The organism is uncultured Mailhella sp. (assembly GCF_944324615.1).
In the GTDB taxonomy this organism is placed as follows: Bacteria; Desulfobacterota; Desulfovibrionia; order Desulfovibrionales; family Desulfovibrionaceae; genus Mailhella.
The window spans coordinates 57,672-112,210 of record NZ_CALUWY010000003.1 but is presented as its reverse complement, the minus strand read 5'-3'; the positions used below and the strand labels follow the sequence as shown (position 1 = coordinate 112,210).

Genomic DNA, 54,539 nt, shown 5'->3' with positions numbered 1-54,539 from the left:
TTGGTAGAGCAACTGATTCGTAATCAGTAGGTCTGGAGTTCAAGTCTCCAAGCTGGCTCCAGTGAAATCAAGCCCTTGCGGTCATGCCGCAGGGGCTTCTTTCGTTTCCGGCTCAAAGCATGCGTTTTTTCCGCCTCTGCGCCCGCCTTCTCCGGAACGGGCGGCCATGCCCGCCGCATGTCAGAAAGGCCGGCCTTCCCCCTCACGCGGGAAGACCGGCCTTTTCTCTTATGCGGATCGTATGCCGTCTGTTATGCGTTCACCTTCATGGACTGCACGAGTTCTTCCATAAGATCGGGATATTCCCTGATGTCGCTGTCCATGATGAAGTTGCGGCGCTGCTGGAAGCGCTTTTTCAGCGTGGCGATGAAATCATCCTTGTTGGGAACGATGCGCGGATTGTACCGGTCATAATAGCCCGGCAGTATCTTCTCGATGGACTCGCGCGTGGGAATCTGCGCGTCCTCCACCAGTTCCCAGTCCTCCCACTCCAGCGTGCCTTCCAGAACGGCCGTCTGAAGCGTCAGAGAAACGTTCAGCGGCACGGTCTTCAGGTTATTGTCGGAGCCGTTCCACATCCCGCCGCCGCCACCGGACCAGATGTAGCACTCGCAGCCGGCGCGGAATATCTCAATATAGCCCAGGCAGTCCTTGGCCAGAGGATAGACGCGGAAGGGATTGGCAAAGGGAACAAAAATCAGCTTCTCCATGTCTTCGGCGCTGACATTTTCAGCGCTGCTGCGCTTGGTCATGAGGGTTGCGCCCATGGCCACGGCAAGGCCGGGAGAGGTAAGCCTGACAAGCGGCGGCAGGGTGGAATCCTTCATCAGCCAGCCTATGACATTGGGGAAGCCGATGCGGTCGGTGGTCTTGCCCAGAAGATCGCGGCTGAACAGGGCGCGGCCGTTGTTGTTGCGTATATCCCGGCCCACAGGAATGATTCTGCCGTCGTAATTCACCACCAGCATGTTCTGTGTGGTGATGCAGTATTTCCAGTCCTGATGATGTTCATCGCGGCTGTCCGTCTTGTCGTACAGCGCAGGTTCCCATACATAGCTGCGCCGGTTCCTGCAGTCTATCTGGAAGGCGTCGTCATGAGCGATGCGGCACTTCGCTTCCTTGGGAAGCGTTCCGCCGTTGTCCATCGTATTGATGTGCGACGACTTGCCGGAACCGGACAGTCCGTAAAACGCAATGATCTGCTTTCCGCGATGGCCGAAGCCCGGCACCTGCGAAAAATCCACTTCCTTGATGCCGGCATGGGCCGCCACCATTCCCATGCGCATGCCCGCCGTCCAGGCCATGGTAAGCGTGCCCTTCTTGCGCTCGCCGAAGTAACGCATGCCGAGGTTGAAAATGGTCATGTGCTCTTCATCAACCGCCACGCAGCCCTTGCTCCAGCGCTTGTCGTCGGACTTCCAGCCGGGGAAGGAAACAAAAAGAATATCCTGTACGGGCAGTTCCACGCTCTTTTCGTATTCCGGCACGGAAGAGAGCGGCGTGAAATTGGCATACCAGTGGAAGATATTGGAAATATCACTTTCCGGAGCAATCATGCGCGCCTTGATCATCAGATGGGCATCCAGCCCGATGACGGCTTCCGCGTAAACGAGTCTGTTCTCGCACTGCATCTGATACACGGCTTCGCGGAGCATTTCCTCAAGGGCAATCTTCTCTTCCGCGTCGGCCCTGTTGTAGAACACCCGCGCATCGGCGCTGCGCCCGACAGTCTTCCCGCAGTTGTCGTTGAACACTCTGGCGTCGGGGGGAAGCCCGAGGCGCCTTACCGTGCTTTCGTCCATGGGAAGATCCGTCACCGTCACCCAGGGAAGACGGCAGGACATTTCATACGCCTCCGCCGGAGAAACATAGCGGAGAGAATTTCCATGATTGCGATTATTGAACAGAGACTCGGCAATGGCCCGAAGACGGGACATTTCACTCAGTTTGCTGTAATACTTCCAAGACGGCTGACTCGCCATACCAGTTCCCGTGCCTTTTTCCTCCTCCAGAGCCGGAGAAGAACATAATATGGTTTATCCGATCATGATCATACAGGAAACAGTTTTTTTCATGTAACTGTCAAAAAGGCATATTATGCTATTTATTTTGTCAGCAATACAACATCCTTCATCATGAGAATGCAATATTCACAGGTATCATTTCACATGACTGCAGGCTCGAAACGCTGTTGAAAATATCTCTTCTGCCGCCTCCTCTCCGCTTCTGCGGAAGCATGTTTTTCCTTCCGGTGCTCTTGGCATCCATTCTCACATCCGCCGAAGAGCTTCATCAGGGAAACAGGCTCTGTATGTTGAACATGACTGTCTTGCTGCAGGTCCCCTTCTCTGCTCCCATGCCTTGCGGCATGCAGGTTTTCAGATTCGTTTTTCCGATAATGAGCGTTCCTGAAGAATTTGTCCATAAATCAGGCTCCGACAAAGCAAAAAAAATCCATAATTTTCCCAGAATAAGACATCTCACATGATACAACAGAAAAAATATAAAAAATTTTAGTATATTAGATTGTTTTCTTCACAGGCGGCAACGATCATGAAAATATGCCGCGGCAACAGGCCCATGTATGCCGCTTATACGCGCATTTTCATGAACCATGGCCATGGTACAGGAAAACTTTCGCACAATACCCGGAAATACATTATTTTTTCCTGATTTTCCTCAGGGCGGCCTCCAGGTTTCCGCATCATGTGCAGTGTCTTCCCGGGCAGGATGCAGGATCGCGCCTCCGCGCCTGCCGGAACCTGCGCTTTAAACAGGCGAAGCCGCATGACGCGGCTCCGCACAGAAATATGAAAGGGATACGGCTACAGATACTCCCGGAAAAACGCCTCCATGGCATCGAAGGGAATGATGTCCGTCCTGTCGTACAGGTCCGTATGGCTGGCGCCGGGAATGATCATGAGCTTCTTGTTCTCTCCCCTGAGCTTTTTGAAGGCGTCTTCGCTGAAGTAGCGGGAATGCGCCTTTTCCCCATGGATGAGCAGCACCGCGCTGCGGATTTCTCCCGCGTAGCTCAGCAGGGGCATATTCATGAAGGAAAGCGGTGAGGTGGCGTTCCAGGCGCCGTTGGAATTGACGGAACGGGGATGGAAACCGCGGCTGGTCTTGTAGTAGTTGAAATAATCCTTCACAAACTGCGGTTCATCGCCCTTCAGCGCCTCGGGAAGGCCGTTCTGCGAAGGTGCAATGATGCCGGATTTCGCATCCTTCGTGCGCTGCGCGTTGAGCTCGCGGCGCAGTTCATAACGCGCGTTCTCATCCATGGCATCAAAATACCCGTTGGCGTTGACGCGGCTCATATCATACATGGTGGAAGCCACCGTGGCCCTGATGCGCGTATCCATGGCGGCGGCGTTGAGTCCCATGCCGCCGAAGCCGCAGATGCCGATGATGCCGATGCGCTCCTCATCCACGTTTTCCTGCGTCGTGAGAAAGTCTACCGCCGCGCTGAAATCCTCGGTGTTGATGTCGGGCGAAGCCACATTGCGGGGCTCCCCTCCGCTCTCCCCCGTATAGGAGGCGTCGAAGGCCAGGGTCACGAAGCCGCGTTCGGCCATGGTCTGCGCGTACAGGCCGGAAGCCTGCTCCTTCACCGCGCCGAAAGGCCCGCTCACGGCTATGGCCGCCATGCGCCGCTGCTCCGTGTGCGCGGGAACATACATGTCCGCCGCAAGCGTTATGCCGTAGCGGTTCCTGAACGTCACCTTCCTGTGGATCACCTTGTCGCTTCTGGGAAACGTCTTGTCCCATGCTTTCGTCAGTTCCATGTCGTGATGTCCTCCTGCCAGTGTGTCGTTATGCGCAGCGCCGTATGCCGTTGCGGCCCCGGCCAGAAGCAGCACGCTGCAAAAAAGTCCCGCTACCGTATTCATGACTTCGCCCCTTTTTTTCGATGAACATGACATACATGCCTCTTCTTCGTTGTAGAGATACGGCTGCGATATGACAAATACTTATATTTCATGACAAACCATAGAAAAAAGGCATGGATCGGACCAGGCCTCCTTCCGCTTGAGCCCTACGCCGGGAAGCCCGGCAGCATGCTCATCGGCAAGGGAGAAAAACATGTCCCGCGGGAAGACTGCCCTGCCGCCCCACCAGCTGCGGACCATCCTCACGCCGCAGGGCATGCCCCTTCTCTTCCCCCACCGCCCCCGAAAAAAGCATGCCGAAAAAACGCAGTGCTAAAAAAAATTTTACCTTTTTCTCTTTCAGTAACTTCTTCCATACCCTCGGATCAAAGCAAAAGAAAAAATCGATTAGACAAAAAAATATGGCGATTATATATCCTGTACATAAAGTGTTGATCCACATCCATTCATTCGTGGGAGAAGATCATGAAGAATGTAAAAAAATGGATGATACTCATTATCCTTTCCTGCATTCCGCTCCTGTTTACGGAAACGGCGCTGTTCACTCATCAGATAAAACTGTTTTTTGCCATTACTACAGCCTCGATACTTCTTGTCTGTTTTGATCTGACAGACAGTCTTGTTGCCTCCATCGTTCTTTTTCTCGGCTATTCCATTTTCGATGTCGCGGACAAGTCCGTCATTTTCCTGTCCTGGGGCAACGACATGACCTGGATGCTCATCGGCTCCCTGGTACTGGCCTCCATTCTGGAACAGACGGGAGTGATGGTACGCTGCGCCTACTTCATCATCTGCAAGACCAACGGCAGCTATGCCAAAATGATATGGGGCGTGTATCTCGCCGCCCTGTTTGTGGCCTTTCTTACATCCGTAACGGGATTTCCGCTCTTTGCCACGCTGGTGTTCGGCATCTGCTCAGGACTCGGCTACAGGCCCGGCTCCAGAGAGGCCAACGGCATCGTGTTTGCCGCCATGACCGGAGGCATCGCCCCCTTTGCCTGGATCTACAATCCCATCAATGCCGGCGTGGGCGCGGCCGTCGTCAATCTTTTCGACTCCTCGCTGACCATATCCTGGCTTTCCTATCTGACCACAGGCCTGCCGTGGCTTCTGTTCGACCTTGTCTGGATGCTGCTCATCTCCCACGTTTTCTTCCGCTGCAGCATGAACGTCGATACCGCCTTCTTCAGAACGGAATATGAAAAGCTCGGCCCCGTGCGCCCCGATGAAAAAAAGGCCGTCTGTCTCGCCGTCCTCGTGGTCGGCTATCTCATCGCCTCCAGCTTCCTTGCCCTGCCCTCCGGCTATGCCTTCATGCTGCTGCCCTGGCTGGCTTTCCTGCCCGGGGTCGGACTCGGCTCCGACCGTGTTCTGCGGGGCATCAACTACAGCATCATTTTCTTCACCGTCTCCTGTCTCTCCATCGGCAGTGTGGGCGTGAGCACCGGCGTGGACAGGTTCATTGCCGACATGGTCACCCCCATGCTGCAGGGCCTTTCCGAATCCGGCTATGTGGCAGGCGTGTGGCTCATCGCGTCCCTATCCAACCTGCTGCTTACTCCCGTTGCCGTGACCACGGCCCTCGGCGTTCCCATCATGCAGATAGGCATAGACCTCGGCATTCCTCCGCTTGCCTCGCTGTTCACCATACTCATGAACGTCAGCAACGTGTTCATGCCGCATGAAAACACCGCCTACCTCATGTATTTCGCCTTCGGCCTGTTCACCATGAAAGACTTCATCAAATACAATACCATACGCATGATACTGCACCTTATTTTCATGCTGCTCGTCATTGTTCCCTGGTGGAAGCTGACGGGCGTCATGTAAAGCATATCCCCTACTTTTCAGGAGGTTCATCATGAAGAACGGTATCAAGATCATCGATATGCGCTGCCGTCCCCCCTACCGGGGCTTTCTCAATGAAGGATATCCCTTCGGGCTGTACGATGTCGCCTTTGCGGGCCTGTTCCGCAAAATGACGAACACCACGGCAACCCCCTCCCTTCTGTACAGGGACATGGGCCTTTTCATCCGGGAAATGGACTGCGCCGGCATCGATATCGGTGTGGCTCCCTACCGTGCGGCCTGGGGCGACCCGCGCAACAACCGCAGAAAGACCGACAATCAGGATCTCGTGGACCTCATGAACGAGTATCCCCACCGTTTTCTCGGCATTGCCTGCCTTTCTCCGGTATATAACACCATTGATGAAAACATCAGCGAAATCGACAAGTTCTGCGTCAACGGCCCTCTGCCGGGCATCATGCTGGAACCCTACATCGACCAGCCCAACTGGTTCATGAACGACAAAGAGCGCGTCTATCCCATTCTGGAAAAGTGCGCGCAGCACGATCTGCCCGTGCTCATGACCTTCGGCAGTCTGCCCGGCTTCCCCGCCGAACAGATTGATCCGCTTCTGCAGGCCTGCCGCGACTTCCCCGGGGTGAATTTCGTGTGCTGTCACGGCGCCTATCCCTATGTGGACCGCTTCTGCCACGCCGCCTTCATCATTCCCAACCTGTACCTGTCGCCCGACATGTACTTCATCAACACGCACTGCCGCCAGATGTACCTGGACGCCGCCAACTATACCCTGCGCGACAAGCTCATGTTCGGCACGGCCTGTCCGGGCATTCCTCTGGAATTTGCCGTCAACTACTATATGAACAGCGGCCTGCGCGAAGAAGTTCTGCCCGACATCATGTACCGCACCGCCGCGCGTCTGTTCCACCTTCCTCTTGACTGATGGAGAATCACCATGATCATCGATATGCGTCTTCGTCCTCCGTACAAAAGCATCTGCAACATGGGTCTTTACACGGCGCAGGAACACATTGTTCCCGTCATGCATAAAAACGGCGGCCGCCTCGCCCCATCCGCCCATGAAAAATCCATGCCCCTGCTTCTTGAGGAAATGGATCAGGCCGGCATCACCATGGGCGTCGTGCCCATCCGCACCGCCGACGGCGTCAGCAACGACGATCTCGTGCAGCTTATTGCCGACTACCCGGGCCGCTTTGTCGGCATGGCCGGGGTCGACCCCACCGACGGCATACTCAAAGCCTTCGATACCATCGACACCTATGTTCACAACGGCCCCTGCAAAGGCATAGTCATGGAACTGCCCTTCTGCAAAAAGGGACCTCTGCACTGCAACGACCGCTATCTGTGGGCCATTTATGAAAAATGCGAAGCGGAGCAGGTGCCCGTCATGCTGCAGTGGGGCGGCATGTTCGCCCCGGATCTGAAGCTGTACGACCCCACGGAACTGGACAAGGTGGCCGTCAGCTTCCCCCGCATGACCATCATTGCGGCCCATGCAGGCTGGCCTTTTGTGACGGAAATCATTCAGGTGGCCTTCTGCCGCAACAATGTCTACCTCGCGCCCGACACCTACATGACGCCGAACACTCCGGGCTTCCAGGACTATGTCCGCGCCGCAAAGAACATGCTGAGCGAACGGATCTGCTTCTCCACGGCCTATCCTCTGGCCACCATCGCCGACACGAAGAAATCCTTCCTGGAACTCGGGCTGAGCGGGGATATTCTGGAAAACATCTTCTGCAACAACGCCGTCCGGGCGCTGCATCTCGAAGATCAGATCCGCTGATCGCCGCTGCATCCTTGTGAAACATCGCTGTTCTCAGACAACGGGAGAAGATATGAACAGAGTCTGCACTATTCTCGGTATAGAAAAACCCATCATTCAGGGCCCCATGGCCTGGACCTCGACGGCTCCGCTGGTCGCCGCCGTATCCAACGCAGGCGGGCTCGGCGTGCTCGGCGTGGGGTTCGCCCCCATAGGCTTTGTGCTGGAACAGGTAAAGGCCACGCGGGCGCTTACGCAGAAGCCCTTTGCCATCAATGTCATCATGGATCCGGCATCCGGCATTCTCGACAAGATCGTGACCGTGGTGAAGGAAGAAAAGGTGCCCGTGGTCTACGCCGATACGCTCATCGGCCTCGACTACGCGCTCTCGAAGAAATACTTCGACATCTGGCACGAGCTGGGCGCACGGGTCATCGTCAAGGCCAGCGACATTCGTGACGCCGTCACCGCCGAAAAGGCGGGCGCCGACATCGTCATCGTCAAAGGCTGGGAAGGCGGCGGCCATGTGACCGTGGAATCGACCATGGTGCTCGTTCCGCAGGCGGCGGACGTACTGGAAAAAACGCCTCTGGTGGCCGCAGGCGGCATTGCCGACGGCCGGGGCATGGCTGCGGTCATGGCCATGGGCGCCGAAGGCATTGAAATGGGCACCGTGTTTCTCGCCGCGGCGGAAACGCCGGTTCATCCCAACGTCAAAACGGCCGTGCTGGCCTGCGGCGACATGCAGACCGTGATCACGGGAACCGCCACCGGAGAACCCTGCCGGCAGATCGCCAACGCCCTTTCCGAAGAAATACTCCGCATCGAAGCCGAATATGTCCGGAAGGAAGCTGCCGAACGGCTCCGCCCCGTGGCCGAAAGCTCTCTGAAAAAGGCCATGGCCGAAGGCGACACCGAACACGGCGCCGTCATGGCGGGCCAGATCGCCCCGCTTGTGAACAGCATCCGCCCCGTGGCGGACATCATGAACACGGTCATTGCCGAATGCCGCGCCGTCATGGCAGGCATGAGCCGTCTGCAGCTCGACTGACCTTTGATCCCTCCCGGTATGCGGGCGCAGGCAGGCTCCGGCCTGCCTGCACGCAACGCATAAAACCGGTTCCGCACGCTTTTCTGGGAGAAAAACCATGACACCCCTCTTCCTTCCCTCCACGCCCGTCAGAGAGTCCTCGTATCCCGGCCTGAACCAGTGCTCCTTTATCCTGCCTGCAGGATTCCGGCAGGAAGAAGGCCGCATGGCGACGACCTGCCCCATTCTGGTCGAGCAGGACATCCCCGTCCGCCTGCGTGACGGCGTCACCATCCGGGTCGACATCTTCCGTCCCGCAGGCACAGAGCGGGTTCCGGTGATCATGGGCTGGAGTTCCTACGGCAAACGTGCGAGCTGGCTCACGCTGGATCTGTTCGGCCACCCCACACGCATGGACGTGAAAAAGGAATGGGAGGACGGGCTGAACAAATTTGAAGGGCCGAATCCGGCATACTGGGTGGCGCACGGCTATGCCGTGGCCGCCCCCGATCCGCGCGGCGTGTTCATGTCCGAAGGCGACATTCAGGCCTGGGGACCGCAGGAAGCCCGGGACGAATATGACGTCATCGAATGGCTGCCGCCCGGCCCTGGTGCAACGGGAAAATAGGCCTGAGCGGGACCTCCATGCTGGCCATGACGCAGTATTTCGTGGCGGCGCTGCGCCCGCCGCACCTGGCGGCCATCGCCCCCTGTGAAGGAGCCTCCGATCTTTACAAGGACAACCTTGCCCGGGGAGGCATTCCCGCAAACCTGTTCGCCTCTCAGATTTTCTCCCACGTCTACGGCAACGGCAGAACGGAAGATCTTGCGGGCATGATCGCCCGTGAGCCTCTGTACAACGAATACTGGGCCTCCAAGGCCGCGGAACTGGAACGCATCATCACCCCGGCCTATATCGTGGCCTCGTGGACCAACCTTGTTCACACGGGAGGCACCTTCCGCGCCTGGGAGCGTATCTCCTCAGCAGAAAAATGGCTGCGCGTACACAACACGCACGAATGGCATGAATACTATCGCCCCGATCATGTGGAGGAACTGCGCCGTTTCTTCGACTATTATCTGAAGGGCAGGGAAAACGGCTGGCCCGATACGCCCCGCGTGCGCCTCGCCGTGCTGAATCCGGGACATGAGGACATACTCGACCGCAAGGAATCCGAATTTCCCCTGAATCGCGAAAAGTACCGCCTCTTCCACCTGGGAGAGCAGGAAAAACTCTCCGAATCCCCCCTCGAACACGGCGTCACGCTGCGTTATGTTCCGGAAAAGGAAAGCGCCGTGTTCCGCATGGTCTGCAGGCAGGACATGGAAGTCACCGGCTACATCATGCTCAGGCTCTGGGTGGAGGCGGAAGGCGCCGACGACATGGACCTTTTCGCCTTTGTGCGCAAGCGCGACGGTGAAGGCCGCCTGCTGCTCAGCCGGGTGGTCACAGGGCGCACCTTTGCCGGAGCCAACGGGCGCCTGCGCGTTTCCCTGCGGGAGAGCGGAGAAATGGCGCCGTACCGGCCCGAACCCTTCTTCCGCACGGAAAAAAAGCTCAGCCCCGGAGAAATCGTTCCCGTGGACATCGGCTTCTGGCCCACGGCCATGCGCTGGAACCGGGGAGAAATTCTGGAACTTGTCGTCTGCGGGCACGACCTGCTCATACGGCCCGAGTTTCCCGATATGCCCGCGGAAAAAACCATCAACCGGGGCACCCATGTGCTGCATCTGGGCGGGGACTTCGACTCCTTCCTCGCTCTGCCCTGTATAGAAATACCGTAAGCGCCGCACGGCGGGCGGTCAGATGCCGGGGAAAAGCTGATTCCGATACCGGAGGAAAAAGTAGCGGACGGTATTTCTCACGCATTCCTGCGCGCTCTGCCCCCCGCCGGAAGGCGAACACATGACGAACCTGACAGGCATGGTGAAATCGGCAACCGGCATCGCCTTCACCCTCTGGTCGTAGTGGGAATTCAACATGAGCAGCGAGGAATACACCCCGGCCATGTCGACATTTTCCTTGATGACCTCCAGCATGGATTCATTGGAGGAAAAGGAATACACCCCCGGCCGGAAGTAGGCCTGTATGCCGGCATAGGGATATTCGCTGAGCTTGTCCGCATCTTCTATCTGCGCAAGAGAAAGCGTTCCCAGATCCGCAAGACTCAGCGCCTTCTTTTTTGCAAGGACATTGCCGGCATTGATGTACACCCGGCTCTGGTCGTCCATGAGCTCCTCATACAAAAAGCCCTGCTCCCCGGCACGGGCCTTCACCTCTTCGAGCCGGTCGTGCGGACGACAGAGCAGGTACAGGCCTTCGTCGCTTTCCGCATTCCGGAAGGTATTGGTGCTCTCCACGATTTTCAGACGAGTGGACGGATAATTCTTGAAGACGTATCGGGAAACATCCACCAGAATGGACCGGCACAGGGAGGGTATGGCAAAGATGCTGACGTTTCCCGCAACGTTTCTGAGATTCCGCTCCGCCAGGGCGCTCATGCGCTGATACTGTTCAAGCATGTCATGGGCATAAAAAAAGAATTCCACGCCCTCCGGGGTCAGTTCTATGCCCTTTTTCTGCTTGGAAAACAGCGTCACCCCCATTTCACTCTCCAGCGTGGCCAGAGAAGCGCTCAGTGCAGGCTGTGTAATGAACACCCGAGCGGCGGCCTCATTGAGGGAAGCGCTTTTCGCAGCCCCGATAAAATATTCCAACTGCTTGATGTTCATGGCGAAAGATATCCATCCTGTTGCAAGGGGTCGTCATGAATATACTTCCGCGTCCTCCAAATGGCAATGCTCGGGCCTTTCCTGCACTTTCTGCCGGCACAGAAGCGCGGCCCGGAGCGCCTCCATGCCCGTACCCTGCGTGACGCTCACGCAGAAGATGTCCTTGACTCCGGCATTCTTCAGAAAACGGCGGGCACGCTCAAGGTCTGCCTCCGGCAGGTCGATTTTGGTGATCACGCCGACGACGCGGCGGTTGAACATGGAGGCGAATCCCGGGGGAATCTGGCAGAAGGTACGCGTGGCATCCTGCACGAAGACAAGCACGTCGCAATCCGCGGAAGCGGTGATGAGCGCAGGATAGAAGCGGCGGTTTTCCAGAAACTCACTGGGCGTATTGACGAAATTGCGGAAAAAATCCACGGCAAGCACCTTGCGCGGCGCATATTCCGCCCCGGAAAGAACGCGTATGAGCGAGCTTTTGCCCGAACGCCATTCCCCTATGAGCATGGTCTTCAGCATGGATTCCCCTTTTTGTTCCCCTGAGTATTCCGTGCCCTTCCCTGCGGTGCCGGAAACGTGCGCCGCCCCTCCGGAGGGCACCGCAGGCTTCCCGGGGCGTCTCCCTGCAAAAACAAGGGCGTTTTCCTGACGGCGCCGTGCAGAGGGCACTTCCGCGCTCCGAGGCATTTGTCCAGGGGCACAGAAAAAACGTGCTGCACAGCTCCACGGCCGCCTCACGGAACAAGGCGCGGAAGCGTATTTCCCCGGCCCGCTCCGCACCATGCCCCACATGCGCAAAAGCCCGGCGAACATGCACCGGGCCGGATCATGCACTGGGAGCGACAATATCAGGTGCGCGTCATGTCCACGGAGGCGTAATGCAGCACGCCGTCGAAATAGGCAATGACGCTTTTAAGCGCCGATTCCACACTGGCCACATCGCCCACAAGGAGCAGCGAACCGCCGAAACGGTCCAGAAAGCCGATGTCCACGGAACCGGACTTGGTGGCGATATCCGCCGCAATGATGACGCCTTCGGCAGGAGTAATGGTGAGTATGCCGAGAGCGTCGCTTACCGTGTCGTCCAGCCCGAGCTTGAGGTAGATGCCCCTGTTGGGGCTGGCGATGACATGGGCGAGCGTGATCTGCTTACCCGGAACGTATTCCTGGATGACTCGCTGCTTCGGTTCGTCGCTTATCCTGCCCATGATGCCCCTGTCTCCGAAAAGGCGCGGGGGAGGGAGAATGCCTCCCCCGCATGAACGGTGTTACCCGAGAAGATGCTTTTTAAGATCCTCGCTGGGCGAAGGAATGACGATGTGGCTGAGCACGGGGCCGGAGCCTTCGCCTTCCACAACGGACACGCCCGCATCCACGGAAGCCTGCACGGAGCTGACTTCCCCGGTCATGACGATATAGGCCTTGCCGCCCAACCCCGAGGCAAAGCGCAGTTCGATGAGATGCACCTGTCCGGCCTTGGCCGCCGCATCGGCGGCAAGCACGCAGGCGGCCGTGGTGCAGGTTTCGATGCAGCCCAGAGCGTCGATGCGGGGGCACACGGCAGTGCCGTTCATGGCGGGAATCACGGCCTCATGCACGCTGGGAATGACAAACCAGTCCACCACCATGTCGGCGCCGATTTCGCGGCCGTGGGCCACGGAACTCTTCACCGCTCCGGTGTCGCCGGTGACAATGACAAGATAGCGGCCCGGGCAGGTGGGGCGGGAGAGGACAAGCTGTACCTCGGCGGCCTTGACCATTTCGTCCGCGACATGCAGGCCCGCGCTGATGCTGTTCAGTTCCACGCAACCGATAGTGCGTAATTTCATCACAAGTTCCTCACGCCTTGATAGTTATCATTCCGTCCGCAACGGACTCCACCACGCCGTCGATGCTGGCATGAACCCTCGCGCCCATGGCTTTTTCGGGAATCTCGCCGATGAGGTCGCCGCATTTCACGCGCATGCCCTCGGAAACGACGCACACGGCGGGCGCGCCGATGTGCTGGCGAAGCGGAATGCTCACCCGGGAAGGCACGATTTCCCCGGCATAACCGGGATGCGTATCATATTCCACAAGATCCAGGCGCTGCAGGAGCCGCGCGGTGGGCACGCGGCGTTCCTCACGGAAGGTATTGGGTTCCGGAGCCTTGCCGGAAGAAACCCACTTCACGCCGGCCTTCATGAGTTCCCTCTTGATCTGCGCGTTGACCTCGCGCGGGGAAACCATCATGGGGCAGGCAAACTTTTCGCACAGGCCGCATTCGGAACACAGAAGCGCCTCTTTGGCCGTTTCACTCGCAAGGTCCTGCCCGGCGAACACGCGCATGAGCTTGTTCGGATGCAGGGAATGGCCGAGCAGGTGCCGCGGGCACAGATCGGTGCAGCGGGAGCACTGGCAGCATATGGTATTGGTGATCTGCCGCACTCTGGCCGGATCCATGACCTTGCGGACCACCACGTTATGATCGGGCGGAAGCACCAGAAGGCCGCTCGTGGTCTTGGTGACCACGGCACGGGACACGTCGGGGAGCACCTTGCCCATCATGGGGCCGCCGTCCACCACGCGGTGTTCCGGAATGGTGGCTCCCCCGGCAAAGGCGATGACATCGGCCACGGGGGTACCCACGGGGGCCTTCACCACCATGGGACGGCGCACCTCGCCCGCCACGGTGAGATAGCGTTCCGTCACAGGGATGCCGTCCAGAGCGCGGGCCACGTTGTACAAGGTTTCCACATTGCTCACCACGGCCCCCACCTGCAGGGGAAGACCGCGTTCGGGCACGATGCGCCCGAGAGCCTCATACACCAGCACCTGTTCGTCGCCCGCAGGGTAGAAATCCCCGAGTTCAAAGGCTTCCAGCGTGCCGCTTCCTTCGCGCGCCACGGCCTCGCGCACCGAAGCCATGGCCTTTGCATGCTTGCCCTTCAGGCAGACCATGCCCTTTTTCGCGCCGGTGCATTCCATGACGGCCTTCAGCCCGCGAAGCATGGTGTCCACCTCATGTTCCATGAGGTGCGGATCACTCATGAGCAAAGGCTCGCAGGAGGCGCCGTTCACAAGAACCGTATCCACCGTGGCGTCGGCCTTGACGTGGGTGGGCAGACCCGCGCCGCCCGCGCCGACGACGCCGGCTTCCCGTATTCTGTCAACAATCTGATTTCCCATTCTTCTGTCCTCTGGCATGACATGACGCCGGTCGCGCCGCCCGGACTCCGCCCGGAGCGCAATACATGAAAAGCGCCGTTTTCCCCGCGCGCCTCTCCGGCAACGGACCGCGCGGGCACCATGTTATCTCTCCCCGCTTCGCAGGGCATGTTCACCTTACCAAGCGTGCTCCAGAATCTGCCTGATATCCGACACGGAAGGACGCCGGGGGTTGCTCTTCGTGCACATATCCTCCAGCGCATGGGCCGCCATGGTGTCGAGGGAGGCGGCAAAGGCCGACTCATCCACCTTGAGGTCGCGTATGCGCGCGGGGATGCCCATGGCCTCGTTCAGACCGCGCACGGCCGTGATGAGACCGTTTGTGCCCTCTTCCACGTTGCTGTGGGGAAGGCCGATGATGCGCGCAAGCTCCCTGTAACGCACGCCCGCGTCGAAGCTGTTGAAACGTATGGCATAGGGCAGAAGCACGGCGTTGGCCAGGCCGTGGGGAATGTGGAACTGCCCGCCCAGCGCATGGGCCATGCTGTGCGTAATGCCGAGCCCGCTGTTGTTGAAGGCCATGCCCGCCATGCAGGAGCCGAGCAGCATCATTTCCCTCGCCTCCATGTCTTCCATCTGCTGATAGGCCTTGAGCAGGTAGGAGAATACATAACGGATGGCCTGCACGGCAAGAATATCGGTAAAGGCGTTGTAGTCGCGCGAGGTGTAGGCCTCCACGGCATGGGTGAGCACATCCATGCCCGTGGCCGCCGTGACCGAAGGCGGCACGGTACGCGTGAAGCGCGCGTCGAGAATGGCCACGTCGGGAATGAGCAGCTCATCGTTCAGGGGGATCTTCACGCCGTGCTGCTTGTCCGTGACCACGGAAATGGCCGTGACTTCGGAACCTGTGCCGCTCGTGGTGGGAATGGCGGCCAGAAGCGGACGGGGCAGGGAAGGCGCGGCCTTGCGTGCGAAAAAGGCGATGGCCTTTGCCGTGTCGATGGCGGAACCGCCGCCGAGGGCCACAATGAGGTCGGCCCGGCTGGCCACGAAGTCCACCGTGCCCTGCTTCACCGTTTCCAGGGAAGGATCGGGCTCCACGCTGGAAAAAATGCGGTGCGGAATGTCCCGCCGCTCCAGATGACTCGTGATCTGGTCGGCAAAACCGCTCTTGACCATGAACGGGTCCGTCACCACGAAGGCGCGGGTACAGGGCAGTTCCTCCAGGGTGTCAAGGGCGTATTTGCCGTAGCATATCTTTGTTTTTCCGTGGAACTGGGTCACGCTGATTCTCCGCGAAATATGCCGGGATACGGCTTCTGTCCGTCCGCAGGCCGCATGTGCGGCCCGGGCGGGATGCAGTACCCCGCAGTCTGTGGTTTCCGGCAGGCAGAGCCGCGCTGCCGGGCCTCATCATGCCCGGAACGTTCCCCGGTGCATGCTTCAGGGCTTTTCCCCGGGGAGGGACGCGCCCTCCCCGGAGAGATGAACACTATTCGGCCTCTTCGGCGCGATGGGGCAGGATCAGTTCCACTTCGCTGTGGGGGCGGGGAATGACATGCACGCTGCGCAGTTCGCCCACGCGTTCCGCGGCAGCCGCGCCCGCGTCGGTGGCGGCCTTCACCGCGCCCACGTCGCCGCGCACCATGACGGTGACAAGCCCGCCGCCTACCTGTTCGCGGCCGATGAGCGTCACGTTCGCGGCCTTGACCATGGCGTCAGCGGCTTCAATGGCTCCGACGAGGCCCCTCGTTTCAATCATGCCGAGTGCGTCAAGTTTCATGGATGGTCTCCTTATGTTTTAGCTGTGGCGTGCCTGCGGGGCACGGCTGAAGTTCCTTCGTGCAGCGTGCCGCACGCTCAGATGTTGTCCTTGATGGTTTTGAGAGCTTCCACCGTCATGGCGCGGATTTCCCTGGGATCGGTCACGCCGTACTGCGTTTTCAGCATGTGCGCCACCGCCATGGAAAGGCTCTCCAGACTGCCCGCGGAAGCCAGCCCCGTGCCTTCCTCGGGTCCCACGAAAAAGGTCTTGCCCGCGCCGCAGCCTCCGCGGCAGGGAGCCTGAACATGTTCCGCCGGGGCCGGTTCCTCACCGTACACGATGCTCACCTTGCGCCGGGCAAGCTCGTCCCTGGCCCCCGGCGTCAGAATACGGTTTTTGCTCACATAGAGCTTTCCGTCACTTTTGCAGATGAAAGCGTCGAGATTCTCCACACTGATCAGTTCTTTTTTCATGCTTACCTCACTGCGCCCGTCAATGCCCTTGCCAGCGCTTCGGCGGGATTGGGAATGACCACGGCTTCCACAAGTCTGGAACCAAGGGCCTGCCGGGCGGCCTCCACGGCCTCGCTCACGGCGGCCACATCGCCCCCGAGAACGAAGAACGCCTTGCCCGCTATGCCCTGCCCGGACACGAATTTCAGCAGCCGGACGGCGGAGCGTTTCACCGCTCTGTCGGCGGCATGAAGGGCCGGGGAAACAAAACGGCTTTCCACCACACCCAGCGCTTCCCCGGGAAGAGCCGCCTCGCTTTTCTTCAGCGCGGCCGTCACCAGGGGAGAAATATGGGAAATCACAAAGGAGCCGACAAGCTTCCGGCCCGAGGCTTCCGCAAGGGCCACGGAAGTGCCCACGGCCTCACGCTCGCCTGCGACATAGATGAGGAAGCGCCCGGAACAGAGCGTACCCGCGCGGACAAGTTCCACGTCGGCCGCCTTGACCATGGCGTCGGCCAGCTCCACGCCGGAAGCTATGCCGGAAACTTCCACCACCCCGAGACTGTCCATAACACCCTCACAGGCCCTTTGTGATCTCTACTTCATCCAGAATGCCCACAATGGCGGCATCCATGGGAATATCGGACGAGGCAAGCGCCATGCGCGCGGAAGAACCGGTCACCACAAGGACCTGCTCCCCTATGCCCGCACCCACGCAGTCGGCGGCCACGAGGCTTTCATGCCTGCCGCCGTCCGCCGGGTCGATGCGCTGCACCACCATGAGCTTGAAGCCGTTGAGCGCCTCTTCCTTCTTGGTGGCCCACACGTTGCCGATGACAATGCCGATAATCATGCCTCTCCTTCCTTCACGATGCGCATGTTCAGCTCTTCCGCCTTTTCCGCCGCAAGGGGCGTGATGCTGGCCCCGGCAGGGATCACCATCGTGCGGCGGCCCTCGGCCCCGGCATGTTCCACCATGGCCGCTGTAATCAGCTTCTCCCGCACCATGACCTTTTCAGGCAGCCTGGGACGGAAGGCCCTGAGCCCGTATCCGGCCAGAGTCCTTTCATGGGCGGCGTAAAGTTCATACAGAGGACCGGGGGCGGTGTCGACATACGCACGGTAGGAAAATTCCAGAACCTCCACCTCCACGCCGCGCAGCAGCAGGCCGAGCACCTCCTCCATGCAGGCGGAAGCGGCGCGTCCCACCGCAAGAGCGGCCATGTCGGAGCAGGACAGCACGGGCAGGATATGCCGCACGGGCCTGCGGCCGTGATCCTCTTCCCCGAGGAAAAGAAGATCTGCCCCGTTTTCGTAATACGGAGCGACGAGAGTGCGCACCCGTTCCGCAAGAGCTTCGTCACGGGGGGCAAGCACCCTCACGCAGGCCTTCGCCCGGGCCGCTTCCGTCCGTTCCAGAACTTCCTGAACGATGGTGCGTACAAGTTCCGCCATGTCCATCATGCGTTTCCCCGTTATGCTTCAGCGCCCGCCGCACAGTTGAGCGCTATGCCCAGAGGCGTGACCAGGAACGGATTGGCGGGTTTGCACACGCTCTTGCCCGTTTCCTTGGCGATGACCTTTTCCATGTCCTTCAGGCAGCAGGTGCCGCCCACAAGGTACACCACGTCCACATCGCGCCCGGCAATGTGCCGGTTGATGATGCTGGCCATCTTTTCCAGCACCGGCTTCACCACGGGAAGGATTTCCTTCTGCCGCGAAGCATCCTTCTTGATCTCTTCCGCCTCTTCAAAGCTCACGCCGTAGTTGCCCGCCAGCACGAGAGAAAGATGCGTGCCGCCCGTGGGTTCGTCGGCCACATAGACCACCTTGCCGTCCTCAAGTACGGAAAGGCCGGTGGTGCCGCCGCCTATGTCCACGATGACGCCGTTGTCCACGCCGAGAACGGCATTGGCGGCCGTGGGTTCATCCAGAATGGACGTGACGGTGAGCCCCGAAGCCTCCACCACATGGCGGTGCGTGGCGCATTCCCTCTCGCCGGTGCCCGGAGGTACGGCGATGGCCGCATATTCCAGCTCGCGGCCGAGTTCTTCCTCCAGCTTCCGCACGAGGCGGCGCACAATGGCCGTTGCGCCGGTGTAATCCACCACGAGGCCGTCGCGCACCACCTGAGCGAACTCCAGGGCGCAGCCCACGGGGCGGCCCCCGGCGTCGACCACGACCACCACGATGTAGGCCGTGCCGAGGTCCACCCCCACGAAGAGGCGCTCACCCCGTTCCGTTTCCGCGGGGTGATCGATACATCTCTCCAGGTCGCCTATGAGGCTGTTGACCGCCTCAATGTCCATGACGGCACCCGGACTTGCCGACGATCACGCCGTTCACGCCCTTCTTCCAGCCGGAACCGTTGCCTTCGTCGGCATCAATGTGCATGGCGAGGCTGAACTTGTCGCTCACGCGGACAAGCACGTCCTCAAACACCACGGGGCGTTCCGTGCTGAGGCGCACGCTCACCATGTCGTTGTCGGCAACACCGAAACGGGCCGCGTCCGCCGGGGTCATGTGAATGTGGCGGGAAGCCACGATGACGCCTTCCTCAAGGCCCACAATGCCGTGATCCGAGGCGAGAATGATGCCGGGGGTACCGGCCACGTCGCCGGACTGGCGCACCGGCGCATCCACACCCAGGGCGCGCGCGTCGGTCTTGGAGAGTTCCACCTGCGACTTGCCCCGGGAGGGGCCGAGTATGGCGACGTTGTCCATGACGCCCTTGGGCCCGATGAGGCGCACGCGTTCCTTGCACAGGAACTGACCCGGCTGGGAAAGATCCCTGGCATGGGTCAGCGGCGCGCCGAACAGGGCTATGGCGTCCTTTTCACTCAAATGAACGTGACGGGCGGAAAGTTCCACGGGAATGGGCCCGTTTTCCGGCGCGGAGCATGCGTGGCCGGCCTGAGAGGCCACCTCGCTGAGCACGCAGGAAAGGATCTGCGCCAGCACGTCTTTCATGGCTTGTTCGTTCATGTTGTCTCCGCTGCAATATCGAAGCACCCGCAGGAGCAGCCTTCACCGGCGAATGCGACGGGCCGGAAGCGCAGGCTCCGGCCCGTTTCACGCGCTTACGCTTCCTTATGGGGCAGGATGAGCTCCACTTCGGAGTGAGGACGGGGGATGACATGCACGCTGACAAGCTCGCCGACCTTCTGGGCGGCGGCGGAACCGGCGTCCGTGGCGGCCTTCACCGCGCCCACGTCGCCGCGGACCATGACGGTGACGAGCCCGCCGCCGACCTGCACACGGCCGATGAGGGTGACGTTGGCGGCCTTGACCATGGCATCGGCCGCTTCAACGGCGCCGACGAGACCTCTGGTTTCGATCATGCCCAAAGCATTGGTGGAAGTCATATCCATCTCCTTGAAAGGGTTTTCTCTGGTTGATTATGAAATACGCCGTCCGGCTTTTTCCGCCGACAGGCTCAGCTTACATGACTTTCTTGAGTTCCGCGACTATCAGCGAGGTGATGGCGTTGATGTCGATGCCGGCGGTGGAGGAGCAGGAAGTTCCGTGAGCCGGAGCTTCGCTGTGGCAGCACTCATGATGCGCTTCGCAGGGAGTGTTGCCGAGATCGTACGCCACGCGGCGGATGTTCAGCAGGTTCATGGGAGTCACGTTGTCGGAGGTGGCACTGCCGCCCACCGCGCCGCAGCCCAGCGTGAAGGAGGGGAAGAGCCCGGTGGTGATGCCCACGCCGCCGTGGGTGGAGGGGGTGTTCACCAGAATACGGGAAACCGGCTTCTTCAGGCCGAATTCACGGATGATCTCCTCGTTGTGGGAATGGATGGCGAGAGAATGGCCGATGCCGCAGTTATGCAGCAGCGCATGGCACAGCTCGCAGGCCTGATGCCAGTCGTTGACCACATAGAAGCCCAGAAGAGCGGTGAGCTTTTCCTTGGAGAAGGGGAACTTGGGGCCCACACCCGCTTCGTCGGAAATGAGCAGACGCGTTCCGGCGGGAACTTCGATGCCCGCGATTCTGGCGATGGTCTGGGCGTCGCGGCCCACGATGGCCGGATTCATGGAGCCGTTGCCGCGTTCCATGACGGCCTTCACCTTGGCGAGGTTCTCCCCTTCGAGGAAGAAACCGCCCGGGGCAATGAGTTCACGCTTCACTTCGGCGGCAATGACGGCCTCGGTGACGATGGACTGTTCCGAGGCGCAGATGGTGCCGTTGTCGAAGGTCTTGCTGGTCATGATCTTGGTCACGGCGTCCTTGATGTCGGCGCTGCGCTCGATGAAGGCGGGCACGTTGCCGGCGCCCACGCCGAGGGCGGGCGTACCGGAGCTGTAGGCGGCCTTGACCATGCCGGGGCCGCCGGTGGCCAGAATGAGGTCGGCAATCTTCATGAGTTCGGCACTGCCTTCCATGGTGGGCACGCTGATGCAGCTCACAAGGTCGGTGCTCACGCCGCAGTTATGCAGCGCTTCCTTGATGATCTGCACGGTGCGGCCGATGCACTTCTTGGCGGCGGGGTGCGGCGTGAACACGATGGCGTTGCCGGCCTTCAGCGAAATGAGAGACTTGTAGATGACCGTGGAGGTGGGGTTGGTGGAAGGGATGATACCCGCAATCACACCCACGGGAACGGCGATTTCCACGATCTTGTTGACCTTGTCCTCGCGGAGTATGCCCACCGTCTTCATATCCTTGATGCAGGCGTAGACCTTCTCGCTGGCAAGCAGGTTCTTGATCTTCTTGTCATGGGGCTTGCCGTAGCCGGTTTCTTCGTTGGCCATGACAGCCAGCGCCTCGGCCTGGGCGGCCGTGGCTTCGGAAACCGCCTTGACCACGGCATCGATGCGTTCCTGCCCCAGCTGCGAAAACTCGGCCTGGGCGACGCGGGCGGCGCGCACCAGAGAGCGGGCTTCCTGGATGGACAACAAATCCTTGTCTACCATTGAACTACTCCTCTATTTTCCTGAAGCCTTCAATATGGCGGCAATCAGGGATTTTTTGTCGGCCGACGCGACGTCCTCCTCGGACATGGACAGGCCTTCCATGTTCCAGGCCATCTGGCGCAGCCGGTTCAGGCTCATTCTCTTCAACCGGGCCTCGGCGGGGGCACTGTCTCCGGCCTCTTCATGAACGCTGCCGGAAACCTGTTTCGACGCTTCGCTCACAAAGGCCGCACTGCGCGCTCCGCCCTCTCCCGCCGGAGGCAGGGGAGGCTCGGGTTCCTTTTCCGGCTCCGCATCCGGATCGAGGCGCAGTATGCCGGAAAGTTCCTCATCCGGCCGGGGGATGACGTGGGTGGACACAAGTTCCGCACCGGCAATGCGCAGGATGCAGGCCTTCGCCGCATCCACGGATGCCTGTACGGCGGAAACCTCGCCCGCCACGGTAATGGTCACCAGTCCGCCGGTGGCCAGGTTCTTTTCCAGAAGGCGCACGTCGGCGGCCTTGAGCATGGCGTCTGCGCCCTCTATCGCCGCGAGCAGTCCTCTGGTTTCCACAAGTCCGAGTGCCAGCATGGAAAAGCCTCCTCAGGCTCAGTGCCTGATCACCGTTACCGGAAAGTCGTAACGCCTGATAATGTCTTCCACCCTCGCCAGTCCGGCTTCATCCAGCGCGGGGTCGCCCGGCATGGGGTATTCCCTGCCGAGCTGCGCGTATTTGTTCACGCCCATCTTGTGGTAGGGCAGAAGGTCTATGCCCTTGCAGTTGCGATGATCCTTGTAGGGAGCGAGGAAGCGCACCATGGCCTCTATGTCGCTCTCGGAATCGTTCACGCCGCGCAGCAGAGGCACGCGCACCTTGACGTTGCAGCGGTTTTCCAGAAGCCAGCGCAGGTTTTCGAGGATAAGCTCGTTACGGACGCCGGTAAGCTGGTAATGGCGGTCGGAGTTCATGTGCTTCACGTCGAAAAGGAAAAGATCCGTCACCTCGGCGGCACGGCGCACCACCTCGGCCCTTGCGTAACCGCAGGTTTCGATGGCGGTGTTGATGCCCCGCTCCTTGCAGGTGGTGAGCAGATTGACGGCGGCCTCGGGCTGCATGAGCACCTCGCCCCCGCCCAGCGTCACACCGCCGCCGGAGCTCTGGTAGAAGGGCCTGTCCTCTTCGATGACTTCCATGATTTCCGAAATGGTGCGGTACTCACCGGAGATGCTGAGCGCAGTCTGCGTGCAGGCCTTCTCGCAGGCGCGGCAGCCCACGCACTCCACCTCGCGCCGGATCTCATGGCGGGAATCGGCCATGACGTGCACCCCCGCAGGGCATACGGCCGCGCAGGCGCCGCAGTTCACGCACCTGTCCTTCTTGAACAGGATCTGGTAGGCGCGCACCTGCCCTTCCGGGTTGGAGCACCACAGGCAACGCAGGGGACAGCCCTTGAAAAAGACCAGTGTTCTGATGCCCGGCCCGTCATACAGATTGTACTTCTGTATGTTGAATATCAGTGCCTTTCTTTCCACCGCGAAACCGCTCCGCTGGATTCCCTGTTGTTCCGCCCGGCCTTCCGGCCGGGCCTGTTCTCACCGTGCTAAATGGAACGCAGTACCGTTCTGCTGATGATTTCGTCCTGCACGTCCTTGCACAGCTCCACGAAGAAGGCGCTGTAGCCGGCCACGCGCACCACCAGGTCGCGGTAGTTTTCCGGATGCCGCTGGGCTTCCAGCAGCGTGTCGTTGTCGAGATAGTTGAACTGCATCTCGCCGTTGCCGAGAATGCTCGCCGTGCGGATGAGCGTGACGATACCGTTCTCGCCTTCCGGCGTATCCAGAAGTCCGCTCATGAGCTTGAAGTTGTGCACGAGGCCGATGTTCATGTTGTCGTTGGCCATCTTGGAAACGCTCTTGATGATGGCCGTGGGTCCCTTGTAGTCCGCACCCTGGGTGGGGCTGATGCCGTCGGAGAGAGGCAGCCAGGCATGGCGGCCGTTGGCCGAGGCGCCGGTGAGCTGACCGAAGGGGGTATTGTTGGAAATGGAAAGCGTGCCGTGGCTCAGCACGGAATACAGCGTCCTGTACTTGCGGTGCTCGCGTTCGGTGAAGGCGATGAGGTCGGCGGCGATGTAGTCCGCATAGTCGTCGTCATTGCCGTACTTGGGCGCGGCAAGGCAGTCGGCGCGCACCAGCTCGTAGCCCTGGAAGTCCGCCTTGAGGGCTTCGTTGAGCTGTTCCAGCGTGTACTTCTTGTCGTCGTACACCAGCTTCTTGATGGCGGCCATGGAGTCCGCATAGGTGGCAAGACCGCTCCAGACCACGCCGGGGCCGAAGTTGTACATGGCGCCGCCGGAAGACACGTCGCAGCCGTGTTCCATGCAGCCTTCATACATGACGGACATGAGGGGCTTGGGCGCAAGTTCCCGGTGCACGCGCTGGGAAATCACCGTGGCCACGGAAGTCCACTTGGTGATGTACTTGATCTGTTCCTTCACCGCGGCGTCGAACTTTTCCCAGGTGTCGAACTGGGAAAGATCGCCGAGGTCGGGGCAGACCTTCTTGCCGTACCAGAGCGGCACGCCGTGGTTGAGCACAAGCTCGATGCAGATGGGCCACTGGGTGTAGGACGTGGAGGTCCACTGGTAGAGACGCCCCGCCTTCTGCGGTTCCACGCAGCCCATGAGGCAGTAGTCGCGGGCGTCTTCCATGGACACGCCCTTGGCAAGCATCATCTTGATGTGGGTGTCGTCGAAGTGCACGGCGGGGAAGCCCATGCCGGAACGGATGACGTCCACGATCTTGCGCAGGTACTTCTCCGGCGACTTGTTGTGCACGCGGGTGGCAAGGGAAGGCTGATAGATGCGCACATGACGCACGGCATCCATGAGCAGATAGGTGAGGTCGTTGGTGGCGTCGCGGCCCTCACGGGTGACGCCGCCCACGCACATGTTCACGAAGGGCTGGTACCCGGCGAAGAACTTGGAGCCGCCTTCGCTCGTGAGCCACATCATTTCCGACATCTTGATGAGCATGCAGCCGGCCAGGTCGAAGGCCTGATATTCGGTCATGCGGCCGGATTCGATGTCGGCCTTGTAGAAGGGATACATGTACTGGTCCACGCGGCCTATGGACATGCCCGTCTGGTTTTCTTCCACGGGCAGCAGGGATTCCACGGTCCACACGGCCTGGATGGCTTCCCAGAAGGTGGTGGGCGCATGCGCGGGCACGCGGGCGTTCACTTCGGCGATCTTCAGAAGTTCGGCCTTGCGCACCGGGTCGGATTCCTTCCCGGCCAGTTCCGCCGCGTATTCCGACAGACGGCGGGCGTAGGTCATCACGCCTTCGGTGGTGTCGATGATGGACTTGTAGAAATAGATCTTGTCCAGATCCTCGGGGTTCTCGTAGTCGAGATGTTCCAGATGCTCGCGGGCCTCGCGCTGGATGTCGAGCATGCCCTTCTTCATGAGGATGACATCGTAGCCGGGGTTGGAGTCGCCGCCGCCGTTCAGCGCATGATAGGAGCAGTCGGACACGAAGGATTCACCGGAAAGTTCCCACACGCCGGCCTCGCGGTACTGGGCCTCGCAGTATTCGTCCACGGACTTGCCCTGCCAGTAGGGGAAGATTTCCTCTCGCAGGATCTTCTTGTCTTCTTCGGAAATGAAGAAGGGGTCCTGCGGACGGTGGGCGATGGTGTCCAGTTCATCGCGCAGCCAGCGCCAGGAAATGTCGGGAGAAAACGCACCCGTGCGCGGTCCGCCGCAGGGGCAGCCCACGATGAGCTCATCCTTCTGGATGACCAGCGGCGCGGTTTCGCAGCAGCGGCGGAAGGCCTTGGCGCGAAGTTCAATCTTGGGAAGGCCGGGATTGGCCTTGTCGATTTCCGTGATCACGCGGGCGCGATGGATGGAAATGGTGGGCACCTGCTTCAGGAAGTTGGCCTTCAGGCGCTTATGCCTTTCGGTCGGCCCGTCGGGCACGCCCGTCCCGTGATCGCACGCGGCGGAAGGCGCGGGTGCGGCGACGGGAACGGCGTCGGCCGCCTTCTGGAGCAGCTCCAGGGAAACGCCTTCAAAAATCTTGCGCAGGGTTTCCCGTTCCGCAGGGGAAAGGTTCCTGGTCGCTTCCGCAATCTTGCTGGAAAAGTCGTGAAGATCCACTATACTTCCTCCGTTGGTGAAAATACCGTCATTTCTGTTCAGCGTCGGACAAGGCCCGTACGGCCTCGCGCAGGAGCCGGCGCAGCGTTTCGAGCCTGTCTTCCGGCTCCGCCTGCACCCCGGGGGCTTCCTCACGCCCTTCCCGGTTCCGGTCGTAAAGCGCGCAAAGCGCTTCGTCCGCACTCCGCACGCCGTAGCCGACCCTGCGGATGTAGACGAGGTTCATGGGAGAAACATTGTCGGAGGTCATGCCGTGCCCGGCAAGCCCGCTGCCCAGCGTCATGGCCGGGAAAAGCTCCGTGGTGGCGCCCATGCCGCCGAGAGCGGCCGGGGTGTTCACCAGAAGCCGCGCCACGGGCTTTTTCAGCGCAAACTGCCGTATGACCTCCGCATCGCGGGAATGGATGACGAGGGTGTGACCCGCCCTGTCGAAAAGAAGCAGTTCAATGCACTTTTCGCAGGCGTGCATCCAGTCATCCTCCACATACCAGGGCAGCACCGGAGCCAGAAGCTCCCGGTTGTACACGTCGGTATCGGAAACATACTTGCGCTCGGCAATGAGCAGCTTCGTCCCGGCGGGAGCCTCGAATCCCGCCCGGCGGGCCAGCGTGGGCGCGTCGATGCCCAGAAGGTCGCGACGGCGCCTTCCGTCATGATGGAAGAGCACCTCGGCAAGGGCGCGGGTTTCCTTCTCGCCCATGAACCAGGCCCCTTCCGCCTCAAAGGCGCGGCGCGTTTCTTCCGCGATGCGGGCATCCACCACCACGCACTGCTCGGCCGAGGGGGCGATGCCGCAGTCGAAGGTCTTGCTGAACACGATGTCCCGCACGGCCTGCCGCACGTCGGCACTGCGCTCGATGAAGGCGGGACCGTTGCCCGTACCGCCGCAGATGAGAGGCTTGCCGGCGGCTTCCGCCGCATCCAGCATGCCCGCAACGCCCGTGATGAGCACCAGCGACACGGCCGGGTGGCGCATGAGCTCCACGGTGCCGCTCTTCGTTGTGGTGGAAAGGTAGGAAATGCAGCCTTCCGGCAGCCCGCAGGCCACGGAGGCGGAAATGATGAGATCGAGCGTTCTTCCCATGCAGCGCTCGGCGCGCGGGTGCAGGGTGAAGATGATGGCGTTGCCCGATTTGATGGCGAGAAGCGCCTTGTATATGGTGGTGGAAACGGGGCTGGTGGAGGGACACAGCGCCGCAATGACGCCGCGCGGCACGCCCACTTCCAGAATGTTCCCGGAAGCGTCGTACTTCAGGGGGCCCACGCAGCGCATGCCGCGGAGAGCCTGGCGCACCCGGCGGCATACGAAAAGAATTTCCGCAAGCTTGTCTTCCCGGCGACCGTAATCCGTTTCCTCAAAGGACATGACGGCAAGGGCGCGGGCATGTTCCTCCATTTCCCCGGCCACATGTTCGACGATCTCGTCCAGCCTTTCCTGGGAAAAGGCGGCGAGCTTCTTCTGCGCCTCTCTCGCGTTTTCCGCGAGAATTCTGGCGTACTGCATGGAAAGCAAGTCTTTGTCGGCAATCATCTCTCAGGCCCCGCTTCCGGCCGTGCCCGCCCCGCAGGGGGGACACCGTCAGGCAAGAAGATTCTCGATGGCGTAGCGGCGCGTCATTTTCACGAGATCCCGGTGCGGGGTGGGAATGACGCAGGAACTGTAGACCGAGGCACCCATGGCCTCCACGGCCTTGATGCCCGCCGCAACGGCGGCCTTGCACGCGGCGACATCCCCCTGCGTCAGCACGGAGATGTAGCCCGAAGCCACGTTCTCATAGCCGATGAGTTCCACATCGGCCGCCTTGATCATGGCGTCGGCCGCTTCGAGCATGTACACGATGCCGAAGGTTTCAATGAGCGCCAGGGAACGGAGCGGAGGTTCCACGGGTTCGTCGAGGACGCTGTGCACCATGGCGATTTCCCCCACGCCGCGCACGGGACGGGGCATGACGTTGTGCGCCGTCAGCTTGCCTATGGAGGAAGCCGCGGCCCTGCCCGCCTCCACAGAGGCGCGCACTGCGGCCACGTCGCCCTTGACCATGATGGTCACCAGCGTGGACCCCACGTTTTCGTAGGAGAAAAGCTGGACATCGGCGGCCTTCAGCATGGCATCCGCGCCGTAGATGGCAGGCACCATCCCAAGGGTTTCAATGAGGCCCATGGCCTCTTCAGCGTGATACCTCATACTCTCTCCATTCCGGTTCGGAATTTCTGTTCATACCGGCACAGGCCGGCGGAAACCTGTTTTGGATAGTATGATTATCATAGCCTTTCCCTATAGGGGAAGGTCAAGAACATTTCCCCCAAAAGAGCCATAAAGAGGAAAAAACGCCCCCACCCTTCAAAGGCAAGCAAACTCGCGCCGTTGCGGAGAATTGCAGAAAAACTGTTTGTGCATTCATTCAAGGTAGATGGAGGACTTTTTCCGGCCCTTTCCGGCAAATGTTACGCCAATATGAAGTTTTTTCCCAGTAAGGAGGAAGGAAAACAGCCTATAATATCAGGCAAAATTTTTTTCTTTTTTCTTCCGGCGCAAAAGATCGCCCTTTCGCGCACAAAACGGGGTTGACCTTTCCCCTAGGGGAAAGGTTATTCTAACCCTGATTATGCCAACGTGCGTTTTTTACAGGATTAATCCCGCAGACTGAGTGCCGCGGGCAGGGCGGAATCCTTCCCCCCTGCGGAAAGCTTTTCCCCCGCGGGGAAAAAATCCTGTTTCCGGCGGAGCATTCTCCCCGAGGGGAAGGTTTCCCCAGAAGGTGAGGACTTCGCGGTGTTTTTCGACACGGCCCGGCGAAACGCCGACCCGCATGTTATGCGAACGTAGAGTCCCGCCTGAAGGCGATTGTGTATAAAGCGTTCCAAACAGAGGAGGACACATGGCGCAGACAAGCGGCGCACCGAATCAGTCCGCGGCAGCGGCAAAAAAGAGGCTTGCGGAAGGCTTCCGGCGCAGAGGCATCATTACCGCCATCATGTCGGGTGTCACCTACGGCAACTATACCGCCTTCATGACCCTGGCCATGTCCGTGGGCATATGGACCACATGGTACGGAGACAACTCCGGCTTCACGCCCTTTGCCGTGGCCTTCATGCTGAGCGCCCTCGGCGCGGCCCTTACCGACACCTTCAGCGCCGTGTGGGCTCTGCTCATTGCCGCATGGAAGGGCAAGCTCGGCGACTTCTACCGCAGTTTCAAGACCAAGCCGGGAGCCATTCTCGCCTGCGCTGCCCTCATCGGCGGCCCCTTCGCCTCCACGGCCTACGTCATCGGCCTGCAGCAGGCAGGTTCCATCGTGGTGCCCATCAGCGCTCTGTGCCCGGCCATAGGCGCCATTCTGGCGCGCATCCTGTTCAAGCAGGCCCTCACGGCGCGCATGCTGCTCGGCATCGCCATCTGCTTCGGCGCAAGCGCCCTCATCGGCATGTCCAGCATGGGCGGCACGGAAGCGCACCCCAACATGATGATCGGCCTGCTCTTCGGCTTCGGCGCGGCCCTCGGCTGGGGCATCGAAGGGTGCGTGGGCGGTTACGCCTCCTCCATGATCGATCCTGAAGTGAGCATCGCCATCCGCGAAGTGACCAACGGTCTTTCCAACCTCATCATCATGGTTCCCGTGCTCGGCATGATCGGCGGCGCCGACGGCTTCCAGGTCATCGGTCAGGCCCTTGCGGACACGGAATCGCTCAAGTTCTTCGTGGTCGGCGGCTTCGCCTGTTACTGGGGCTTCATGCTGTGGTACAAGGGCAACGCCATGTGCGGCGCGGCCCTCGGCATGGCCTGCAACGGCATGTTCTCCTTCTGGGGTCCCTTCTTCTGCTGGATCTGGATCGGCCTCGTGTTCGGCATCGAAGGCTGGGATATGCCCCTCATCGCCTGGATCGCCGCCATCCTCATGGTCGTCGGCATCTTTACCATCGCCACTAATCCGCTGGCGTTCTTCATGAAGAAGAAGGAGGGTTGAGCCATGATGCCGCTGAACTTCGCCATACTCAAACTCTTCACCAACGGGAAGGAAGCCTGCCCCGAAGACGTGATTGAAGCGCTCAGGCCCGAATACGGCCATTTCAAGGCCCTCAACAAGGCGGACGTGCTCACCGCCCTCATGACGGCCGAATCCAACGGACTGCTTGAGGAATCACGCTTCGAGCTGGATGAAAACGGAGAAGTACGCGTGTTCTTCCGCGCCGGTGCGGAAGCCATCGCCACCATCAACAAATACATCAGGTAACAGGTCCCGGAATCTCACCCTAAGCTCTGGAGGTCTCCATGACGATCAAGAAACTTCTCAATGCTCTGCTCGCCTCCGCCTTCTGCTGCGCCATGATGATCGGCAGTGCGAACGCGGCCACCGAACTCAAGCACTGGCCCAAGGAAGCCCGCGCGCAGATCGAAGCCATGATCCAGGCCAACGCCCATCAGGGCCAGTTCGCCACCTTTGACATGGATCAGACCACCTACCGCTACGACCTTCTGGATCCGCTGCTGGCCTATATGGACCAGAAGGGCCTGCTGACCCGCGAAACCATGGATCCGTCCCTGAAGCTCATTCCCTTCAAGGACAGCCCGGACTTCAAGGGCGGCAAGGAAAACATGACGAGCTACTACTGGCGTCTGTGCGAAATGCACGACCTCATCAGCTATCCCTGGGCCTCCCAGATCTTCGCCGGCTTCACGCTGAAGGAACTCAAGAAGAACCTCGATGAAATGCTGGCCCTCAAGAAGCCCATCGAACGCCAGGTGTGGGACGGCGACAAGGTCGTCACCGTGAAGCTGCCCATTCCCAAGATGTTCCGCGGCATGCAGGAACTCTATGCCAAGCTGCGCGAGAACGGCATCGACGTGTACATCATGACCGCCGCCCATGAAGAAATCATCCGCATGGTGGCCTGCGATCCCAAGTACGGCTACAACGTGGATCCTGAAAAGGTCATCGGCGTGACCGTGCTGCTCAAGAATCCCAAGACCGGCGAACTCACCAACTCCCGCATGCAGATCCGCGACGGCAAGTACGACCCCGAAAAGAACAAGGATCTCGTGACCACCGCCTTCCTCACCAACCCCATGACCTGGTTTGAAGGCAAGCAGGGTTCCACCATCGGTTACATCAACCAGTGGCAGCGTCCCATCATGGCCGGCGGCGACTCCACCGGTTCCGACACCTACATGCTGGAAAGCGTGAACGTGGAACGCGGCGGCCTCAAGCTGTGGATCAACCGCAAGCCCGGCGATCCCAAGAAGGACAAGAAGGCCCTCTGGACCATCGACCATGCCGAAAAGTCCGCCCAGCAGCAGAACGAGCTGAACATGCCCGTCACCGCCAACAAGAACTGGATCTTCATCGATCCTGAAACCATCCAGTAAACCATCACCGTGCGCCCGCTTTCCGGAAGGAGGCGGGCGCCTCCGCGCATCTCGCCCCGCCCCGTGCGGGGCTTTTTTTTGCCCGGAAGACACCGGCCGGCATCCGCACGCCGCTGAAGAGGCGGAATGGGTCAGCTGCGGCGGCTGCCCCGGGATATGCCGCGGCAAGGGCGAAAAACTGGTGACGCGCGGAGGGAATGCTGTCTTCGCCTCCTGCCTCGGAAAAGGGCTACCCTGACTCTGCCTTCTGTGCGCACCTTCTGCCGGACGGCGCACGGGCCCTTCCTGCCAGGATGCGGGAGACACGACCATCTCCCCGCCCGGAAAAAGCCTTCCGGGGCTCTTTTCTCCGGGCACATCGGAGCATGGGCCTTTTTTCGCCCTTCTGCCGCCCCCTGCCGCTCTCCCGCAGGCCGCCTTTTCTCTTTTCCCCTGCGCCCGCATCCTCGTGCTGCATCCGCCGCGGACCGCCCCGTATCTTCCCGCATGCACGGCTCTCTCCATCTGCCGCGGGGCCATGACCTCATCCGTGCGTCACGATGCAGGGCCATGTCGCCGTGTGGCAGGAGGGCATAACAAGCCGCGCCCCATGGACAGTCCCTGTATTTCTTCCGCTCCCGCATCACGGAACGCCCCATGCACAGAAAAAGGCCGTGCTTCGTCATGAAACACGGCCTTTTTCTGTGGAGAACCTCTTCCGCTACTTATAATTTTCCAGCAGAAACATGGGCTTTATGGCCACCACCTCATCGTATTCCGTCTGACTGACGCGCACGCTGGAATTCAGGGACTTCAGCACGGCCTTCATATCCTCGTAGGACTCGGGCACGGTTTCCGAACGGCCTTCGCGTATGGAGCGGATCATGCGCGAAAGCGTGGCGGGGTGGGCGTAGCGGGCGGGAAGCGGAAAATCCGGGTAGGCGCTTATGTACTCCTCCACATCGCCGCGCGCCTTTTCCAGCGCCGCAATGATGGCCCTGCGGTTGTTGCGGGCCGTGGGCAGCACGTTGGCTCCGGCAAAGAAAAAGAGCGCGGCAAGACCGACAAGGGTGATATAAAGCCCGTAATCCCCGGATCCTGTGGACCAGATGTACACGCCGTACACCGAGGCCACCAGAGCAAGGCAGAAAATGGCCAGAGCCACCCACTTCTGCAGGGGATTCGTCATCTGATCCACGCGTCTGGCCTTGCTTGCGGCGGCAAGGCGCGTGGCAAGGTCGGGCCGCTCTTCCAGATAGGCCTTTGCGCGACGAAGTTCTTCCAGGCTGGCCTGAGCCTTCGGGGAAAGATCCTTCCTGTAGCGGGCCTCTTCCGCGGCCTTTGCTTCGGCAAGCCGTTTCGCCGCCGCCTCGGACATGGTCTTGATATGGGGGAAGCGGCGCTGTATCTCGGCGATCATCATATCCACATGGCGCTCGTACTTGAAGGTGCACTGCACGCTCTCCCCTTTGTCGTATTCCACCACCAGGTAGGGAATGGAACCGAAAATGCCCTTGCCGGTAAACGCGCCCCTGCTCATGGCAACGCGCTTGTAGGCTCTGCGGATGTTGGATACCGGGATATAGAAGCGGCGGTCGAGAAAAAGGCTGTTCAGATACAGGGCCTTTGCTCCCACGCCGCAGGGGCCGAACACCAGGCAGGACTTCCGGTCTTCCCTGAGTTCCTGATCATTCAGGGCGGTTCCGCCCAGTCTGGCGGGTTTGAAATACAGCATCGTCAACTCCCCGAAAGGGTCCCTTCACGGCCTTGGAAGGGAGAAAAAAAGGGCCGCCGCTCACGCGGCGGCCCCGGTCAGACTGACCCAGCCGTCAGGCCTGCTGCTTCTTCGTCGCGCGGAGGAAGAGGGAGAGGAACAGAACGGCGGCGGCAATGCCCAGAATGTAGGCCACGCTGACAGGCAGCTTCACGACGAGGCCGAGGCATTCGGGAGCCATGCAGAAGTAGGTGATGGACACGGCGCTCATGAAGGTGGCGGGCACAGCGGTGATCCAGTAGTTCTTCTTGTCGAGGAACAGGTACATGGAGGCGGCCCAGAGCACGATCATGGCCAGAGTCTGGTTGGTCCAGCTGAAGTAACGCCACACGATGGAGTAGTCGAGCTGGCTGATGAGAGCGCCCGCACCGAGCAGCGGCACGCAGAAGATGAGACGGTTCTTGTAGCTGGTCTGGTTGACGTTGAACCAGTCGGCCAGCACCAGACGGGCGGAACGGAAGGCCGTGTCGCCGGAGGTGATGGGGCAGACGATGACGCCCACCATGGCAAGGCCGATGCCTATGCCGCCCATGGTCTTGCTGCACACGTCGTAAATGGCGGCGGACTGACCGGAAGCCAGGCTGGCCAGCAGGCCGGTGGTCTGGCCGTTGGTGATTTCATAGATGGAGCAGCCGGCGGCGGCCCAGATGAGGGCGATGATGCCTTCACACACCATGGCGCCGTAGAACACGAAGCGGCCCTGATGTTCGCTCTTCATGCAGCGGGCCATGAGCGGAGACTGCGTGGCATGGAAGCCGGAAATGGCGCCGCAGGCCACGGTGATGAACATGAAGGCCCAGATGGGCGTGCCCTTGGGGTGCATGTTGGTGAAGTTCTCCCAGATTTCGGGAATCTGGAATTCGGGCTTCATGACGATGCCCGCGCCCACGCCCACGGCCATGATGATCAGGCAGATACCGAACAGGGGGTACACCTTGCCGATGATCTTGTCGATGGAAATGAAGGTGGCGATGAAGTAGTAGGCAAGCACGATCACCAGCCAGAAGGAGGCGTTGAGCATGATGCCCGTGGCGCCGGCTTCGCTGCACAGCTTGACGATGAGGCCGGCCGGGCCCACGGCGAACACGGTGCCCACCATGACGAGCAGCACCACGGAGAACACACGCATGATGGTCTTCATGGTGGAGCCGAGGTACTTGCCGGTGATTTCGGAAACCGAAGCGCCGTTGTTGCGTTCGCTGGTCATGCCGGAGAAGAAGTCATGCACGGCACCGGCGAAAATAGTGCCGAAGGTGATCCACAGAAAGACCACCGGACCCCAGAGAGCGCCCTGCAGCGCACCGAAGATGGGGCCGAGACCGGCGATGTTCAGAAGCTGGATGAGAAAAAGCTTCCACTGGGGAAGCACCACGTAGTCGACGCCGTCATTAATGACCACGGCGGGAGTCTCCCGGTCATCAGGACCAAAGGTGCTCTCTACCAGCTTGCCGTAGGTAAAGTAGCCTATGATCAGAAGAGCCAGGCACAGAAAAAAGCTAACCATACAAACAACCTCTCCTATGGCGGGCCTTCTTCGTGCAACCATCGCACGGGAAAACGCCGCCCGATCTCAAGAGCAGAAGCGGACAGGCCGCCCGGGTACGGGCGGCGGTGCTCCGTTCAGGGCCCCGACCCGTCACTGAGACACCCCCGCTATACTGCTCACAAAGGCAAGTAGACCAGCTGAAAAATTTATGCAAGGAGGCTCATCCACCGACATTGCTCTTTTTTGCGCAAAAAAATCATAATCCGTCAGGATCATGTCGTTTTTCTTTTAACAGCTTTTTTCCGCACAAAAATCCGCCTTTCCGGTGCGGAAGGGGAAAACGAAAGGCCGGAAACATGCGTCCCCGGCCTTCAGCGGCATGCGCGCTTCCCTGTCCTGAATTTCAGGACATTTCAGAAGGAAAGCCGCATCTGATGCCACACCACATTGCCGTGGGTGGAGGAGGATACGCCCTCATCCTTAAAACCGAAGGAGGCGTAATACGGAATGAGCGCCTCCTTGCAGGTGAGCACCACGCCCTTCTTTCCCCGCGCTCTGGAATCCTCCACAAGGCGGCGGACAAGCATGGCGGCACAGCCCTTTCCCCTGTGTTCCGGCACGGTATTCAGTCCGAAGATCATCTGCCAGCAGCCGTCTTTCCTGTGCAGGGAGGCGTCGGCATACATGTCGTCCGCAAGATCCGGCTCATCCGTGGCCATGCCGTCGATGAAGGAAACAAGGTTGCCCTCCTCATCAAAAAGCAGCCAGAAATGGTCGGCATAGGCGGCGAGACGTTCCCGGAACTCCTCTTCCGTGGCGGCCTCCGCCGCGGGAAAACAACGCTTTTCCACGGAGGCAACGGCCGCAAGGTCGGCCATGGTGGCATGACGAACAAACATGATTTCTCCCTTTTTCCAGTGTTGCATGTTTCCAGAAGGCAGAGGGCTTCCCTCCTGCCGGCTCGCACGGCTCCGCGCATTCCCGGCTTCCGGCAGTGACGACGCCCCGCCGGAAAGCCCCTCTCCGCCCGCGCCGCAAAACACCCCGCAGGGCTCAGCCGTTCTGCAGGGCGCAGGGGGCCTCGAAGCGCTTGGCGCAGGAAAGACAGGCGGAAGGCGGATCGCTCGTCTGCACTTCTGTGCGGAACGCGGCATACTCCGGCTTTTCCCATATGGCGACGGGACTTTCCTCCCCGACATTGCCGAACACGGTGCGCCGCGCATCAGGGGCATCCAGCGGCACATTCAGGTACACGCAGGGGGAAATATGCCCCTCCGCATCCACATACATGGTTTTATGCGCCCTTTCCCGGCAGCAGGGAGCCGGTTCCGGCGCAGGGAGCGAGGCATAGAAATCATGCCCTGCGGCGCGCACCTTCGCGCCGGTTTCCTCCAGCACCACGCGCGCGGCCTCTATCTTCTCCCGCTCATGGGGGGCGAAGGCCTCATGCGCCATGTCCGGCGAAGGGATGTAGTCCATGGTGCTCACCACGGCCGCATGCACGCCCCACGCATCCATGAGTTCCGGCAGGCCGCGCACGCCCTCCACCTGCGAGGCAAGCATGAGGTAGGCCAGATGAATTTCCAGATGCACGGCGTTCTTTGCTCTGCGCACCTTCTGCAGGGTGCGCACGGCCTCCTCCACCCGGGCAAAGGGAACCCCGGCCCGGGCGGCATTGCCTGCCTCGTCGGTACCCGTAAGGGAAAAGGCCACAATGTCCATGCCGCTTTCCACAATGCGCTCTGCAAGCTCCTCATCCATGCGCATGCCGCAGGTGGTGGTGGAAACGGCGCACCCCGCCCGCCGCGCCAGCGACACGAAATCCATGAAGTACGGATTGAGGAAGGGTTCTCCCCAGCCCTGCAGATGCACGCGGGAGGTCTTGCACAGCACGGGCCACAGCGCGGCAAAGGTTTCCGGCGACATGTGGCGGCTCTTCCACACGTCGGCGCGCGTGGTGTGCGGGCAGTACACGCACCTGCCCATGCAGCATGAGGTCACTTCCACCTGCAGGCATTCCAGCTCGCGCGGATGGAAAAACTCGCGTATGTCCTGCCACAGTCCCGGAGCGCGGAACCGGGAAAACAGCTCTTCAACCTTCGACGGCATACCTTTCCCCCTGCCGGCTATGTTCCTTCCATCCGCTCCGGGCCGGAAAACCGGAGCCTTCGGGGCGCAGAACGCCCTCTGCATACAACTGCCTCCGCTCATCAGGCGGGAAGGCGCCGCCTTCCGCCGCGGCCCTATACCGTCCAGCTCGTTTCCAGATGCGGCATGGCGAGAAACGCTCCCCACTTCTTTTTAAAGAAGGTGATGCCGCCGTCTATGCCGAGGCCGAGATTCAGCGTGCTCTGCCCCCTGCGCTCCGCCTCATCGGCAAGGGCGCGCAGAAGAGCGTCGCTCACGCCGGGCGGGCAGTCGTCCTGCCGGAAGGCGAACATGTAAAACGCCGTGCTCAAGGCGCTGTAATCGCCCACGGCCATGGCAAGGAGCCTCCCCGAGGCATCGCGCGCGGCAAAAAGCAGCGCTTCGGGAGAAGACTGCACATACCTGCCCACACGGCCGAAGATATGCCGCGTTCCCGGGGCAAGGGTACGCACCTTGAGATAATGATCCACCAGCGCATCGTGTTCCGGCCCCCATTCCTCCACCGACAGTGTGGCTTCACGGCAGGCGCGGCGCAGCATGTTGCGCAGTTTCTGCGCCGGAGTGTGCGGAAGCTTCACGCACCACCATGCGTCGCGCTCCACCACGGCCTGAGCAGGCGCGGCCGCGGGAATGAGGGGCGCAAGCACCGTGATGCGCCGCAGGCCGGGCATGGCCAGCGCCGAAGACACGGCCTTTTCCAGGCGCAGTGCATACGCCTCGCTGTCCAGAGGACAGGAGGCAAGCTCATCCTCTGCGGGGAAGGCCACCAGCGTACAGCTGTCCGCCGTGGTCCAGGCCGCAAAGCCCTCGCAGGACTGCAGCCTGCGCCCGGAAACGGCCCGCACATAGGAAGGTATCTGCTCCGGCACCAGAGCGCGCGCCCCGAGATCGGCCAGAGCCCGGCCGGAGGAAGGTCCATGCGCGGCCGCCTGCACCTTTCCTGCATGGGAAACGGAGCTCTGCAGGGCATGGGAACGCACGTTTTCCGGCGCCTTCTCCCACACGGGAGCATCGGGATTGCCCGGAAGAACCACGGTATCGTCGCGCCGTATCCAGGCGGAAAAACGGTGCTTCCATGTGGGCAGCACGCGCGTCACGGTAAAGCCGTCCTCGGCCAGCATGTTGCGCAGATTGATCATGTGTGCGGAACCCACGAACACGGCCGTGCCGCCCCTTTCGATATAGGGGCGCATCCTTTCACGGAAGCGCTGGTCGCGCACGCTGATGATGGTGCCCGTGCGGGTGGGAAACTCCGCACTCGTGCCCATCATGCCCATGAGATCGCCCGCAAGGTAGCGGGAACAGTTGCTCTTCATGAGCTTCGGCCAGAAGGAGCAGTCCTTCATGAACTTCACGATGCGCGGCATGGGGGCCGATTCCAGAGAGGCTATCTGTTCGGCGAGGCTTTCCATGCCCATGACCGACTTGCCCATGTCCAGCGCGGTGTTCCACACCTCAAGATCCACGGAATTCGTCCAGCCGTGGCGTTCAAGATACGCCGTCCACAGGGAAAAGAAGGCATACCACTGGCGGCTTTCGGCAAGCACCCGGCGCACGTCCAGCGTGCGGGGCCTGCACCAGCCGCCGAGCCTCGCCCAGAAGCCTTCCGGCCCGTACACCGTGCGCTCAAGGCGGCGTATGTCCTCTTCGGAAAGGTGCCGGATCACCCTGTCCGCATCCGGCTCCGGCGTGCGGCCTATGCGGGCCACCTCGTCCATGCTCTCGGAATCAATGGGGCCTTCCAGAAGCACCGTATCCACGTTCTCGAAAAGACGACGCAGGGAATACTCGAAGGAACAGCAGAAGAAATGGGCCGAGCCGCCTATCCACGAGGTCCGGCCGTTCTTGTCCAGCCGCCAGAGCATGGCGCAGGGGCGCTGCCTGGGCAGGGAATCGAAAAATTTCCAGCGCGAGACCTCCCCTCCCGAGGAAGAGGCGATGTTCATGGCCAGCATCGACGCCATGTCGGAAAGAACGCTCTCGCCCCGGGCGGCGGCGGGCTGCCATACCGCAAGTTCATAGGGCACATCCTGCACGCCGCCCCATTTGCGCTTGAAGCGGGTGATGCCCTCGTTCACGCCGAGGCCGAGAAGCACGGAACGCTTTCCCTCCGCACGGGCTCTTTCCAGCATTTCGGCAAAAAGAAGATCCGGCGCATGCGGCACATAATGCGTCTTGGAATGGGCGCCCAGCACATAGCTCACGCAGTCCGGCAGAGAATAATCCAGCAGCAGACAGGCCGCGAGCTGCCCTTCCGCATCCCATGCGTTCAGAAGGCGGAGATCCGCCCCCCTGGCCAGCGCGGAGGCCGTCCCCGAATACAGCTGCCGTATGCGCGGAGGCAGGGGGATTCTGCCCAGAAATTCCGCCCACAGCCGCCGGTGTTCCGGCGTGAAGAAGCGCGTCTCATCCACGGTGAGGCATTCGCGCGCATGGCGCACCGGCCCGCGCAGGCGGGCAGGCACGGGAGCATCCGCCGCAAGGACATAATACACGTCCCTGTCCTGCACATATTCCTTCAGACTTCCGGGCATCTCCGGCGCAATGGCGAAGCAGTCCGAGGGCTTTTTCTCCCGGATGACCTCCTCCAGCACCTTTTCAAAGCGCTGCGGGCTTTCCTCCCCCTCCAGACAGTAGCCTATGGCCATGAGCCAGTCATCCGCCGCAACGAAGACATAACCGTCCTTCTCAAAGGAACGGCCCGACGAAATGGCCTCCAGAAGAGGCCGGGAATGTTCAGGAACATGGACTGCGGACATATCTACTCCTTGAGTCATGCTTGTGCCGAATATGCCATAATGCCGCCCGGGGGTAAAGGCGCGCACGGCCGGGAAGCTCCTTGTGCGCAAAGGGGAAAATCCGGCCTGAACATATGCTCCGCAGGCTCCGGGCAGGTTCCCCCATGAGGGATATGCCCGGGCGTACTTGCTCTTTCACAACAGGGCGGATATTCTGAAAAAAGGGACATTGCCCGTCACCGATAACCTGTGAGGTCTCCATGTTTGAAACCGTCGTTCTCGGCAGACGCTGCAGCGACAAGAAGTTCAGGGAGGAAGCGCCCGCGCTGCGCATGAAGCTCTTCGAGGCCCAGCGCCGCTGCATCGAACGGAAAATACCGCTTCTCGTCACCATTGCGGGTATGGACGGATCCGGACGCGGCGCCGTCGTCAACCTGCTTTCGGAATGGATGGACAACAAGTTCGTGCACAACCATGTGTTCTGGATGGAGACCGACGACGAGCGGGAACGCCCGCGCGACTGGCGCTACTGGCTGCGGCTGCCGGCGGCGGGCACCGTGGGCGTGTTCTTCGGCGGATGGTACGGGGCCGCCATACGCATGTTCTGCACGGGCGACATGAGCGAAATGGAATTCTGCACCCGCATGCACCACTATCGGGGGCTGGAAGAAAGCCTCGCCGCCTCCGGCATGGCCATAGCCAAGATATGGCTGCATCTGGACAAGAAGGAGCACGCCGAAAGGCTGAAGAAAAGGCTGGAACACAAGCAGGTGCGGCACTTCACGCCCTACGACAAGAAGGCCTCGGAAAATTACGACGCCCTTGCCTCCGCCGCCTCCCGCGCCATCACCCTCACCGACAGGGCCTGCGCTCCGTGGACCATCGTGGATGCGGCCGACGCCAATTACCGCGACCTTGCCGTGGCGCGGGCCATCATTGCCGCGGTGGACCGCGCCCTTGCCGAACAGGACGCGAAAAAAGCCCGGCCGAAGGAAGCCCCCATCACGCAGGAAAGCGTCATTTCCACCCTCGACGCCATCGATCTGAGCGTGAAGGCCGACCCCGAGACCTACAAGAAGGATCTGAAGGACCTTCAGGACGAACTGCGCGAGCTCACCTATCAGGCCTGGAAGAAGGGCATTTCCAGCACCATCATTTTTGAAGGCTGGGACGCGGCGGGCAAGGGCGGCTGCATACGCCGCCTCATGGCCGGCATCGACGCCCGCATCAGCCGGGCCATCCCCATAGGCGTTCCCACCGATGAAGAACTGGCCCACCACTACCTGTGGCGCTTCTGGCGGCATATTCCCCGTGCAGGCTTCGTCACGGTATACGACCGCTCCTGGTACGGCCGCGTGCTGGTGGAACGTGTGGAAGGCCTGACGGCGCCGGAGGACTGGAGCCGCGCCTATGCGGAAATCAACCTCTTTGAGGAACAGCTCGTCGCGGGCGGAAACGTGCTCGTGAAGTTCTGGCTGCACTTCTCCCCCGAAGAGCAGCTGCGCCGCTTCAAGGAACGCGAGGAAACGCCGTGGAAGCAGTACAAGATCACGCCCGACGACTGGCGCAACCGCGAACGCTGGCCCGACTATGTGCGCGCGGCCGACGAAATGTTCCTGCGCACCAGTACGGGCTACGCCCCCTGGCACATCATTGCGGCGGAAGACAAGAAGGCCGCCCGTCTCGCCGTGCTGCGCACCTGCCGGGACACGCTGAAAAAGGCGCTGAAGAACGCCGGGGAAAAGCATAAGGAAGACCACGCAAAGAAATGACGCTCCGGGCGTTCCGGCCGGGACGGAACGCCCGCGCCATGCACGCGCCGGGGAGGGAAAGCCCGGCCGCAGGCTGTGGCGCCTGAAAGCATGGATGGAAAAAATTCATCCCGGATGAACAACAGGGGCGCGCCTGAGCCGTGCGCCCTCTTTCTCCGCACCTATTTCACGGAAGCGCGCTCTTTTCCTTGCCTCCCCCCTCATTAATGAGTAAGGTGCTTGGAACACTTCCCTGTATCCATGCCGCCAAAGGAAGCCCCATGCCCGAACTCACGCCCGAGAAGCGCCTTTTGCTCGATGAGATCAAGAATCTTTCCGTACAGATGAAGGATATCGCCTCCGCCATCTTCGCCGAACCCGAACTCGGTTATCAGGAGTTCAAATCCTCCGCCCGCCTCGCCGATTTTCTGGAAGAAAACGGCTTCCGCGTCGAACGCAACCTGCTCGACATGCCCACGGCCTTCCACGCCGTGTACGGCTCCGAAGACGGCCCCCAGGTGGCCTTTCTTGCGGAATTCGACGCGCTCCCCGGTCTCGGTCATGCCTGCGGGCACAACCTGTTCGGCACGGCTTCCTGCGGCGCGGCCATAGCCCTTGCCCGCCACCTTCCCGCAGGCGCCGTGCATGTGTTCGGCACCCCGGCGGAAGAAGGCAATGTAAGGGATGCCGGCGGCAAGGTACCCATGGCCGACGCGGGGCTTTTCGACAACATGGACGCCGTGATCGCCGCCCATGCCGAAGGCCGCACCATTCTCAAGCAGCAGCTCATTTCCCGCGCCAACCTTGAAATGGACTTCCACGGCAAGCCCGCCCACGCCGCCGGCGCGCCGGAAAAGGGCATCAACGCCATGGACGCCGCGGCCCTGGCCGTGATGGGCATCAACAGCCTGCGCCAGCACATGACGCACGACGTGCGCATCCACGGCCTGCTCACCGATACCGGCACCGCCATCAACACCATTCCCGAATTCGCCCGCCTGCGCTACGGCGTGCGCGCCCGCAAGCCCGAAACCCTGAACGCCACCATCGACCGCGTGGTCAACTGCGCACGCTGCTGCGCCCAGGCTCTCGGCTGCACCTTCTCCTGGCGTCATTCCGCCCATCCCTACTACACCATGCGGCACAACATGCCCCTGCTGCACGCCTTTGCCGGAAACCTCGAACTGCTCGGTGAAAACTACATCGAGGAAGTGCAGAGCAGCTATTCCACCGACATGGGTAACGTCAGCTTCAAGGCGCCTTCCATCCATCCCTATATTTCCATAGGAAGCGCCGATCTCGTGGGCCACAGCCCGGCCTTTGCGGAAGCCAGCCATTCCGAAAGCGGCTACAACGGCATGCTCATGGCGGCAAAGGCCATGAGCATGACGGGGTATGACGTGATCATGAACCCGGAACTCCGCCAGAGCTCGCGCGACGCCTTCAACGCCACCGACGATCTTGACTGATCCCTTCCCCCAGATTCCAGGCATCACGGCGCGAGCATGCTTGCGGCGTGATGCCTTTGTACACCTGTCCCCATCCTCAACATGCCAAGGAGCTTCAGGCTATGGCAAAAGAACAGATTGAAAACCTTTCCGGCATACTCGGTTTCATAGAACGGGCCGGCAACAGGCTGCCCCACCCCGTCACCATCTTTCTGATCCTCACGCTGGTGGTCATGGTGCTTTCCTTCCTTCTGCAGGGAACTCCCATGATCGACCCCAAGGGCAAATCCCTGGTGGTGAAGAGCCTCGCCTCGGCCGACGGCCTGACCTGGTTCCTTAAAAGCTGCGTGGACAACTTCGTGAAGTTCAAGCCTCTGGGCCTTGTGCTCGTCATGATGCTGGGCCTCGGCGTAGCGGAAGAAATCGGTCTTCTTTCCGCCGTTCTGCGCGGCAGTATTCTCAGCGCGCCCCGCAGCATGGTGACGGCCATCATCGCCTTTTGCGGCGTCATGGGCAACATGGCCTCCAGCGCGGCCTTCGTGGTGGTGCCTCCCCTCGGCGCCATGATCTTCAAGGGCCTCGGCCGCAATCCCCTCGCGGGCATGGCCACGGGCTTTGCAGGCTGCGCCGCCGGGCTCAACGCCAACATTCTCGTGGTGGGCACCGACGTGGGCCTTGCCGCCATCACCCAGCAGGCCGCCCAGATCATCGACCCGAACTTCACCGTGCATCCTGCCGTGAACTGGTACTTCATGGCGGTTTCCACCTTCGTGGTCACGGCCGTCATCGTGTTCCTCACGGAAAAATTCGTGGAACCCCGTCTTGAAGGCGTGGCCATGCACGAAGGCGCCATGGAAACCGAAGACATGTCCCTTACGCCCGAAGAACGCCGCGGTCTGCGCGCGGCCCTCATCGGCGGCGTGATCTACATCTTCCTCATCCTGCTCACCGTGGTGCCCGAACACGGCATCCTGCGCAACCCCAAGACCTGGGGCATCGTTCCCTCCCCCTTCCTCGATTCTCTCGTGCCCATTCTTCTGGGCTTCTTCCTGGCCGTGTCCATCCCCTACGGCGTCAGCACCCGCACCATCCGCAGCGACAAGGACGTGGTGCGCTACATGAGCCGTTCCATGCGGGAATTCGCCCCCTTCATCGTGCTCTGCTTCGCCGCCGGTCAGTTCGTGTCGAGCTTCGCCTACACCAACCTCGACATGTACCTTTCCATTCAGGGAGCCAACTTCCTCAATAATACCGGATTCTCCGGCATACCGCTGGTGGTTTCCTTCCTCCTGCTCACTGCCTGCATCAACTTCTTCATCGGCAGCGCCATGGCGAAATGGGCCCTGCTCGCCCCCATTTTCGTGCCCATGCTCATGCAGATGCAGCTTTCCCCCTACTTCATCCAGGCCGCCTACCGCGTGGCCGACTCCACCACCAACGCCATATCGCCTCTCGAACCCTTCATGGCCTTCGTCATCGGCGTGGCGCAGAAATACGCGAAAAACGCCGGTCTCGGCACCATCATTTCCCTGATGCTGCCCTACGCCCTCGGCATACTCTTCTTCTGGGGCCTCTTCCTCATCATCTGGATGCAGCTCGACCTGCCTCTCGGCCCCGGAGCCCCCGTTTACCTGCAGTAATATCCGTCACGCCCCGCCCGCGCCTCCCGCGCAGGCGGGGCCGAAACTTTCCCACGAAAAACGCCAGGAGGCCATGTGGAATACTTTGACTTTGAAATTATGGGACTCAAGCGCAAGCTTCCCTTTGTGAAGATCGGGGACAACCTCGCCCTTGCCAGCTTCGTCGTGCTTTCCGATACCGAACTCATCCAGGTCGTGGCGCCCGAACTCGTCAAGCGCCTGCCCGAGGTGGACGTGCTCATGACCGCCGAGGCCAAGGGCATCTGCCTCACCTATGAAATGAGCCGTCTCATGGGCATGAAGGACTTCGTGGTGGCGCGCAAGAGCCGCAAGCCCTACATGCAGAACGCCATTTCCCATTCCGTGTTCTCCGTGACCACGCAGAAGGAACAGACCCTCTGGCTGGACGGATGCGAAGCGGAAAAGATCAGGGGCAAGAGAGTGGCCCTCATCGACGACGTCATCGCCACCGGTGAATCCATTGAAGCCATCGAATCTCTGGCCCGCGCCGCCGGCGCGAACGTGGTGGCCCGCGCCGCCATTCTGGCCGAACTTCAGTCCGTGCACCGCAAGGACATCATTTTCCTGAAAGAACACTATGTGTTCCGTCCCAACCCCGACGGTACCTACACGCCGCTGGAAAAGCTGGACTAGCGCGCTTTCACGCAACGCGGGTGCTTCCCTGTCTTCCCCGCTCTGCGCGGGGTCTTGTTCTGCACGGTAAAAAGCCGGAAACAGTCTTGCCGGGCATTTGTTCTTCCCGGAAAGGGAAGTACAACACCAACCATGCCAATGAGCCGTATTCATGGATACTCCCCCCTCTTTCCCCATGGCGCGCGACGTGCCCCGCATGGGCGTTATCCGGGTCGTGCATGAAGCCTCGAAACTCGGTTTCTGGAACGGTCATCCCGACTGGTGCAACCTCGGCCGGGATCAGCCCGACGTGGGCGACATGCCCGGCGCACCGGAACCCATAAACCATATCGACATCGCCCCGGCCGACCACGCCTACGGTCCTGTGGGCGGCACGGGCGAAGTGCGCGAAGCCCTAGCCGACATGGTCAACAGAACCTGCCGCAGGGGCCGCTCCAAGTACACGGCGGACAACGTGAGCTTCGCCAGCGGCGGACGTCTCGCCCTCTCCCGCCTGTACACCATTCTGGCCGACGGTGCGCGCATCGCCTACAAGAACCCCGACTATACCGCCTACGAAGACTACCTCTACAGCCTGCACAACCGCTGCGTGCTGCGCCCTTCCGCGCCTCGGAAGAAAATGCCTTCTCCATTCCGGGAAACGCTGGAAAACTTCATCGTTCAGGAAAAGGCGAACGTCTTTGTGTTCTCCACCCCCTGCAACCCCACGGGCGAACTCATCAGCGGCGACACGCTGGAAAGCTATGTGGCCACCGCACGGCGCGAACACTGCCTTCTGGGAAGCGATGAATTCTATTCCCACTTCATCTACAACGAAGACGGTTCTCCCGCGAGCGGTCCCGTGGCCGAATTCGTGGAAGACGCGGACACGGATCCGGTGGTGCTCTCCGACGGTCTCACCAAGAGTCACCGTTACCCCGGCTGACGCGCCGGCTGGGCCGTGGGTCCCAGGCACATCATTGAAATGCTGAACCTCGCGGCCAGCGCCGTGGACGGCGGCCCCTCCATGCTCGCCCAGCGCGCCACCCTCGCCGCGCTGGAAGAAAGCCGTGTGGAACAGGAAACCACCGCCCTGCGTGCGGAATTTGCCCTGAAGCGCAAGATCATGCTGGACGGTCTCGCGGAACTCGGCATACGCCCCGCGGCCGAACCGCGCGGCACCTTCTATGTGTGGGCCAGCATCCGCGACCTTCCCGCCCCGCTCAACGATGCGGACGCCTTCTTCCACGCCTGCCTTTCCCGCAAGGTCATGACGGTGCCCGGCCGCTTCTTCGACGTGCGCCCCTACCGCACCCGTCCGGCCGAAGAACCCTACAAGAGCTGGGTGCGCTTCTCCTACGGGCCCAGCCGCGACGTGGTGAAGACCGGCATAGAACGCATCGCCGCCCTCATCCGCGAATACCGGTAAAAAAGCGGAGCCTTCTCCGCATCACTGCCGAAGAGACAGAAAAAGCGACCCGTAAGGGCCGCTTTTTGTATATACATCACAGCTCAGAACACTGCCTGAGAAACGCTCAGGCCTCCTTTCTGAGATACTTCTGAATAAGACGCAGCAGCACCTTCATGTCGAGGGGCTTGGCCACATGGGCGTTCATGCCGCTCTGCAGGCAGCAGCGTATGTCTTCGGAAAAGGCGTCGGCCGTCATGGCGATGATGGGAATGTTGCGGTCCGGCCGATCCAGCGCGCGCAGGGCACGGGCGGCCTGGTAGCCGTCCATCACCGGCATGCGCACATCCATGAGCACAAGGTCGTACCAGCCCGGTTCGGAAGCCTTGAACTTCTCCACGCAGATCTGCCCGTTTTCCGCCCAGTCCAGAATGAAGCCGTGCTGCTCCAGAAGAGCACTCGCAATTTCCCAGTTGAGTTCGTTGTCCTCGGCCAGAAGAAGCCTTCTGCCCCTGCCGAAGTCCTCGTCCTCCTCCTTCTTCTGTTCCAGCGCGCCCCCGCGTTCCGCAAAGGGCCGCAGGCCGTGGAAAAGCGTAGACTTGAAAAGAGGCTTGGCAATGAAGCCCGATATGCCCGCCGTACGGGCCTCCTCTTCGATGTCGCTCCAGTCGTAGGCGGAAATGAGCAGCACCGGCACATCGTCTCCCAGATGTTCGCGCAGCTGCTTTGCGGTTTCCATGCCGCTCATGCCCGGCATCTTCCAGTCAAGCAGCACAAGGTGATAGTCCAGCCCCTGTTCATGGTGCTTTTCCACCATCTTCACGGCGCTCTCACCGTCCGTCGTCCACTCCGCGTGCACGCCCATGTCCTTGAGGAAATACGCGGCGCTGCGGCAGAGATTTTCGTCGTCGTCCACCACCAGGGCATTCCAGCCGGGGAGCACCATGGGCCCCGTCTGGGACTCGGCCTTCTTCATGTCCAGCGTGATGTGAAATTCCGTGCCCCTGCCCAGGGCGCTGTGCAGTTCTATGGTGCCCTTCATCTGGTCCACGATGTATTTCATGATGGACATGCCGAGCCCGGAACCTTCTATGCGGTGGATGCGCTCGTTGTCCTCGCGGGAGAAGGTGTCGTAAATCTTCCGCTGGAACTCCTCGCTCATGCCCATGCCCGTATCCTTCACGCGAAGGTGGGTACGCACATAATTCTCACCCAGCGGAGAAGGTTCCTGAGAAAGATTCACCTGCACGGTGCCTTCCCGGGGCGTGAACTTCAGGGCGTTGGAAAGCAGGTTGAGCAGCACCTGCCCGAGGCGCACGCCGTCGGAATACACGTTCTCCGAAAGAATATCGTGGATGCAGATGTCGAACTGCTGATTCTTGGCCTTGACCAGAGGCTGGGCCACGCCGACCACCTCTTCGATGATCTCGCGCAGGGAAACCACGCTGATGTTGAGCGACAGCTTGCCGTGCTCTATTTTCGACATGTCGAGCACGTCGTTGATGAGCCCGAGAAGATGCCTGCTGGCAAGTGTGATCTTGCGCAGGCAGTCCTGCACCAGCGGCGTGTTTTCAGGGCTTGCGGCGGCAATGGCCGTCATGCCCACAATGGCGTTCATGGGCGTGCGTATGTCGTGGCTCATGTTGGAAAGAAATTCGCTCTTGGCATGGCTTGCCCTGTCGGCGTCGCTCTTGGCCTTTTCCAGCGCCGCAATCTGCCTCCGCGAGTCGCGGGAATAGAAAAAGAACATGGCAAGAATGGGCAGAGGCAGCAGCAGTCCCATGCCCACGGACATGTACAGGCGGCGCGTCCACATGCCGGAAATAAGCTCATCCAGAGAACCGTGGGGCATCACCGTCAGAAGATACCATTCACTGTTGGCCAGAGGAGAGCCGTGCATGTGCAGCCTTTCCCCTTCCACGGTCACGAACATCATGTGTTCCCTGCCGTTGGCGATATCGTCCCGCAGGGAGAAGAGCATTTCTCCGTTTCTGCCCTGTTCAAGAGCCTCGTTCAGAAGGCGGCCGTAGTAGTTGTCCCCCGCACCGGAATCCTTGAGCACAAAGGTGCCGTCCTTGCGGATGATCTGGGAAAAGACCATGGACTTGTCCGTATTCAGGGACAGGGCCTCGCTGATGTAGTTGAGCGGCAGCCCGGCGACAAGGGCCGTGCAGCGTCCGCCCTCACGCATGGGGTAGCCTTCAGTATGGGGATAGCCCACGGAAAGCCCTATGATGAGCAGCTCCTTTCCCGAAGCGGTCACACCGGAAGTGATGTTCTTCTCGCCCGCGTTCAGCGCGCGCAGAAAGGCCTCCTTGTCGCGTATGTTCACCTCTTCGCCGGAAACCACGTCGGCACGGCCCTTCGTATCGTACAGGGCAAGATAGGTGAAGCGCCGCACACTGGCCCCCGCGTCCAGCTTCATTGTCAGATCAGGCCCGTATTCCTCCACGCTTTCCGGCGGAATATCGGTGATGATGCTCTCCACCTGTTCCAGCTTCAGGTCGATGACGGAACGGAAGTGAAGCTGCATCTGAAAGTTCACCGTGTTCATGTAGATTTCACCGACGACCTGGCCGGACTCCTGCCCCTGGCGCATCATGGAAACGGTGCTCCAGACGAAAAGACCGGTACAGAAAACGGCACTGAACAGGCTGAACAGAAAAAGACGGCTGCTTTGTTTCTTCATGGGCTATCCTGAGAAAAGCCCCCTTTGGCAGAGCACGGACAGGGGAGAGAATCAATCCTTCTTCAAGAATTTTTCCAATACCTGAAAAAGATATTTAAAATCAATTGGTTTTGAGACATGCACATCCATGCCTGCGGCCTTGGTGGAAACGATGTCCTCGGCAAAGGCGTTGGCCGTCACCGCAATGATGGGCACTCTCCCGGCATCAGGCCGGTTCATGGCGCGGATGCGCCTTGCGGCCTCGCAGCCGTCCATTTCCGGCATCTGCATATCCATGAGCACGGCATGGAAAAAAAAGGGTTCGGAAGCGGCGAAAAGCTCCACGGCCTCGCGGCCGTTCCATGCCTGGGAAACCTCCATGCCGTTCATGGAAAGCATTTCCACGGCAAGTTCCATGTTCACCATGTTGTCTTCGGCAAGCAGGATATGCCTTCCCTTCAGCACTTCCATGTCGGGTCCCTGTTCCGCCGCAGCGGACTCACCCGTCTTTCGGGCCGCGGCAAAGGGCAGAACCACGGTGAAGGTACTGCCAGTTCCGAGGGTGCTTTCCACACGGATTTCTCCGTTCATGTGTTCCACCAGACTCTTGGTGATGGACATGCCGAGTCCCGTTCCGGCCACGTTCCTGGCGGAAAAACGGGTTTCCCTCGTGTAGGGCTCGAACAGATGCGGGAGAAACTCCTTCGATATGCCGGTGCCGGTATCGGACACCACGAACACATACTTGGCGAAATCCTCGGATTCCCGCTTTTCCACCTGCGTTACGGAAACGGTAATCACATCATCGGCAGAGGTGAACTTGAAGGCGTTGGAGACAAGATTGTTCAGAAGCTGCACGATGCGCACGGAATCGCCCACCACATGGGTATTCTTCACATCAAGCTGCACGCGCAGCGTCTTGTGCTCCATCTCCGCCTGCACGGCGTAGGCGTCGAGGCAGTCGCGGACGCACTTTTCCAGATCCAGTTCACGGTTGTTCAGGGCAAACTTGCCCTGCTCCATGCGCGACATGTTGAGCACGTCGTCGATGAGGTTCTTGAGCTGAAGACTGGAAAAATTGATTCTGTCGAGGCAGCTTCTGACCTTGTCCCTGTCATCCAGAAACTTTCTTGCGAGGTCGGACATGCCGATGATGGCGTTGATGGGCGTGCGCATGTCGTGGGACATATTGCTGAAGAAGGCCTGCTTCGCCTTTTCGCTCTGCTGGGAGTTCTCCAGCGATTCCTGAAGGAGTCTGCGTTCCTGAAGCTGACGCTGCTTTTCCTGCTCCACTTCGCGGAAACAGATGACCGCCTCTTCGGGAGAAAGGGATTCGTCGAACAGCACATGCACGCTGACCCAGCGGTATTCCTCGCCGAAGAGCCGCCGGAAGTCGCCGCCGAAATCCCGCACCCGGCGCGCCACAAGGGAACGGATGCTCCCGGCGGAAAAATTGCGCATGAATTCCTCCCGGGCCTCCGGCTCTATGACTTCCGTGATCACCTGCAGAAGGCCGTCGTAATCCCCCGCCTCCGGCAGTCTGCGCCGAACATAGTCGGAGCCCTTGATCATTTCATAGCTGTTGCTGCCGAAGTCCACGCGGTACAGGGCGTAATAGGAATTGCCGAGCACGCGCACGGTTTCGTTGGTGCTCTCCACCAGCGCGTTCGTCCGCACGAAGCGCCAGGAATACACGGCGAGAAAAAGGAAGAATATCCCCGAAAAGGCGGCCAGAAAGTAGAAAAGAACATCCGCTTTCTGCAGAATTTCCGCATAAGGCATGGTGAAGATGGTGTACCAGCCGTTGAAGAGTCTCGCATAGTACACCGCGCGCTTTTCCCCGTCCAGATCAATGATGTGCGCCCGGTAATCATCAAAATCACCGGCCTTCACCTTGTGGAAAAGGTTCGTCACATAGTCCTGTACAACATCATCATCCGCGGAAAGCGCCGTATGGCTGTAGAGTATGGCTCCGTTGCCGTCGCAGAGGAAAAAGGAATCCCTGTGCGTCATGATTTCAGGCAGGGCCTTGAAGCTGAAGTTCTGGGAAAAGATATCGAAGAAAATCACCGCGTCGGAGGTTCTGCACCGGCGGGCCACGGTGATGACGGGTTCCCCCGTCACCACATCCACATAAAGATTGGTGAATACGGTTTCTTCGGGGTGCGCCATGGCCAGTCTGTACCATTCGCGCTCCCGGGCCAGAGACTCGGGAAGGTCCTTGATCCGGCCTTCCCGGTCGATGGTCATGCCGTTGACGATGATGTAAGGTGTGACTCTGTCTTCCCCGACCACGGTCTGCACCCGGTCGAAGAACATGGCCAGACCTTCCGCCATGAAGGGGATGTCCCCTTCCTGAAGCCGCTTGTCCACAGAGGCCGCTCCGAAGGCCAGCAGCGTGCTGAAGGCGGTAAGGCGGCTCTGCTCCTCGGCCGCATAGTTGCCGGCCAGCGTCATGCCCGTACTTCTGGCATTGCGCAGCAGAATGTCGCGGAACATGTACATGCCGCCGCCGCTCAGCAGAACCACCGCGAGAAAAAGCAGCATGTTGAAATATATCCCCACCGGGAACGACCTGAAGCGCATATCTTTTCCTCTGGGTTGAAGGCCCGCCACAAGGTACGCAAAGGGAAAAAAGCGCGCCTGCGGAACAACCTCAGGCAAAGAGAAGGTTCCCCTTCCTGTCCGAGGCCGGACTGCACGCCCTGAAAGGTCCGTTCTGCGTACGGCCCTTCTCAGCTGAAACTTTTTTCTATGGCCTGCACGGCCGCGGCGTACGCCAGGGAGATATCGGGCATCATGTCGCCCGCGCCCTGCATGTCGCCCTCGCGCAGGGCCTGCACCTGCAGGTTCATAAGCTCATACAGCGCCGAAAGGGAAAGATTGCCGCACACGCCCTTGAGCGTATGCGAAGCTTCCAGCGCGGCCTGTGCATCCTGGGCCTCGAAGGCCCTTTCCAGTGCGACATAGGTCGTGTCCGCCGGGAACTTCTTCAGAAGCTTTCCCATGATGGCCTCGCTCCCCATGCAGCGCTCCAGCATGCCGTCCACATCAATGCCTCCGGCCGCAAGCGTTTCCTTCACCTGTGCGTCCATGTCTCAGTCCTCCTTCGGGCTGTGGATATACAGCTGGGCCAGTTTCTCTTCCACGGCGAAGAAACGGTCCAGCAGCAGCGGATTGAACACCCCGCACTGGTGTTCACGAATCATCTTCAGAGCTTCGGCACGGCTGAAGGCGCCCTTGTAACAACGCTTGCTCACCAGGGCGTCGTACACGTCCGCCAAAGAGACGATCTGCGCCCAGATGGAAATCTCGTCACCCTTGAGCCCGTCGGGATAGCCCCGGCCGTCCCAGCGCTCATGGTGGTGGCGGGCGATGTCGTAGGCGTACCTGTAGGACTCATGTTCGCGCAGTTGCGGAATCTTCTTCAACAGTTCCGCGCCCTGGGTGGTATGGGTCTTGATGACTTCAAATTCCTCCGGCGTGAGCCTGCCGGGTTTGTTCAGTATGGAATCGGGAATGGCGATCTTGCCCACGTCGTGCATGATGGAGGCAAGGGCAATGTGCTCTATGTCTGCGGAGTTCAGGCCGTTGCCGAGGTCGGTATGAAGGAGCAGAAAACGCGTGATGTCGTGTATGCGGCGGACATGCTCGCCCGATTCCCCGTTGCGGAATTCGATGGCCGTGGACAGCGATTCTATCATCCCCTCATTGAGCCGGATGATCTTCTGCGCCTGAAGCAGCAGTTCCGACTGCTGCTCTTCCACCTTGTTGCCCAGAATCTTTCTCGCCCGGAAAAGTTCTACCACGGAATTCACCCGCCGCTGCACCACATAGGGCACCACGGGCTTGCTGATCACGTCCATCACGCCCAGCTCGTAGGCCTCCCGCGTGACGGCGTCGCTTGCCTCCCCGGTAATGAGAAAAGCGGGAATCTTCCCGGTGAGTCCTTCCGCCTGCATGCGCCTGAGCACCTCGATGCCGTCCATTTCCGGCATCACCACATCCAGAAGCACGGCACAGTACTTCTCGGGCGCGGCCAGTATGGCATCCAGCCCCACCCTGCCGTTTTCCGCCTGCTCCGCAGGATAGAAGGAAGAAAAAATATGCTCCAGAAGTGCGCGGTTGATGTCGTTGTCATCAACGATCAGAAGTGTGCCGGTCTGCTGTTCCTGCTGGGGAAACGGAAACATGCTCTCTCTCCTCCCCCGGCCGGAACGTCCGCCTCCGGCCGAAATGGTCTTTCACCTTTATATCCTTTGCGCGGCGATTTGTCATGTGCGAAGAACCGCCGCTTTCCGGCTGTGAAAAAATCCCCTTTCCCCGCACATCTGTTTCCCCGGCCTCCCTGCGGGAAAAACATCGATTCTCCGGGAAAAAGACGCCCGCCTCCCCTTTAACAAAAAGAAAACACCTTCTGATGATAAAAAAATCCCTGTTCTTTTCCTCGTTCCCCGTCAAAAGACAATGATACATGATGCCGGCATCTTCCCCCGGAAGGGCTTGTATACATCACACTTGCGCAGACACATAATTTTGAAATATAATTTCAACACATATTCACAAAATACTCTTCTTTCATCAGACATGAATCATATTTACCTGTAACTTGACTTTTATATTTTCGTGGTGATATTAAATAGACCGCCTCAGAATGTTTCAAATACCGCAAGGAAGGCATGCGATGCAGGAGCATTCTTTAAAATATCAATATACTGTCCGTAAGCTTCTGGAAGAAATGGATGTTCTCCGGCAGACCTTCACGCTGGTGCGTCTTGTGTCACCGGAGGACTGTCGTACCTGCCATATTGAAGGCGACAGTATCTCTTTTAAAGAGGCCTGCTTCCGTACATGGAAGCGTTCATCCTGCTGTGATTACTGCCTTTCCCGCGAGGTTTCGCGTTCCCGTACTCCCGGCGCGAAGATCGAATCCCTCGACGGGCGCCCCTTTATCGTTTTCGCCAAGTGCGTCCGCCTGAACGGCAAGGACTATTCGCTGGAAATGATTGCTGAAATCACGGGTATGCCCAGCCTGAACCATGAAGAGCGCGTTCTTGGTGAAATATGGCGTCTGCAGGAAGAGAACGCCCGCCTTCTGCGCGACCCGCTGACGCAATGCTACAGCCGCCATTACCTGAACAACAACTTTCATCTCTATGTGCAGGAAGCGAAAAACGTGGGCAAGGAACTGTGCATCGCCCTGCTCGATATGGACAACTTCAAGCACATCAACGACAAATACGGTCATGCCATCGGCGACGAGGTGTTGCGGAGCTGCTGCCTGTTCTGGCTGAAGTACTTCGACACGCAGCATCACAGCTTCCTCACCCGCTACGGGGGCGACGAATTCGTCATCACCGCCATGGCGGACAGCTATGAGGCTTTCTGCGAGCGGCTGAGAAAGCTCGACGCCTCCATGCGGAAAAACGTCGTCATGGACGACGGGCGCACCATACCCTTTTCCTTCACCATAGGCTGCGCCTGCATGAGTGAAACGCTGCAAAGCGTGAAGGACGATTTCGACGTGTGGAGCGCCATGTTCATACTGGCCGACAAACGCATGTACGAAGGCAAAAGCACGGGGCGCAACCGCATCATCACCGCAGACTGACACGCCCCGCCCGAAAGCCGCATGAAGCCGGAAAAGGACCTTTCCGCCGCATGCGGCACGGCGTCCAGCCGCTCATCAAAGACAAATGGGACCCCACCGGCATAGCCGGTGCTTCCTCTTATGCACCTGTAAGGCTTTCTTACCAGCCGCGCCCTAACAGGCGCATCTACGATCTGACATCTGCATTTCTGTTGCCGGCGGCCCGTCAACG

The 54,539-nt window shown here is 60.3% G+C and carries 45 protein-coding genes and 4 pseudogenes (1 of these 49 only partly in view); 15 read left to right on the top strand and 34 right to left on the bottom strand.

Going from position 1 to position 54,539, the window contains the following annotated elements:
• Positions 1-251 precede the first annotated feature (251 nt).
• The 3 genes from Q0K07_RS01710 to Q0K07_RS01700 form a co-directional block, all read right to left on the bottom strand.
• The gene (locus Q0K07_RS01710) at positions 252-1,982 is read right to left on the bottom strand and encodes a phosphoenolpyruvate carboxykinase (ATP) (RefSeq protein ID WP_294555564.1); all 1,731 of its coding nucleotides are present in this window, start codon (positions 1,980-1,982) and stop codon (positions 252-254) included.
• 843 nt (positions 1,983-2,825) lie between these two features.
• The gene (locus Q0K07_RS01705; RefSeq protein WP_294555562.1) at positions 2,826-3,893 is read right to left on the bottom strand and encodes an alpha/beta hydrolase; all 1,068 of its coding nucleotides are present in this window, start codon (positions 3,891-3,893) and stop codon (positions 2,826-2,828) included.
• A 172-nt stretch (positions 3,894-4,065) separates the two neighbouring features.
• A complete protein-coding gene (locus tag Q0K07_RS01700) occupies positions 4,066-4,335 on the bottom strand; it encodes a hypothetical protein (RefSeq protein WP_294555559.1) in 270 nt (89 codons plus the stop codon).
• Between the two features lie 23 nt (positions 4,336-4,358).
• Between Q0K07_RS01700 and Q0K07_RS01695 the strand changes: the two genes are divergently transcribed.
• The 6 genes and pseudogenes from Q0K07_RS01695 (at position 4,359) to Q0K07_RS01670 (ending at position 10,300) form a co-directional block, all read left to right on the top strand.
• Positions 4,359-5,723, top strand: a complete 1,365-nt coding sequence (locus Q0K07_RS01695; RefSeq protein ID WP_294555556.1) for an SLC13 family permease — start codon at positions 4,359-4,361, stop codon at positions 5,721-5,723.
• A gap of 31 nt (positions 5,724-5,754) precedes the next feature.
• Positions 5,755-6,642: an amidohydrolase family protein gene (locus Q0K07_RS01690; RefSeq protein WP_294555554.1), complete on the top strand. Its 888-nt coding sequence runs from the start codon at positions 5,755-5,757 to the stop codon at positions 6,640-6,642.
• 12 nt (positions 6,643-6,654) lie between these two features.
• On the top strand, positions 6,655-7,506 hold the full coding sequence (locus Q0K07_RS01685) for an amidohydrolase family protein (protein WP_294555551.1): 852 nt from the start codon (positions 6,655-6,657) through the stop codon (positions 7,504-7,506).
• A gap of 52 nt (positions 7,507-7,558) precedes the next feature.
• Positions 7,559-8,536: a nitronate monooxygenase gene (locus Q0K07_RS01680; protein ID WP_294555548.1), complete on the top strand. Its 978-nt coding sequence runs from the start codon at positions 7,559-7,561 to the stop codon at positions 8,534-8,536.
• 97 nt (positions 8,537-8,633) lie between these two features.
• Positions 8,634-9,223, top strand: a pseudogene (locus tag Q0K07_RS01675) (CocE/NonD family hydrolase); the annotation flags it as partial.
• Between the two features lie 126 nt (positions 9,224-9,349).
• Complete coding sequence (locus Q0K07_RS01670; RefSeq protein WP_367178859.1) at positions 9,350-10,300, top strand: CocE/NonD family hydrolase C-terminal non-catalytic domain-containing protein; 951 nt, start codon at positions 9,350-9,352, stop codon at positions 10,298-10,300.
• 18 nt (positions 10,301-10,318) lie between these two features.
• Here the strand turns inward: Q0K07_RS01670 and Q0K07_RS01665 are convergent, their stop codons facing one another.
• From Q0K07_RS01665 to Q0K07_RS01565, 21 genes and pseudogenes are all read right to left on the bottom strand, one after another.
• Positions 10,319-11,248 (bottom strand): LysR family transcriptional regulator, encoded by a 930-nt coding sequence (locus tag Q0K07_RS01665; RefSeq protein WP_294555540.1) that lies wholly within the window; start codon positions 11,246-11,248, stop codon positions 10,319-10,321.
• A gap of 33 nt (positions 11,249-11,281) precedes the next feature.
• A complete protein-coding gene (locus tag Q0K07_RS01660; RefSeq protein WP_294555537.1) occupies positions 11,282-11,767 on the bottom strand; it encodes a EutP/PduV family microcompartment system protein in 486 nt (161 codons plus the stop codon).
• Positions 11,768-12,096: 329 nt separating this feature from the next.
• On the bottom strand, positions 12,097-12,456 hold the full coding sequence (locus Q0K07_RS01655) for a BMC domain-containing protein (protein ID WP_294555535.1): 360 nt from the start codon (positions 12,454-12,456) through the stop codon (positions 12,097-12,099).
• 60 nt (positions 12,457-12,516) lie between these two features.
• A complete protein-coding gene (locus Q0K07_RS01650) occupies positions 12,517-13,077 on the bottom strand; it encodes a BMC domain-containing protein (RefSeq protein WP_294555532.1) in 561 nt (186 codons plus the stop codon).
• 10 nt (positions 13,078-13,087) lie between these two features.
• A complete protein-coding gene (locus Q0K07_RS01645; RefSeq protein ID WP_294555529.1) occupies positions 13,088-14,416 on the bottom strand; it encodes a 4Fe-4S dicluster domain-containing protein in 1,329 nt (442 codons plus the stop codon).
• 156 nt (positions 14,417-14,572) lie between these two features.
• On the bottom strand, positions 14,573-15,682 hold the full coding sequence (locus tag Q0K07_RS01640; RefSeq protein ID WP_294555526.1) for a 1-propanol dehydrogenase PduQ: 1,110 nt from the start codon (positions 15,680-15,682) through the stop codon (positions 14,573-14,575).
• A 208-nt stretch (positions 15,683-15,890) separates the two neighbouring features.
• Complete coding sequence (gene eutM, locus Q0K07_RS01635) at positions 15,891-16,181, bottom strand: ethanolamine utilization microcompartment protein EutM (protein ID WP_294555523.1); 291 nt, start codon at positions 16,179-16,181, stop codon at positions 15,891-15,893.
• A gap of 77 nt (positions 16,182-16,258) precedes the next feature.
• On the bottom strand, positions 16,259-16,636 hold the full coding sequence (locus Q0K07_RS01630) for a hypothetical protein (protein ID WP_294555520.1): 378 nt from the start codon (positions 16,634-16,636) through the stop codon (positions 16,259-16,261).
• Positions 16,637-16,638: 2 nt separating this feature from the next.
• Positions 16,639-17,187 carry a BMC domain-containing protein gene (locus Q0K07_RS01625; protein WP_294555517.1) on the bottom strand — a complete coding sequence of 183 codons (549 nt, stop codon included), beginning with the start codon at positions 17,185-17,187 and terminating at the stop codon, positions 16,639-16,641.
• 7 nt (positions 17,188-17,194) lie between these two features.
• Positions 17,195-17,470, bottom strand: coding sequence for a EutN/CcmL family microcompartment protein (locus Q0K07_RS01620; RefSeq protein ID WP_273522528.1), 276 nt, complete (start codon positions 17,468-17,470; stop codon positions 17,195-17,197).
• Positions 17,467-18,081 (bottom strand): hypothetical protein, encoded by a 615-nt coding sequence (locus tag Q0K07_RS01615; protein WP_294555511.1) that lies wholly within the window; start codon positions 18,079-18,081, stop codon positions 17,467-17,469. The genes Q0K07_RS01620 and Q0K07_RS01615 overlap by 4 nt, the downstream gene beginning before the upstream one ends.
• 11 nt (positions 18,082-18,092) lie before the next feature.
• Positions 18,093-18,926: an ethanolamine utilization protein EutJ gene (eutJ, locus tag Q0K07_RS01610; protein WP_294555509.1), complete on the bottom strand. Its 834-nt coding sequence runs from the start codon at positions 18,924-18,926 to the stop codon at positions 18,093-18,095.
• On the bottom strand, positions 18,916-19,602 hold the full coding sequence (locus Q0K07_RS01605) for a phosphate propanoyltransferase (RefSeq protein WP_294555506.1): 687 nt from the start codon (positions 19,600-19,602) through the stop codon (positions 18,916-18,918). Before Q0K07_RS01605 ends, eutJ begins: the two co-directional genes overlap by 11 nt.
• Before the next feature lie 95 nt (positions 19,603-19,697).
• The gene (gene eutM / locus Q0K07_RS01600; protein WP_294555503.1) at positions 19,698-19,982 is read right to left on the bottom strand and encodes an ethanolamine utilization microcompartment protein EutM; all 285 of its coding nucleotides are present in this window, start codon (positions 19,980-19,982) and stop codon (positions 19,698-19,700) included.
• A 76-nt stretch (positions 19,983-20,058) separates the two neighbouring features.
• Positions 20,059-21,534, bottom strand: coding sequence for an acetaldehyde dehydrogenase (acetylating) (locus Q0K07_RS01595; protein WP_294555500.1), 1,476 nt, complete (start codon positions 21,532-21,534; stop codon positions 20,059-20,061).
• Between the two features lie 12 nt (positions 21,535-21,546).
• Positions 21,547-22,107, bottom strand: coding sequence for a BMC domain-containing protein (locus Q0K07_RS13275; protein ID WP_367178858.1), 561 nt, complete (start codon positions 22,105-22,107; stop codon positions 21,547-21,549).
• An 18-nt stretch (positions 22,108-22,125) separates the two neighbouring features.
• Positions 22,126-23,049, bottom strand: a complete 924-nt coding sequence (cutD, locus tag Q0K07_RS01585) for a choline TMA-lyase-activating enzyme (RefSeq protein WP_294555497.1) — start codon at positions 23,047-23,049, stop codon at positions 22,126-22,128.
• Positions 23,050-23,117: 68 nt separating this feature from the next.
• Complete coding sequence (cutC, locus tag Q0K07_RS01580; protein WP_294555494.1) at positions 23,118-25,679, bottom strand: choline trimethylamine-lyase; 2,562 nt, start codon at positions 25,677-25,679, stop codon at positions 23,118-23,120.
• Between the two features lie 28 nt (positions 25,680-25,707).
• Entirely contained in the window at positions 25,708-27,210 is a 1,503-nt protein-coding gene (locus tag Q0K07_RS01575; RefSeq protein ID WP_294555491.1) for an aldehyde dehydrogenase family protein, read from the bottom strand.
• A gap of 48 nt (positions 27,211-27,258) precedes the next feature.
• Positions 27,259-27,591, bottom strand: coding sequence for a BMC domain-containing protein (locus Q0K07_RS01570; protein ID WP_294555569.1), 333 nt, complete (start codon positions 27,589-27,591; stop codon positions 27,259-27,261).
• A gap of 36 nt (positions 27,592-27,627) precedes the next feature.
• A pseudogene (locus Q0K07_RS01565) lies at positions 27,628-27,840 on the bottom strand (BMC domain-containing protein); the annotation flags it as partial.
• A 718-nt stretch (positions 27,841-28,558) separates the two neighbouring features.
• Here Q0K07_RS01565 and Q0K07_RS01560 point away from each other — a divergent pair.
• The 3 genes from Q0K07_RS01560 to Q0K07_RS01550 are packed head-to-tail and all read left to right on the top strand — an operon-like array spanning position 28,559 to position 31,044.
• Positions 28,559-29,644: a hypothetical protein gene (locus tag Q0K07_RS01560; protein ID WP_294555488.1), complete on the top strand. Its 1,086-nt coding sequence runs from the start codon at positions 28,559-28,561 to the stop codon at positions 29,642-29,644.
• A gap of 3 nt (positions 29,645-29,647) precedes the next feature.
• Positions 29,648-29,911, top strand: coding sequence for a hypothetical protein (locus Q0K07_RS01555; protein WP_294555485.1), 264 nt, complete (start codon positions 29,648-29,650; stop codon positions 29,909-29,911).
• Positions 29,912-29,949: 38 nt separating this feature from the next.
• Positions 29,950-31,044, top strand: a complete 1,095-nt coding sequence (locus tag Q0K07_RS01550) for a hypothetical protein (RefSeq protein ID WP_294555482.1) — start codon at positions 29,950-29,952, stop codon at positions 31,042-31,044.
• A gap of 700 nt (positions 31,045-31,744) precedes the next feature.
• On the opposite strand, the gene Q0K07_RS01545 is transcribed toward Q0K07_RS01550, so the two are convergent.
• From Q0K07_RS01545 to Q0K07_RS01525, 5 genes are all read right to left on the bottom strand, one after another.
• Positions 31,745-32,758 carry a hypothetical protein gene (locus Q0K07_RS01545; RefSeq protein ID WP_294555479.1) on the bottom strand — a complete coding sequence of 338 codons (1,014 nt, stop codon included), beginning with the start codon at positions 32,756-32,758 and terminating at the stop codon, positions 31,745-31,747.
• Positions 32,759-32,852: 94 nt separating this feature from the next.
• Positions 32,853-34,301 (bottom strand): carbon starvation CstA family protein, encoded by a 1,449-nt coding sequence (locus Q0K07_RS01540; RefSeq protein WP_294555476.1) that lies wholly within the window; start codon positions 34,299-34,301, stop codon positions 32,853-32,855.
• Between the two features lie 395 nt (positions 34,302-34,696).
• Entirely contained in the window at positions 34,697-35,182 is a 486-nt protein-coding gene (locus Q0K07_RS01535) for a GNAT family N-acetyltransferase (protein ID WP_294555473.1), read from the bottom strand.
• Positions 35,183-35,336: 154 nt separating this feature from the next.
• A complete protein-coding gene (locus tag Q0K07_RS01530; protein WP_294555470.1) occupies positions 35,337-36,392 on the bottom strand; it encodes a radical SAM protein in 1,056 nt (351 codons plus the stop codon).
• Positions 36,393-36,526: 134 nt separating this feature from the next.
• Positions 36,527-39,190, bottom strand: coding sequence for a GNAT family N-acetyltransferase (locus tag Q0K07_RS01525; protein WP_294555468.1), 2,664 nt, complete (start codon positions 39,188-39,190; stop codon positions 36,527-36,529).
• Positions 39,191-39,429: 239 nt separating this feature from the next.
• On the opposite strand from Q0K07_RS01525, the gene pap reads away from it, so the two are divergent.
• From pap to Q0K07_RS01500, 5 genes and pseudogenes are all read left to right on the top strand, one after another.
• On the top strand, positions 39,430-40,941 hold the full coding sequence (gene pap, locus Q0K07_RS01520; protein WP_294555466.1) for a polyphosphate:AMP phosphotransferase: 1,512 nt from the start codon (positions 39,430-39,432) through the stop codon (positions 40,939-40,941).
• 260 nt (positions 40,942-41,201) lie between these two features.
• Positions 41,202-42,389, top strand: a complete 1,188-nt coding sequence (locus Q0K07_RS01515; protein ID WP_294555464.1) for a M20 family metallopeptidase — start codon at positions 41,202-41,204, stop codon at positions 42,387-42,389.
• A gap of 101 nt (positions 42,390-42,490) precedes the next feature.
• Positions 42,491-44,008 (top strand): AbgT family transporter, encoded by a 1,518-nt coding sequence (locus Q0K07_RS01510; RefSeq protein ID WP_294555462.1) that lies wholly within the window; start codon positions 42,491-42,493, stop codon positions 44,006-44,008.
• 75 nt (positions 44,009-44,083) lie between these two features.
• On the top strand, positions 44,084-44,662 hold the full coding sequence (locus Q0K07_RS01505) for a phosphoribosyltransferase family protein (RefSeq protein ID WP_294555460.1): 579 nt from the start codon (positions 44,084-44,086) through the stop codon (positions 44,660-44,662).
• 151 nt (positions 44,663-44,813) lie between these two features.
• A pseudogene (locus Q0K07_RS01500) lies at positions 44,814-46,070 on the top strand (pyridoxal phosphate-dependent aminotransferase).
• Between the two features lie 106 nt (positions 46,071-46,176).
• Here Q0K07_RS01500 and Q0K07_RS01495 read toward each other — a convergent pair.
• The 4 genes from Q0K07_RS01495 to Q0K07_RS01480 all read right to left on the bottom strand — a co-directional run bounded on the left by Q0K07_RS01495 (position 46,177) and on the right by Q0K07_RS01480 (position 52,910).
• Entirely contained in the window at positions 46,177-48,738 is a 2,562-nt protein-coding gene (locus Q0K07_RS01495; RefSeq protein ID WP_294555458.1) for a response regulator, read from the bottom strand.
• A gap of 51 nt (positions 48,739-48,789) precedes the next feature.
• The gene (locus Q0K07_RS01490) at positions 48,790-51,303 is read right to left on the bottom strand and encodes a hybrid sensor histidine kinase/response regulator (RefSeq protein WP_294555456.1); all 2,514 of its coding nucleotides are present in this window, start codon (positions 51,301-51,303) and stop codon (positions 48,790-48,792) included.
• A gap of 149 nt (positions 51,304-51,452) precedes the next feature.
• A complete protein-coding gene (locus tag Q0K07_RS01485; RefSeq protein WP_294555454.1) occupies positions 51,453-51,812 on the bottom strand; it encodes an Hpt domain-containing protein in 360 nt (119 codons plus the stop codon).
• A gap of 3 nt (positions 51,813-51,815) precedes the next feature.
• Positions 51,816-52,910 (bottom strand): HD domain-containing phosphohydrolase, encoded by a 1,095-nt coding sequence (locus Q0K07_RS01480; protein ID WP_294555452.1) that lies wholly within the window; start codon positions 52,908-52,910, stop codon positions 51,816-51,818.
• A 491-nt stretch (positions 52,911-53,401) separates the two neighbouring features.
• Here Q0K07_RS01480 and Q0K07_RS01475 point away from each other — a divergent pair, with 491 nt between their 5' ends.
• A complete protein-coding gene (locus Q0K07_RS01475; protein WP_294555448.1) occupies positions 53,402-54,328 on the top strand; it encodes a GGDEF domain-containing protein in 927 nt (308 codons plus the stop codon).
• Positions 54,329-54,522: 194 nt separating this feature from the next.
• Here Q0K07_RS01475 and Q0K07_RS01470 read toward each other — a convergent pair.
• Positions 54,523-54,539, bottom strand: a pseudogene (locus tag Q0K07_RS01470) (transposase) (its annotated part continues 229 nt past the right edge of the window); the annotation flags it as partial.

Bases quoted from the DNA above. Each gene is read 5' to 3' on its own strand.
- Q0K07_RS01570 (WP_294555569.1), bottom strand. From the start codon at position 27,591: ATGGTGCACAGCGTCCTCGACGAACCCGTGGAACCTCCGCTCCGTTCC.
- Q0K07_RS01625 (WP_294555517.1), bottom strand. From the start codon at position 17,187: ATGGACAGTCTCGGGGTGGTGGAAGTTTCCGGCATAGCTTCCGGCGTG.
- Q0K07_RS01490 (WP_294555456.1), bottom strand. From the start codon at position 51,303: ATGCGCTTCAGGTCGTTCCCGGTGGGGATATATTTCAACATGCTGCTT.
- Q0K07_RS01685 (WP_294555551.1), top strand. From the start codon at position 6,655: ATGATCATCGATATGCGTCTTCGTCCTCCGTACAAAAGCATCTGCAAC.
- Q0K07_RS01670 (WP_367178859.1), top strand. From the start codon at position 9,350: ATGATCGCCCGTGAGCCTCTGTACAACGAATACTGGGCCTCCAAGGCC.
- Q0K07_RS01515 (WP_294555464.1), top strand. From the start codon at position 41,202: ATGCCCGAACTCACGCCCGAGAAGCGCCTTTTGCTCGATGAGATCAAG.
- eutJ (WP_294555509.1), bottom strand. From the start codon at position 18,926: ATGGACATTGAGGCGGTCAACAGCCTCATAGGCGACCTGGAGAGATGT.
- Q0K07_RS01550 (WP_294555482.1), top strand. From the start codon at position 29,950: ATGACGATCAAGAAACTTCTCAATGCTCTGCTCGCCTCCGCCTTCTGC.
- Q0K07_RS01705 (WP_294555562.1), bottom strand. From the start codon at position 3,893: ATGAATACGGTAGCGGGACTTTTTTGCAGCGTGCTGCTTCTGGCCGGG.
- Q0K07_RS01480 (WP_294555452.1), bottom strand. From the start codon at position 52,910: ATGTTTCCGTTTCCCCAGCAGGAACAGCAGACCGGCACACTTCTGATC.
- eutM (WP_294555503.1), bottom strand. From the start codon at position 19,982: ATGACTTCCACCAATGCTTTGGGCATGATCGAAACCAGAGGTCTCGTC.
- Q0K07_RS01495 (WP_294555458.1), bottom strand. From the start codon at position 48,738: ATGAAGAAACAAAGCAGCCGTCTTTTTCTGTTCAGCCTGTTCAGTGCC.
- Q0K07_RS01575 (WP_294555491.1), bottom strand. From the start codon at position 27,210: ATGATTGCCGACAAAGACTTGCTTTCCATGCAGTACGCCAGAATTCTC.
- pap (WP_294555466.1), top strand. From the start codon at position 39,430: ATGTTTGAAACCGTCGTTCTCGGCAGACGCTGCAGCGACAAGAAGTTC.
- eutM (WP_294555523.1), bottom strand. From the start codon at position 16,181: ATGAAACTTGACGCACTCGGCATGATTGAAACGAGGGGCCTCGTCGGA.
- Q0K07_RS01690 (WP_294555554.1), top strand. From the start codon at position 5,755: ATGAAGAACGGTATCAAGATCATCGATATGCGCTGCCGTCCCCCCTAC.
- Q0K07_RS01650 (WP_294555532.1), bottom strand. From the start codon at position 13,077: ATGAAATTACGCACTATCGGTTGCGTGGAACTGAACAGCATCAGCGCG.
- Q0K07_RS01475 (WP_294555448.1), top strand. From the start codon at position 53,402: ATGCAGGAGCATTCTTTAAAATATCAATATACTGTCCGTAAGCTTCTG.
- Q0K07_RS01605 (WP_294555506.1), bottom strand. From the start codon at position 19,602: ATGAACGAACAAGCCATGAAAGACGTGCTGGCGCAGATCCTTTCCTGC.
- Q0K07_RS01510 (WP_294555462.1), top strand. From the start codon at position 42,491: ATGGCAAAAGAACAGATTGAAAACCTTTCCGGCATACTCGGTTTCATA.
- Q0K07_RS01655 (WP_294555535.1), bottom strand. From the start codon at position 12,456: ATGGGCAGGATAAGCGACGAACCGAAGCAGCGAGTCATCCAGGAATAC.
- Q0K07_RS01535 (WP_294555473.1), bottom strand. From the start codon at position 35,182: ATGTTTGTTCGTCATGCCACCATGGCCGACCTTGCGGCCGTTGCCTCC.
- Q0K07_RS13275 (WP_367178858.1), bottom strand. From the start codon at position 22,107: ATGCTGGCACTCGGACTTGTGGAAACCAGAGGACTGCTCGCGGCGATA.
- Q0K07_RS01525 (WP_294555468.1), bottom strand. From the start codon at position 39,190: ATGTCCGCAGTCCATGTTCCTGAACATTCCCGGCCTCTTCTGGAGGCC.
- Q0K07_RS01645 (WP_294555529.1), bottom strand. From the start codon at position 14,416: ATGGGAAATCAGATTGTTGACAGAATACGGGAAGCCGGCGTCGTCGGC.
- Q0K07_RS01660 (WP_294555537.1), bottom strand. From the start codon at position 11,767: ATGCTGAAGACCATGCTCATAGGGGAATGGCGTTCGGGCAAAAGCTCG.
- Q0K07_RS01555 (WP_294555485.1), top strand. From the start codon at position 29,648: ATGATGCCGCTGAACTTCGCCATACTCAAACTCTTCACCAACGGGAAG.
- Q0K07_RS01485 (WP_294555454.1), bottom strand. From the start codon at position 51,812: ATGGACGCACAGGTGAAGGAAACGCTTGCGGCCGGAGGCATTGATGTG.
- Q0K07_RS01545 (WP_294555479.1), bottom strand. From the start codon at position 32,758: ATGCTGTATTTCAAACCCGCCAGACTGGGCGGAACCGCCCTGAATGAT.
- Q0K07_RS01695 (WP_294555556.1), top strand. From the start codon at position 4,359: ATGAAGAATGTAAAAAAATGGATGATACTCATTATCCTTTCCTGCATT.
- Q0K07_RS01560 (WP_294555488.1), top strand. From the start codon at position 28,559: ATGGCGCAGACAAGCGGCGCACCGAATCAGTCCGCGGCAGCGGCAAAA.
- Q0K07_RS01665 (WP_294555540.1), bottom strand. From the start codon at position 11,248: ATGAACATCAAGCAGTTGGAATATTTTATCGGGGCTGCGAAAAGCGCT.
- Q0K07_RS01680 (WP_294555548.1), top strand. From the start codon at position 7,559: ATGAACAGAGTCTGCACTATTCTCGGTATAGAAAAACCCATCATTCAG.
- Q0K07_RS01540 (WP_294555476.1), bottom strand. From the start codon at position 34,301: ATGGTTAGCTTTTTTCTGTGCCTGGCTCTTCTGATCATAGGCTACTTT.
- Q0K07_RS01710 (WP_294555564.1), bottom strand. From the start codon at position 1,982: ATGGCGAGTCAGCCGTCTTGGAAGTATTACAGCAAACTGAGTGAAATG.
- Q0K07_RS01530 (WP_294555470.1), bottom strand. From the start codon at position 36,392: ATGCCGTCGAAGGTTGAAGAGCTGTTTTCCCGGTTCCGCGCTCCGGGA.
- Q0K07_RS01630 (WP_294555520.1), bottom strand. From the start codon at position 16,636: ATGAAAAAAGAACTGATCAGTGTGGAGAATCTCGACGCTTTCATCTGC.
- Q0K07_RS01620 (WP_273522528.1), bottom strand. From the start codon at position 17,470: ATGATTATCGGCATTGTCATCGGCAACGTGTGGGCCACCAAGAAGGAA.
- Q0K07_RS01700 (WP_294555559.1), bottom strand. From the start codon at position 4,335: ATGTGGATCAACACTTTATGTACAGGATATATAATCGCCATATTTTTT.
- Q0K07_RS01615 (WP_294555511.1), bottom strand. From the start codon at position 18,081: ATGATGGACATGGCGGAACTTGTACGCACCATCGTTCAGGAAGTTCTG.
- Q0K07_RS01595 (WP_294555500.1), bottom strand. From the start codon at position 21,534: ATGGTAGACAAGGATTTGTTGTCCATCCAGGAAGCCCGCTCTCTGGTG.